This window comes from Mammaliicoccus lentus (genome assembly GCF_002902755.1).
Taxonomy (GTDB): Bacteria; Bacillota; Bacilli; order Staphylococcales; family Staphylococcaceae; genus Mammaliicoccus; species Mammaliicoccus lentus.
The window spans coordinates 1-57,671 of the sequence record NZ_PPRS01000006.1 but is presented as its reverse complement, the minus strand read 5'-3'; the positions used below and the strand labels follow the sequence as shown (position 1 = coordinate 57,671).

Sequence of the window (57,671 nt, the reverse complement as noted above, 5' to 3'; positions counted from 1 at the left end):
CAAATACTATTAGTAAGTTGGCAAATGGGTTAGCAGATAATATGGTCACATCTACATTACTAGCGACTACAGCGCCTGTATTTATCGCACCAGCGATGAATGTTCATATGTTGGAACATCCTTCTATAGTAGCGAACATGGCTAAATTAAGAGAGTATGGTTATAAATTTATTGCACCTGGAGAAGGATATTTAGCATGTGGTTATGTAGCCAAAGGAAGAATGGAAGAACCGATTACAATATTAACGATTATTGATGATTATTTTAAAGAAAATTTAAACCTTCAAACTTTTTCATTACAAGGCAAAAAAGTTTTGATAACTGCAGGTCCGACTATAGAAAAAGTTGACGCAGTAAGATACTTTACAAATCGCTCTAGTGGAAAGATGGGTTATGCACTGGCTGAAGCAGCAAGAGACCTAGGTGCCGAAGTTATATTAGTAAGTGGAGAAACTCAATTGTCTCAGCCTAAAGGTGTGGAATACGTCCAAATTACAAGTGCAGAAGATATGTTTCAAGCTGTGAAACAGTACAAAGATAATATGGATATGATTATTAAAGCAGCAGCTGTAGCTGATTATACCCCGGTTGAAACATCAGATAAGAAAATGAAAAAGCAAGATGGTGACCTTGAATTAGTCTTTAAACGAACGACAGATATTTTAAAATATTTAGGTGAACATAAACAAAATCAATATTTAGTTGGTTTTGCAGCAGAAACCGACAATGTAGAAAAATATGCTATGGGTAAATTAAAAAAGAAAAATGCTGATGTGATTATTTCTAATCATGTTGCAAATCAGGAAATTGGATTTAAATCTTCTGATAACGAAGTTGAAATGTTCTTTGCTAATGGAGATAGAGTACCATTTAAGAAAGAATCTAAACAAAAAATAGCATTTAAAATTTTAAACGAAATTGCAAGTAGGTGGAATTCTTGATAGCTCATGTAGTAGTAGATATTCCTTCTAAAAATGTAGACAAAATGTTCGATTACAAAATACCACAAGACATTGAAGAAATCGTTAAAGTTGGAGTTCGTGTAGAAGTGCCTTTTGGATCAAGAAAAATCCAAGGCTTTGTTATCGACATTAGTGAACATTTATCTAGTGATATAGATGCCTCTAAATTAAAATCAATAATAAGAGTTAAAGATTTTAAACCAGAACTTACATCTGAATTGATTAAGTTGAGTGAATGGATGGCGAATTTTCATTTAGTTAAACGTATATCCGCTCTTGAAATCATGTTGCCTAGCGCCGTAAAAGCAAAATACCAAAAAATTTATCAAGTAAATGACCCAGAACCTTTACCAGCAGAATTGCTAAATACCTTCAATAAAGAAGGTATTTTAACTTTTGATCAAGCTCAGAAATTGCAAATCGTTTCAGAACTTGAACATTTTGTAGATAAAAATATATTGTCTAAAGATACAATTGTAGGTCAACAATTAACACGTAAGTATGCAACATGTGTAAGGATTATACCGACTGATAGATTAGATGAAATATTGGAAGCTATTAGTAAAAAAGAAAAACAATTAGATGTGTTGAATTATTTAATAGAGCATCGTCATGAAGATGTATTGTTAAAAACGTTAAAAGAAGAAGGGTTTTCAAATTCTAGTATTCAAACACTTGTGAAAAATCAAGTGTTAGAAAAATATGAAGCGGTCGTTAATCGTGATCCGTATGAGAATAGAATATTCGAAAAAGAAAATAATAAAGAACTTACTGAAGCACAGCAATCAGCTTTCGAAAATATAGATAAATCAGTTTCAAATGAAGAATCAAAGACATTTCTATTACACGGTGTCACAGGTTCAGGTAAAACTGAAGTGTATTTACAAACGATAGAAAACGTCCTTAATCGAGGTGAACAAGCAATAATGCTTGTTCCTGAAATTGCATTGACGCCACAAATGGTTAATAGATTCAAAGCGAGATTTGGTGATGAAGTTGCAGTTCTTCATTCAGGCTTATCAAAAGGCGAAAAGTATGATGAATGGCAAAAAATTAGAGATGGTAAGGCGAGCGTTTCAGTCGGTGCTAGATCAAGTGTCTTTGCACCATTTGAAAATTTAGGTCTTATTATAATTGACGAAGAACATGAATCGACATATAAACAAGAAGATTATCCAAGATATCATGCCCGTGAAATTGCCATATGGAGAAGTGAATATCATAATTGTCCTGTTGTGCTAGGCTCAGCAACGCCAAGTTTAGAAACATTTGCACGCGCAGAAAAAGGTGTTTATCATTATTTAGGATTACCAGACAGAGTGAATTTGCAAAAAATGCCTGAAATAGCGTTAGTGGATATGAGAGAAGAACTTCAAGCAGGGAACCGTTCAATGTTCTCTGAACCATTAACAAGAGCGATTCAAGATAGAATCAATAAAAATGAACAAATCGTATTGTTCTTAAACAGAAGAGGGCATTCGTCATTTGTATTATGTAGAGATTGTGGACATGTACCGCAATGTCCAAATTGTGATATTTCATTAACTTATCATAAAACAACAGATGATTTAAAATGTCATTATTGCGGATATAGTGAACCGATGCCACCGACTTGTCCAAGTTGTGGTAGTGAACATATTAGACAAATGGGTGTGGGTACACAAAAGGTTGAAGAACTTATATATGAAACATTCGATAATGCCAAAGTTATTCGAATGGACGTAGATACTACGTCTAAAAAAGGCGCCCATGAGCGACTGTTAAATGCATTTGGAAATCAAGAAGCAAATATATTATTAGGAACACAGATGATTGCTAAAGGATTAGACTTTGAAAATATAACATTAGTCGGAGTTCTAAATGCAGATACAATGTTGAACTTGCCTGATTTTAGATCAAGCGAAAAAACATTCCAGCTCTTAACACAAGTAGCAGGGCGTGCAGGAAGACATGAGAAGACTGGAGAAGTAATGATACAAACGTATAATCCAGAACATTACGCTATTCTAGACGTAACTAAAAATGATTACTTATCTTTTTATGAAAAAGAAATGAAATTCAGACAAGTAGGAAGATATCCACCATATTACTTCCTTGTTAACTTGACCATTAGTCATTTCGATAAAAGAAAAGTATTAAAAGCATCGAAACATATACATGATATTTTAGTACAACATGTGACACCACAATCATTTGTGTTGGGTCCTTCACCAAGTCCGTTATCACGTATTAACAACCAACATAGATTCCAAATACTTATTAAATTTAAAAGCGAACCAGGGCTACTTACAGCACTGCAATACTTAGATGATTACTATCACGAACAATACATGAAAGATAAACTATCATTAGAGATTGATATAAATCCGCAAATGATGATGTAGAATGCTTGTTTAATTATAACTTCATTAAAAATAATTTTGATTAAATTATTGAACTATATAAATAAGTATGAAATAATAAAAGTTATAGTTTAATAATTATTATTTGAATTGAGATAAATCCTCACTCTTTGAGAGTGAGGATTTTTTATAATAAAAAAGGGTAAAATAATATAATACTTAATTATATAAATCAAAGGGGGACTTTTTTTGTTACACACTATAACATCGACATTACCACCAATACACGGAGGTAGAACAAAATCGTTATTATATAGAATAAAATTTTTAGAAGAAAAGTTAAATGAATCTACTATTATTCATACAACGAATTATAATCCTGATTATCTGAACGTATATGAAAATTTTAAAAAAAGAAATATTATTAGCAATAATTTAATCATTAGAAATCTTTATGAATGGTTATCTGGAAATAATTTATTAGAAAAACATAATAAAACTTCACTATTTTCTAAAAGTCCTAAACAGACTTCTATCGAAATATCTGGTTTAGAGTCAAAAATTGATAATAATATTGTTAGGTATTATAAAGGAAATGAGTATGTTTTATATAGACAATTCTATGAAGGATCAAAAGTGTTAATGTTTGAAGATTTTATGTCTCCAATATCTAAAAAGAAGTTGGAAAGAAGAGAGTATACAAGAAACGGTGTTTTACATCGAATTACAAATTATTCAGCAACTAATTATTCTAAATTATACGAAGAATATTATAATAAAAACGGTGAATTATATTTAAAAAAACATTTTTCTGATATAAATAAGAATAAATTATTGTACATTATTCTGTATGAAAATCATGTACCAATTAAATTTTTTAAAACTGAAAAAGAAATGTTCACATTCTATTTCAATAATGTTTTGGAAGAGAATTCAATAGTTTTTAATGATGCAAGATTATTGGATAAACCTCTTATAGATTGTAATAAAAAATTGAAAAGAGTTTTAGTTTTTCACAGCACTCATTTTGTGGAAAATGGTACTAGAAATTCATATAAATTAGCTCTAAATAATAGTGATAAAATTAGCAAATATATTGTTTTAACAGATTATCAGAAGAATGATATACAGTCAGAGTTTGATATTAATGATGATAAAATTAAAGTAATACCTCACTTTGTAGAAACATTAAACACTGAAAAAACTTTCGAAAAATCTAATCAATTTTGTTACGTAGGCAGAATTTCAAAAGAAAAACAGATTGATCATATAATAAAAGCATTTAAAATATATATCGAAAAAGGTAACAATTCTAAGTTGCTTATATATGGAAAAGATGAAGATGGAGAGTTAAATAGGTTATCTGAATTAGTTAAAGAGTTAGATTTAACTAATTATATTGAATTTAAAGGATATACTAGCAATCCAGCACAAGTTTTTGAAAAATCAATTGCATCTATATTAACTAGTAAATTCGAAGGTTTTGGGTTAACGGTTATGGAAAGTATAAATAATGGTTGTCCTGTATTATCTTATAATATTAGATATGGTTCTAGTGAGTTAATAGATAATTATAAAAATGGTATATTAGTTGAACAAGATAATATTAATGATATGGCAAAAGCAATGGAAAATGCTAGATATAAACCAATGAAAGATGTAAAATTGAGCGGTAGATTCAGTTTAGATTCTGCAATAAGAAATTACAAAGAATTAGTAGATGAATTAAATTATTAATCAATGTAATAAAGGAGAGTAAAACATTGAATAAATTAACAATTATTATTACTTATTATAATAATGAAGAACACATAAAAGATTGTATAAATAGTATAAAGAAACAAAGGAACCAAAATTTTGATTTAATCATCGTTGATGATGGATCCACAGATTTATCTACTAGAATATTAGAAGAAGAAATAAAAGGCTTTAATAAAAATATTAACTTGATAAAAAATGAAAACAATAAAGGGCATGCTTATGCAAGAAATATTGCTCTAGACAAGGTAGATACACAATATGTAATGTTTCTTGATGGTGATGATCAATTAGCTAGTTATTCAGTTGAATATTATCTTTCTAAAATAAATGGTACAGATGGTTTAATAGCTCCTATTCATAAATTTACTATTAATAGACCACAATATGTCAATAAAGATAAAGTTAGAGTAGAGTATCTTACACAAAAATCAAATCCAAATTCTTTTTTAAGAAAAAATTCAGCTTGTAATATTGTATTTAAAAATACAATTATTCAAGCACATAATATAAGGTTTAATGAAAGCTTGAAAATATATACTGATGCTTCATTTGTATTGGAGTATATCAACTACGCTGAAAGATTTGTGAGATTGTTTGATTTTCCATTTTATTATAGAGGAGAAGTGTACGACCCGTTTAATGGAAATACTTTAAGTGATCAAGATTTTATTTTAACTTTTGAAGATTACGTTAACAGTTTTCTAGATTCAATGAATAGAACAAATAATAAAAAAGTACAAAAATTCTTAATAAATAAAATGAAACAAAAGATAAAAAATGGTTTTGATCCATTATTAAAAGATATAGATTTAAGGTACAAAATTCTAGAAAAACCTTTAGTTAAAGCTGTTAAAGCTTTAAAATGGGATCTTCTTAAAGATGCAAAATTATTATATGACCTTGAAGTGCTATTTTTAACCATGAATTCTGTTGAAAATGCTAAATATATCAATAATTTAAGAGGTGTTTCTAGACACGTTAAAAATATAATACAGAATAATAAAATGAAAAATCGTTCTAAGTATCAACTAACAGATAAAGAGGACTGCGTTGATTCTAATACAATTGTCTTTGAATCTTTTGGTGGAAAAAACTATAGCGATAGTCCTAAATATATATATGAGTATATGCAAAAAAATTATCCTCAACTAAATTATATTTGGGTATTTTCTAATCCCGATCAAAATGTAATTATGGGAAATGCGATGAAAGTGAAGAAGGGCTCAAAAGAATACTATGAGGCCTATTCAAAAGCGAAATTCTGGGTAACTAATGCTCGTTTACCACTTTATTTAAATAAAAAAGAAAATCAAATATTCATTCAAACATGGCATGGTACTCCGTTAAAAAGATTAGCCAATGATATGAAAGTAGTTAGAATGCCTAATACAACTACAGCAAATTATAAAAAGAATTTTTACGAAGAAACTTCTAGGTGGGATTACTTAATTTCACCAAATCGATATTCAACGAATATTTTTAAAACTGCTTTTTGGATGAACGAAGAGAGAACTTGGGAGATTGGTTATCCACGAAATGATGTATTAGTTAATAGACAAAATGATACAGAATATATTAAACAAATTAAAAAAGATTTGAATTTACCTGAAGATAAAAAAGTGATTATGTATGCTCCAACATGGAGAGATGATGAATTCGTAAAAAAAGGACAATATTTATTTGATTTAAAAATTAACTTAGCTAATTTACAGGAAAAACTTGGCGATGAATATGTAATTTTATTAAGAATGCATTATTTAATTGCTAATTCATTAGATTTAAATGGATATGATGATTTTGCAATTGATGTATCAAATTATAGTGATGTTTCCGAGTTATATTTAATAACTGATGCTCTTATTACTGATTACTCGTCAGTAATGTTTGACTTTGGTATATTAAAACGTCCTCAATTCTTTTTCGCATATGATATAGAAAAATACGATAAAGGTTTAAGAGGCTTCTATATGGATTATATGAATGAATTGCCGGGTGAAATTATAACTGATGAATTTAAATTAGCAGAAGAATTAAAAAAATTAGATGAGCATAAATTAAAATATAAAAATAAGATTGAAAATTTTTATGAAAAGTTTTGTTCTATTGAAAAAGGCGAAGCATCAAAAATTGTAGGAGATTATATATTTGAACAATCGAAATAAATTTATACAATAATTACAATTTTACTTATATACAAGCAAAATATTATGAATAATATTATATTCATTTCATGAACATAAAAGCAATAAAAAAGCCCCTAACAAAGGGGCTTTTTTATTATATAGAATTATCAAATCAATTATTTAGAACTTACTTCTTCTAATTCCTGCCAATCATAATCATGATTTAATATTTGTTCCCTTTCTTTTTCAGAAATTTTATCGTCAGGTTCTCCACCTTTTGGATAAAATTTTTCTTTTGATTTATTTACAAACTCTGGTCTATCTTGCGTCAATATATAAGCAGTTATGTCTGAAGCTTCTTGTTTGCTCAACGTTCCTTCTTCACCAAAAGGCATATTATGATAAATGAAGTCATACATTTTTGAAAATCTACTCATACCTGCACCAGTATTAAATGAGTCTGGTCCCCATAACGATGGTCCTGTAAATGGGGCACTCGATGAACCATTGCCATGACAAGATAAACAATTATTTCTATCGAATGCCTCTTTTCCTTTATCTACATTAGGTTCAGGTATATTTTTTGCTTGTTCTATCTCTGGTGCTTCAGATTTTTTAATGTCTTCACTAATAAAATCTAAATAAGCTACCATTGCTTTCATTTCCTCACTATTTTCTTTGATAGGTTTCCCATTCATACTCCTAGCTAAACACCCATTAATTCGCTCTTTAAGTGAAACATCTCTACCTTCACGGTCTCTGTATTGTGGGTATTTTTTAGAGACACCTTCTAGAGAAAGAGCATTTCCATTTCCTCCTTGAGCATGACAACTCGTACAAGCTAATTTGTTTCCAACATGCTCAGGCATTTTAGAGTTGGTATAAATCATTAATTCTTCCCCTTTACGTAATAACTTTCCTTTTTCAGTGTCAGGGTCAGTCGTCCGAACTGGTTTTACTGAACTTTCTTTTTCTGATTTTTTTCGTCGTTAGAACATGCAGTAATTAAGATCAAAACAAATAAAATTAAAGTTCCAAATATAATTTTATTATATTTAATTTAACCTCCTCCTTAATTGTATGCAATTTTAGTATACAATACAGAGTGCAATAATTTAACTAAAATGTATTTTTACATTTTGAAATAATTTTATTTATTTCAATATATATTTGTTGAATAAAACAATAATGATATTTAGGTTATCCTAAAATATGTTTGACTAACATAATAAAAAAAGTTACGATTGTTTGAGAATGTGGGGTGTATAAAATTAGATTTAAAAATTATAATAAAATAAATAAAAATGTGGATAAAAGTATTTTATTTTGTTATTTAATATTGGGGATTATAGGAATTATATTTATTTACAGCGCAAGTATGGTTCCTGCACGAATGGGTTCATTAACAAATGGAAATATAATTAATAGTAATCATTTTATGGTCAGGCAATCTATATTTTTATTTGTAGGTACTTTAATTGTTCTATTTATTGCTTATTTTGTGGACATTGATGCTTTAAAAGCGAAAGCATTTCAACAATTTATTATTATCGGTGTCATCATTTTACTTATTATTACCTTGATTTTAGGAAGTGAAATTAATGGTTCTAAAAATTGGCTTAATTTAGGTTTTTTCAGCATACAATCTTCAGAATTTCTAAAGTTAGCCTCTATCATATATCTTTCATACATAATCGATAAAAAAATGTCCCAAGCAAGGATATATAACATTAAAACTTTATTACCCCCATTGTTTATGCTAGGTTTTGGTTTAGTTTTAATCTTAGTTCAAGGTGATTTAGGCGGCACAATATTAAATATTGGTATTATATTGTTTATTTTAATGTATTCAGATATAAAAAATATTGTAAAAATTCAATTATTCAGTTCGATTTCATTGCCATTTGTAATCTATTTAATTTACACATTAATATTTGATACAAAAAATACATACAGATTGAATCGAATTAAAGTAATCATGGAACCATTTAAATATGAAAATGGTGAAGGTTATCAATTATCTAATTCTTTATTAGCAATTGGTAATGGCGGCGTTACTGGTCAAGGTATGGGGAACGGCATTATGAAATTAGGTTATTTACCTGAACCACACACAGATTTTATATTTTCAGTTTTAGCTGAAGAAGCAGGTTTAATAGGGGTTATCGCAGTTATAGCATTATATATGTATATAACATTTAAAGGAATTATATACGCTAATACGACTAAAAATAATTACTACAAAATAATTTGTATAGGTGTAGTTAGTTATTTATTTTTACAAGTATTCATTAATTTAGCTGGAATATCAGGAATAATACCTTTAACAGGTGTTACACTTCCTTTATTAAGTTATGGAGGTTCTTCTCTTTTAAGTATCAGTGTTGCTTTCGGGCTATTACTCGCTACTACTAAAAAGATAAATATGGAAAAAGATTTAGAAACTGATAAATAGGGAGCGAAAACATGAAATTAACAAGAAAAGGTAAAATTGTCATAGCATTGTTTATCATCTTGGTTATAGGATCAACAATAACGATTTATGTAAAATCAAGACTGAACCAATTCAATGTTAATGTTCAAGAAAAGATAGGCACTAAAGAAGAACAAAAAGAATCCGTAGATAAAATTAAAAATAAAAAACCTTTATCAATTGCAATTTTTGGTGTTGATACTGATGAAAAAAGAGACGAAGAAAATATAGGGCAAAGAACTGATTCGATGTTGATTGCATCAGTTAATCCTAAAGAAGAAACTACAAAGCTTTTAACATTACCTAGAGATACAAACGTTTATATTAATGATATAGATAGAAACGAAAAAATAGCACATGCCTATGCATATGGAGGCGCTAAGACAGCAATAGATACAATCAAGAATAATTTTGACATACCAATAGATGGTTATATAACAATTGATATGGATGGGTTCGAAGAAATTATAGACATTATTGATGGTATAGAAGTTACAAGCAATGCTTCATTTTCTTTTAATGGGTCAACATTTAAAGAAGGAAAGAAAACCAATCTTAACGGCAAACAAGCACTTGATTATGTTAGAAGTAGGAAACAAGAGGGTGCTGGTGGAGATGAAGGTAGAACAGCGAGGCAAAGACAAGTTATTGAAGCTGTGTCACAAAAAGTGACGAAAAGTAAAAATGTTATAACATTAAATAAAATTTTAAAAGCAAGCGAAAAAAATGTTAAGTCGAATTATTCGGCAGGAGATTTTAAAAATTTATATGAAAGCTATAAAAAAGGTGCAAATCATATTGATAAATTGTCATTAGATGGAATGAATCAAATAGAAGATGATGGTATATGGTATTTTGAACCTGACGATCAATCTAAGAAAACTATAATAGAAGAATATAAAACCAATTTACAAATAGATACATAATGGTATTTGTATAAAGTGTTTTTAAAATTTTAAAAAGGCAGTTATAGCTGTCTTTTTTATTTGTTTTAAGTTATAATTATACGATGAGTTTTTATAAAGGAGCGATAGATATGGCTGTAAAACCACTTGTTACTGCCCCCAATCCAATTTTAAATAGAGAAGTTAAAGATGTCGTAAATTTTGATGAATCAATAAAGCAATTAATTGCTGATTTAGAAGATACAATGTTTGATAATGATGGTGTTGGAATTGCCGCGCCACAAATTGGTGTTGATTTAAAAGTTGCGCTTGTTGATATGGAGCAAGATGGTATTTTGCAGCTTATAAACCCAACTATTTTAACACAATCTGAAAAAACTGAAACAGATGTAGAAGGTTGTCTCAGCGTTCCGGGTGTTTATGGCGAGGTTGAAAGAAGTGTCATGATTACTGTTAAGAGTAAAGATTTAAATGGTAATGATGTAGAATTAACTGCATATGATGATATTGCGAGAATTATTTTACACGAGATTGATCATTTATATGGTGAGTTGTTTACAGATAAAATGACGAGAGAAGTTAGTGAAGAAGAGTTAGAGGAGATGTATAAGGATGAGTAAAATTGTTTTTATGGGTACGCCTGATTTTTCTACAGATGTGTTAGAGATGCTTATTCAAGAGTATGATGTAATTGCAGTTGTAACACAACCAGATCGTCCTGTTGGCAGAAAGAAGATACTAACACCACCGCCAGTTAAAAAGGTAGCATTAGAACATAATATACCTGTATATCAACCTGAAAAACTAAATAATTCTTCTAAATTAGAAGAAATCATTAACTTAAAACCTGATTTAATCGTGACAGCTGCATTTGGCCAATTATTACCTAAATCTTTGCTTAATGCGCCAAAACATAAAGCAATCAATGTGCATGCTTCATTGTTACCTAAATATAGAGGTGGCGCGCCAATTCATTATGCTGTAATGAATGGAGAGAAAAAAACAGGGATTACGATTATGTACATGGCAGAAAAATTAGATGCAGGAAATATTATTAGTCAAGACGAAGTTGAAATACTTGAAAATGACACAGTAGGAGAAGTTCACGATAAACTAGCAACACTTGGGACAGAATTGTTGAAGAAAACTTTACCTACTATTTTTAATGGTACTAATGATAGCATTGTTCAAGACGACAGTTTAGCTACATTTGCATCGAATATTTCTAGAGAAGACGAACGAATTGATTGGACTAAAGATGCTCAAACAATTCACAATCACATTCGTGGATTATCACCTTGGCCGGTTGCTTATACGACTATGGACGGTAAAAACTTAAAGCTGTGGCGTAGTGAAATCGTTGAGAATGTCAAAGGTGAACCAGGTGAAATCATTGAAACGACTAAAGATGCAATTATTGTTGCGACTGGTTCCGAAGATGGCGTTGCTTTAACTGAAATACAATTAGCAGGTAAAAAACGTGTAAAAACACGTGATTATATAAGCGGATTACAATCCAAAATTGATGGGACAAAATTAATATGATGAATAATAATGTAAGATATGTTGCTTTAACGATATTAGACGACGTACTAACAGGTGAAGCATACAGTAATCTACAGCTTAATGAAGCAATTAAAAATGAAGCTGTATCAAAAAAAGATATAGGCTTATTAACTGAGCTTGTATATGGAACAATACAAAGAAAAATCACTTTGGAATATTTAATAGAGCCTTTTATACAAACTAAATTAAAAGGTTGGATGAAACGTTTATTAATCATGAGCGCATATCAATATGTTTATTTAGATAAAGTGCCAGATCATGCAATTATTAACGAAGCCGTAAACATAGCAAAAAATCGTGGTGACCTGCATAATAGTAAAGCTATAAACGCTATACTTAGAAGTTTCATGGCAGCACCTTTGAGAACATTTGATGAAATTAAACATGATGACAAAAGGTTATCAGTTGAAGCTAGTGTGCCTCTATGGTTAACAAAACATTGGATTACTCATTTTGGTTACGAAAAAACAAAAGAAATGTGTTTATTAAGTTTAACGCCTCCTGATACAACGGTAAGAGTGAATACGACAAGAATTACAGTTTCAGAAGCTATTGAAAGATTGGAAAGTAACGGTTATACTGTCGAATTAGATAAAGATATTGAACGTTGTTTGCACATTAAAGGTGAACCAATAGTGAACGATCGATTATTTAAAGACGGACTTCTTTCAGTTCAAGATAAAAGTTCAATGTTCGTAGCTGAAATAATGAATGTTAAAGAAGGTAGTACTGTATTAGATGCTTGTAGTGCACCTGGAGGAAAAACGTGTCATATAGCTGAAATGCTTAACCAAACTGGTCAAGTTGATGCTTATGATATTCATCCACATAAAATCGATTTGATTGATTTTAATGTTAAAAAGTTAAGACTTAAAAATGTAAATACTGATGTTCATGACGCTACGCAACCATTTAATCAAACTTATGATTATATTTTAGTTGATGCGCCATGTAGTGGGTTTGGGGTAATGAGAAGAAAACCTGAAATCAAATATGAAAAAACATCAAAAGATGTAGAAGCATTATGGCATTTACAATTGGAAATTTTAGAAAATGCAAGTAAATCTTTAGCACCTGGTGGAGAACTTGTTTATTCAACATGTACGATTGAACAAATGGAAAATGAAAACGTTGTTTATTCGTTTTTAAAAGCTAATAAAGACTTTGAATTCTCGACTTTTATAGACCCAAGAACCAATCAAGAAACGAAAACGTTACAATTACTCCCTCAAGATTATAATTCTGATGGATTCTTTATTACTAAAGTGAAAAGAAAGGAAAGATAATATGCCCGCGATACAGAAAAAGCGTAATAAATTTATGCCTAACTTTGAAAGACCTTCAATATATTCTTTACAGTTGGGAGAATTGGAAGATTGGTTAGTAGAACAATCAGAACCAAAATTTAGAGCAAAACAAATTTTTGATTGGCTGTATGTAAAAAGAATAAATTCTTTTAGCGAAATGACAAATTTATCAAAAGAATTAAGAGAAAAATTAGCTCATTCATTTGAAATCACTACATTAGAAGTAGCAGTTAAACAAGAAAGTAAAGATGGCACGATAAAATTTTTATTTGAACTTCAAGATGGGTACACAATTGAAACAGTTTTAATGAGACATGAGTATGGTAATTCCGTTTGTGTAACGACTCAAGTAGGTTGTCGTATCGGTTGTACATTCTGTGCATCATCTATAGGTGGATTAAAACGTAACTTAGAAGCGGGAGAAATTGTATCTCAAGTTCTAACAGTACAAAAAGCACTTGATGAAACTGATGAGAGAGTAAGCCAAGTTGTTATTATGGGTATTGGTGAACCATTTGAGAACTATGATGAAATGATGGGCTTCTTAAAAATTATTAACCATGACAAAGGTTTAAATATTGGTGCGCGTCACATTACAGTTTCAACTTCAGGTATCATTCCAAAAATTTACGATTTCGCAAATGAATCATTACAAATTAACTTTGCTTTAAGTTTACATGCTGCTGATAATGAAACACGTTCAAGATTAATGCCAATTAACAGAGCATATGATTTAGATAAATTAATGGAAGCTATTGAATATTACGTAGAAAAAACTAATCGTCGTATAACATTTGAATATGGTTTATTTGGAGGCGTGAATGACCAAGTTCATCATGCGAGACAACTAGCAGAAATGATTAAACATTTAAATTGCCATGTGAATTTAATTCCAGTAAATCATGTACCAGAGCGCGACTATGTTAAAACAACAAAAGAAGATATCTTTAAATTCGAAAATGAATTAAAAAGAAGAGGTATCAATACTACAATTAGACGTAACCAAGGTGCAGACATTGATGCTGCATGCGGACAATTAAGAGCAAAAGAGCGAAAAGAAGAAACGAGGTAACAAATCATGGAAGCACGTTTTTTTACAGATGTCGGTCAATTTCGGGAACAAAATGAAGATGCAGGTGGAATCTATGTAAACCAGACTGGTCAAGAATTACTTGTAATTTGTGATGGAATGGGAGGCCACGCTGCAGGAGAAGTTGCAAGTCAATTTGTGAATGATTCACTTAAAGAAAGATTCGAAAATGAAAATTATATTGAATTTGAACAAGCTGAAGCATGGTTGAAATCGAACTTATCAGAAATCAATAGACATTTATATAACGAATCGATGAGCCACGATGCATATAGAGGCATGGGAACTACATGTGTTTGTGTATTAATTTACGAAAAAGATGTCGTAGTGGCAAATATTGGTGATTCACGTGCTTACTTGATTAATAATCGAGAAATGATGCAATTAACAGATGATCATACATTTGTTAATCATCTTGTTTCGATTGGAGAAATAACAAAAGAAGAAGCATTTACTCATCCACAAAAAAATATTATTACTAAAGTTATGGGTACAGATAAACGTGTTATCGCCGATGTATTTTATTTTAATACTAAATTCTACGATTATTTATTATTAAATTCAGACGGTTTAACAGATTATTTACATGAAAATGATGTTCAAGAAATTATCATGTCTCATGAAGGAACAGTTGATGAAATAGGTAAAGATTTGATAGACGTTACCATTAACGCCGAAGGGAAAGATAATATTTCACTTATATTATGTCCATTCGAAGGTGGAAAAATATGATAGGTCGCATAATCGCCGGTCGCTATGAGTTTGTGAAGTATTTAGGTGGCGGTGGTATGAGCAATGTTTATTTAGCAAAAGATAATATATTAGATCGTAAAGTTGCAGTAAAGGTTATCAATATACCGCCTTATGAAAAAGAAAAAACTGTCGAACGTTTCGAAAGAGAAGTTCAAAACACAACAATCTTAAGCCACAATAATATTGTGAACGTCTTAGATGTTGAAGAAGATGATAATTGTTACTATTTAGTAATGGAATATATAGAAGGACCAACTTTGAAAGAATATTTAATTAAAGAAGGTCGATTATCTGCTGAAGAAGCGATTGAAATGACGCTTCAAATATTAAAGGGTATTGCTCATGCACATCATCACCGAATTATCCATCGCGATATAAAACCACAAAATATTTTAATGACTCAACATGGCACTTTAAAAATATTAGATTTTGGAATTGCTAGAGCTTTAAGTGAAACAGCATTAACTGAAACCAACCATGTAATGGGATCGGTACAATATTTGTCTCCTGAACAAGCTAAAGGTCAATCTACAGATGAATCTTCAGATATATACTCAATCGGTATTGTACTTTATGAATTACTAACTGGTCATCCACCTTTTAGTGGAGAAACGCCAGTTAGTGTGGCAATTAAACATATTCAAGAAGAAATACCATCTGTGAAAGAAGAACGACCATCTATCCCACAAAGCGTTGAAAATGTAATAATGAAAGCAACTCAAAAGGAAAAAGCTTTAAGATATCGAGATACAGACGAAATGTATTTTGATTTACAGACAGCTTTGGATGATGAAAGAAAAGATGAAACGCCAAGATATAATACAAATTCTGAGACAAAGACGATACCAGTTGTTAAATCAGAAAGTTCCAATGAACATACAAAAGCTGTACCTGTTGCTTCGGCGTCTAACAGTCAGACTAATTCAGCTCAAAACAATGAAAGTAGTAAACCAAAACGTAAAAAGAGCAAATGGTTGATTATATTTGTTCCGATTTTATTAGTGTTCATGCTTTTAGGCGCTATTGGTTTTGCTTTGACTGCTCCTAAGTATGAAGATGTACCAAATTTACTTGGTAAATCTAGAGGTGAAGCAATGGCGCTAATAGATGAAAAAGGTCTGAGAAAAGGCAAAATTACAGAAGATTTCAGTAATAATTTCAAAGAAGGCGAAGTAATGAAAGTTTCGCCAAAAGTAGGAACAAGAGTTAAAGAAATGACTAAAGTTGATTTAGTGATTTCTAAAGGTATAGAAACTTTTACAGTCGAAGACTATATTGGGAAATCCAGTGAAGAAATTAAAGAAAAACTAGAGAAAAGCGGTTTTGATTCTGTAAGAATAAAAGAGGAATATGATAGTGCTACTGAAGGGTCTATAATTAATCAAAGTATTGAGCCAGGCAGTAAAGTTGTGCCTAAAGATACCACGATTATTTTAACTAAATCTATTGGTGTTGAACAAGCTTTTGTAAAAGATTATACAGGTGAAAATATAGATACTGCTAAATCTGAATTAGAGGATTTAGGATTTAAAGTAGAAACTAAAGAAGTAGATTCTAAAAAGTCAAAAGACACTATCGTTAAACAGTCATATAAAAATGTACAATTACCTGTAGATTCAACAATATACTTTAATATATCTAATGGTAAAAAAGAAAAATCGGATTCAGATGAAGAAAATTCAAAAGATGAAGACAAAGATGATGAAGATAGTTTAAGTGATAAAACGTATAATCAAACAGTTTATATACCTTTTACAGGTTCTGATAGTAAAAAAGGTCAAAAAGTAGAAATATTTATTAAAGATAAATCACATAAAATAAAAGATGCTACTGAAACTTTCACTATTAAAAAAGATACAACCAAAACTTTAAATTTCGTAATACCTGAAGATGAATCAGCAGAGTATCGTGTTGTAGTAGACGGCAAAGAAATAGAAAGTAACGAGATTGATTATGATGATTTCTAAAACATTTAAATTTTAAAATGTCCAAGACATTTATAAGTAGTAAAAGTTCTGTTATTAAGGATTTTTACTACTTTTTTATTAGGGGGAATTAACGAATTTAAAAAATAATTGATTTCAGCAGTTGTTATTAGTAAAATTTAGAAAACGGTTATGAGGTGAATGAAAATGTTGCCATATGTATCAATATTTGAATATATTCATAAACAAGTTGAACATAATATAAATACACAAGAATCTATACTTGAAGTATATAAAGAGTATAAAAATATAGTGAACTCACCTCATCTAACAGATAAAGTGTTTATCGAAGTGATTAATAATTATTTCTATGATGCAAACATAAAGTATAGTAGCTTAACAGCCTTAAAAGAACAAAAGCAACAAGTTGGATTTAAAGTAAGAGCTACTAAAGATGCTTTAATTGTCATTGAAGTAACGGATGACCTGAGATTTGTAGTAGGTGATGAAATTACAGCTCTTTCAGGAGATGGAATTGAATATTGTCGAAAAAGATATCATCGTATTTTAGGTGAGGAACCTTATCATCGTGAAGATTGGCATCATATTTTAACATTGCAAAATGATGTTGATATAAATAGAAGTCATCAATCTTACCATTTCGAATTAAAAAAGTATATATTCAAAGAAGAGGCACAAATTCGAATTTATGAAAGAGATGAAATTCCAATTGTAAATATTAAAGGTAATATTTCATTTGAACAAACAATTGATGCATTATATCAATTATCAAAAATTAAAAGTTCTCGAATCATATTTGACGTAAGAAATGCGAATTTCGACAGATTAAGCATCGCTGAATTTTTAATACCATATTTTTATGAGGTTGGCTTACGCTCGCAAGTTGGAACTAATGAAGCGCAAGTTGAAACTACAATTGAAAAACATACAAATTTATTTATAAGAAAACTTGAAAAGCTGTATAAAGAGTCTGAAGAAATGAATGAACAAGCTTTTTATCAAAATATTATCGATCAAACAGAAGGAAATTGGCAATATTTTGATGATAATCAAATTGAATTCACAGGACTAAGTCGCTTTGAAGATATAACAATTATAATAGACAAAGATACAGAGATGGCTGCAGAATGGTTTGTTCAAAAAGTTCAAAATTCAAACATAGTTAACGTAATTGGTAGACCTACAAAAGGTGATTTATCATATATGGATTTGGTTGAGGAGAAGATAGACCAACGTTTTCTATTAAGCTATCCTGTTTATAATCTAAAAAGAAAAAATTATGATTCAATGGTCTATCCAAATGAGCTCATTGAATGGTCAAAAAGACACGCATTATATGATTACGATATTAAATTTGCTATTAATAATAGATGTTAATTGATTATTTCGTCAGAAAATGAAATAATATGAAAGTATATGAAATTTACAATAATTTAGGGGGCAATCATATTTATGGGTAAGAATATACCAAGAGAACGAGGTCTTGATAATACTATTACAGTATTGAAAGAAGCGTACGAATATGTACCAAATAGACTTGAAAAACATAACACAAATATTTTTGAATTAAGAGCATTAGGTGGACGTAGAACTGTCGTAATAAGTGGTAAAGAAGCTGCTGAATTATTCTATAATAATGATTTAATTGAAAGACAAGGAACACTACCTAAACGTATTGTAAATACTTTGTTTGGTAAAGGTGCTATACATACTACTGGCGGCAAAAAACATATTGATCGTAAAGCACTATTTATGTCTTTAATGACTGAAGAGAACTTAGAGTATTTAAGAGAACTAACACGTAATCATTGGTTCATGAATACTGAGCGTATGGAAAGAATGGACGAAGTGAATGTTTATAAAGAATCGATCTTAATGCTAACAAAAATTGGCTTTAGATGGGCTGGTATTATTGCTTCTCCTGAAGAAATCGAACAATGTGCAGCAGATATGGATACAATGATTGATTCATTTAAAAATATCGGCACAGTATTTAAAGGATATAGAGAAGCTAAACAAGCAAGAGATCGTGTAGAGACTTTCCTTGAAAATCAAATTATTGCTGTTCGTGAAGGTAAAATAAACCCACCACAAGGTACAGCATTATACGAATTTAGTCATTGGGAAGATTTCGAAGGTAACTTAATGGATTCTAGATTATGTTCTATTGATTTAATGAACGTTGTTCGTCCATTAGTTGCGATTAACCGTTTTGTAAGCTTTGGTGTAAAAGCTTTCCATGATTATCCTGGTGAAGCAGAACGCGTCTTTAATAATGAAGATGACTACGCTTATAAATTTATCCAAGAAGTTAGAAGATTCTATCCATTCGTACCTTATTTACCAGGTAAAGCTGCGGTAGATATTGATTTTGAAGGTTATACAATCGAAAAAGATACTTTCTTAGTATTAGATATTTACGGTACATTACACAGAGAAGGTCTATGGGAAAATCCTGAAAGATTCTATCCTAACCGCTTTAACGATTGGGACGGTAGTCCATTCGACTTAATTCCGCAAGGTGGCGGAGATTATTACACAAATCACCGTTGTGCTGGTGAATGGATGACAATAATTATAATGGAAGAAACAATGAAATATTTCGCTCAAAATATTTCTTACGATGTTAAAAAAGATCAAGATACGTCTGTTAATTTAAATAAATTACCTGGTCGTGTTGTTGACGGAATGATTATCACAAATGTTAACGCACTAGTTAACCGTAACGTATAAAATGAAAGTGATTTTATAAATGATAATGTATATGAGGCTGAGACATTTATTTTATGTCCTAGCCTCATATTTTTTCATAAATTAAATAGAAAAATAAGGTATTATGAGAATTTTTTATTCAATTTTTGGTATGATAGGAAGTAAGAGGTGATAGCTTGGTTAACTGTTTAGTTGTAGATGATGATCGATTTATTTTGAATGATTTAAAAAGAGAAATAGAGCGTGAAAATATACATGTTATTACGAGTTTAAATGGAGAAGAAGCTTTAGATGTTGTAGAGCATCAACATATAGATATTGCTGTTGTCGATATTATGATGCCAGGTATTGATGGGTTTGAACTTTGTAAAATGCTAAAAGACAGCTTTGATGTACCAGTCATTATGTTAACTGCTCGGGATGAACTTAGTGATAAAGAAAATGCATTTTTAGCTGGTACGGACGATTACGTTACTAAACCATTTGAAATGAAAGAATTAATTTTTAGAATTAAAGCTGTTCTTAGAAGGTTTCAAATTAATACTTCTAACGAATTGAAAATAGGCAATACTACAGTTAATTCTATCGATATGGAAATAACCATTAATCAAAAATCAATGCTACTACCCAAAAAGGAATTTACACTATTAGATTATTTAATGAGAAATAAAGATAAAGTGTTACAAAGAGAACGCATTATAGAAGTTGTTTGGGGATTAGATTTCGAAGGTGATGAAAGAACGTTAGATGTTCATGTTAAACGTTTAAGAAAAAGACTTGAAAAATTAAATAGCGACGTGCTTATTAAAACTGTAAGAGGTGTTGGTTATAAGGTGGTGCTAGAAGGTGAAGTTTAAATCATTAGCTCAGCGTATCACCATTTATACGATTGTAGTAATGATAATAAGTTCTGTTCTAGGATTCGTTTTAACCAATATTTATTATCATATAGATTTGAAAAATAAAAACGACCAAAAAGTCATGCAAACTTTAAAAAAAGTACAAAAATATATTGATGATGATGAAGGTGTATCTTTGGATACATATTTAAATCACGTCAGTGATTTGCATTATCAAGCCATTCTATATGATGAAAAACAAAAAGCTACTTACTATGGTGATTCATTTAGGAAATTTAATTTAGACAAAGGTGAAGTTACGAAAGTTTTAGATGGTAAAGATTATCATGGAATAAAACAAAGACCATTTAATATTTTTATAACAGGCTTCTTTGATAATGAAACGAGGAATACAGTAGGTCTTAAAATCAATCATAATGGAGAACATTATGCCTTATTCATGAGACCAAGCGTAGGGACGATGTTAGGTGAATTTAGAGTATTCTTAGCGATATTACTTGTTTTATTAATTATAATTTCACTCATACTAGTTATGTTCTCTAGCTATTCGTTAACAACGCCAATTAGAAGGTTGATGCGAACAACTAAAGCTATAGGTAAGGGTAATTTTGATGTTGATATTAAAGTAACTCGTGATGATGAAATTGGAGTACTTCAACAAAGATTTATAAGGATGAGAGATGAATTAAAACAACTAGATACAATGCGTCAGTCTTTCGTTCAAAATGTATCCCATGAAATTAAATCACCATTACAATCAATTTTAAGCTTACTAAGAGAACTTGAACATGAAGAAAACGCAAATAAGAGAACTCAAATTATTGAAGATATTTATAGCAGAGCTTATAGATTGAGTAATTTGACGAAGCAACTGTTATTGTTATCTGAATTAGATAACAGTGAACATTTAACTTTTGATGATGATATAGAGCTAGATAAGTTATTAAAAGACATAGTGAGAAATTTAAATTATTTTATTGATGAAAAAGATATGTCAGTTATGTTTGATTTAGAAGAAATAAATATTAAAGGGAACTCTAAGTTGTTATATCAAGCATTTTATAATATTTTAAACAATGCTATTAAATATTCACCAGAATTTAGTATGATTCAAATTAAATTATTTTATGATGAAAACAAAACGTATGTTTCTATCATCGATGAAGGTTTCGGCATGTCACCAGAACAACTATCACAAATAAAAGATAGATTTTATAAAGGTGATCAATCACATAATATCCATGCAGACAGCAATGGTTTGGGATTATCTATAGTAGAATCTATTATTCAATATCATGATGCAGATATCGATATAAAAAGTGAGATTGATGAAGGAACTGAAGTCGTGGTATCGTTTAAGAAACCATAAACTTATAGTTAGCTATAATAAAAAATAGGTAGGTGTTAAATTGAAAACAGGTCGTATAATAAAATCGATTAGCGGCGATTATTCGGTTCAAACTGAAGATGGAGTTTATATAACAAAAGCTAGAGGTTTATTTCGTAAAAAGAAAACATCACCAACAGTTGGGGATATTGTTGATTTTCAAGTAGAGAATGAAACCGGTGGCTATATTCAACATATTCATGAAAGAGAGAATATATTACTAAGACCTCCTGTGTCGAACATTAATAAAGTAATTGTAGTGATGAGCGCAGTAGAACCAGAACTGAGTCAACAGCTTTTGGACCGTTTTTTAGTCGTAGTTCATTCATATAATATTTCACCAGTCATATGTGTCACAAAAAAAAGACTTGGCTACTGATGAACAAAGCGCACAGATTAAACAGTTGTTAAATGAATATAAAATGATTGGCTATGAAACAATTTTTGTCGGTAATGACGATGATTTGTCATTAACAATCAAACCGCTCATAAAAGGTATTATCGTCTTAAGTGGTCAGTCAGGTGTAGGAAAGTCATCTATGATGAATCGATTATTTGAAGACTTAAATATTGAAACAAACAAGATTTCTAAAGCATTAAATAGAGGAAAACATACTACTAGACATGTCGAACTTTTTGAAATGGAAGATGGATTTTTGGCTGATACTCCAGGGTTTAGTGCGTTGGATTTTTCTCATATTGAAAAGGAAGATTTAACAAATTATTTTCCTGAATTTGAAGAAGTAAAATCAGAATGTAAATTTAGAAATTGTACACATATTAACGAACCAAAGTGCGCAGTTAAAACTTTAATCGAAGAAAGAGAATTTTATAAAACGAGATATAATCATTATGTAGCGTTATTCGAAGAAATACAAAATAGAAAGGTAAGATATTAATGGTCAAAATAGCACCGTCACTATTAGCATGTGATTTTTCAATTTTAAAAGAAGAAGTAGATAAAGTTCGTGAAAGTGGAGCAGATATATTACATTTTGACGTGATGGATGGACAATTTGTTCCTAACATTTCAATAGGGTTACCAATACTAGAATCATTAAGAAAAATAACTGATATGACGATTGATACACACTTAATGATTGAAGATCCAGAACAAATGATTGATTTATTCTGTGAAGCTGGTAGTGACATGGTTTCAGTTCATTATGAAGCAACACCGCATATCCATAGAGCTATACAACAAATAAAGTCACATGATAAATTAGCTGGAGTCGTTATCAACCCAGGAACGCCTGTGCAGTTAATAGCTCAAATATTACAAGATGTTGATTTTGTATTAATCATGACAGTTAATCCTGGGTTTGGTGGCCAATCATTCATAGAAACAACTTTAGATAAAATAGAATGGTTAAATGAGTACAGACAAGAACACGGTTTAAACTTTGAAATAGAGGTCGATGGTGGTATCAACGAAACCACAAGTGCTCAATGCATAGATAAGGGCGCTGATATATTAGTAGCAGGATCTTATTATTTTAAACATGATGATTATAAGCAACCTGTACTTAAATTAAAGGGTGATTAACTTTGAAAGTAAAATTATTATGTAGCGTAAGAAATATTCCATCTAATCTATTTGATGATAAAAATGTAGACTGGATCGGTGTAGATAGAGGCACTTTAGAGTTGGTTAACAATCAAATCAAGCCTGTATCAGCAGTTGGGGATTTTGATTCTGTTAATGAACAAGAGTTAGAACAAATAAGGAAAGCTATAGATGTTTACCCCGTCAAGAAAGAAAAAGATGATACAGATTTAGCGTTAGCAGTAAATTTAGCGGTTGATATGGGATATACTGAAATAGAAATTTATGGCGCAACAGGTGGCAGATTAGATCACTATATGGGCGCGGTTCAAATTTTAACAAAACCAGAATTTTTAAAGCAAGATTTTAAAATTTCACTTATTGATCAACAAAATCATATAAGTGTTTTAAAACCTGGGAAACACGAAATATTTAGAGTAGAAGATATGACTTATGTATCATTTGTACCTTTAAATACAGGTATTAGAATTAAATTGGATGAATTGAAATATGAATTGCCGTTTACAACACTAGATCAAGGTTCTACGTTAACCATTAGCAATGAGTTTAAAGAGGGATTGGAACGAGGTTTCGTACAAGTTGAGTTAGGAAATGTATTAATTATTCAAAGTAAAGACATATAAAAAAAGAGAACCTTCCACACAAAGGTTCTCTTTACTATATGTGACTTATATTCATTAAACGCGTGTAACTTTACCTGATTTAAGAGCACGAGCAGAAACCCATACACGTTTAGGTTTACCGTCAACTAAAATTCTAACTTTTTGTAAGTTAGCGTTCCAACGACGTTTGTTAGCATTTAATGCGTGAGAACGATGGTTACCCGTTCTAGCTTTACGACCTGTTACGAAACATTCTTTAGCCATAAATATCCTCCTTTAATGAAATATAAATACACATTTATTTACGTTTACACACTTTAATAATATAACACGCGTATTATGCCATTTCAATATCTAATTTACAAAAATAAGAAAAAATATCAACAAATTTCGCTAAAAGTATTTTAAAGTTGAGTTTATTTGTTATAATTATATCTTGTGAAAACGTTGCTTACGTAAAAACAATAAAATGATGAATTCTTGCGATTTGAATGTTATTTTAAGTATAATTAAAAAGAACATAAATAATGAAAATAAATACGTATATATTCTAGATTATTAGGAGGGACGAAATCATGACTTTAGAAATTACAAATGAGTATGGCAGTATCGATATATCAAATGATGTTATTGCAACATTAGCAGGCGGAGCTGCTGTAGAATGTTATGGTATTGTTGGAATGGCAAGTAAGCATCAAGTAAGAGATGGAATTGCTGAGATTTTAGGGCGAGATAATTACTCTAAAGGCGTTATCGTATCTCAAAATGAAGGTGTGCTTGACGTTGATATGTATATAATTGTGAGTTATGGAACTAAAATTTCAGAAATAGCAAACAATGTTCAATCTGCTGTTAAATATACTTTGGAGCAATCATTAAAATTAAAAGTCAACGCAGTAAACATATATATCCAAGGTGTTCGTGTGATTAATGATGATGAGGAAGCATAGGGAGGCAATTAGAGTATGAAAAAGATTGACGGCAAATTGTTTGCTGATATGATCGTTCAAGGATCAGATAGTTTATCAAACAATGCAGATTTTGTAGATTCTTTAAACGTATTTCCAGTTCCAGATGGTGATACAGGTACAAACATGAATTTATCTATGTCATCGGGCGCAGGTGAAGTGAAAACCCAAAACAGCGCACATATAGGAGAAGTAGGAAAAGTTTTCTCTAAAGGTTTATTGATGGGAGCGCGAGGAAACTCAGGCGTAATATTATCCCAGTTATTTAGAGGTTTTTCTAAATCAATTGAAAATGAAAATGAAATAGATGCTATACAATTTGCTAAAGCGTTCCAAGCAGGTGTTAATACAGCGTATAAAGCTGTTATGAAACCTGTTGAGGGTACAATACTAACAGTAGCAAGAGAAGCTGGTGAGGCTGCAGTAAAATCGGCTGAGACAACAGACGATATTATTACTGTAATGGAAGCGGTTATTGAATCAGGTCAAGTAGCACTAGATAATACACCAAACCAACTACCTGTACTTAAAGAAGTAGGTGTTGTCGATAGTGGTGGACAAGGTTTGATGTTTGTTTATGAAGGATTCCTTGCTACTTTAAAAGGAGAAAAAATAGCTCCAAACAGAGAAAAAGTAGATACTGACGAATTTATAAATGATGATCATGATTTTGGCGGCATTATCGATACAGAAGATATTGTTTATGGTTACTGTACAGAAATTATGGTGCGATTCGATAAAGATAAAAAACCATTTGATGAAGAACAATTTAGACAAGATATGAGTGAATTTGGTGATTCATTATTAGTTATTTCTGATGATGAAATTGTTAAAGTCCATGTACACTCAGAAACGCCTGGTGAAGTGTTAACTTACGGTAGCCAATATGGTGAACTTATTAAAATGAAAATTGAAAACATGCGCGAACAACACAGAGAAGTGTTAAGAAAAAGTGCAGATAAAAAAATAAAACAAGAAAAACAAGAAGAAATTGACACTGCAGTGATTACAATTTCAATGGGTGACGGTATCACTAAATTATTTAAATCGCTTGGTGCAACTCATGTAATTAGCGGTGGACAAACTATGAATCCATCGACTGAAGACATTGTAAAAGTAGTAAAAGAATCTGGTTGTAAGAAAGCAATTATTCTACCAAATAATAAAAATATCATTATGGCAGCTGAACAAGTTGAACAATTAGTTGATATTCCAGTAGCTGTCGTTACATCTAAGACTGTATCACAAGGTTTATCAGCAATGTTAAACTTCAATTTAGAGCAGTCTATAGAAGAAAACAAAGCACAAATGGAAGATGCAATGCAATTCGTTAAATCTGGATCTGTTACTTATGCGGTAAGAGATACGAATATTGATGGTATCACAATCAAAAAAGGCGAATTCATGGGAATTAATGAAGGTAAAATTAAAGTAAGTGATTCTGATCATGTAGCCGTTAGTCAAAAGTTAATTGATGATATGCTAGATGAAGATAGTGAGATTTTAACAATCATTAAAGGTGAAGATGCAACTGACGAAGAAGTGAGTAAACTAGAAAGTTATGTTGAAGAAAACTATGAAGATGTTGAAATTGAAGTACATCAAGGTGATCAACCTATTTATTCATTCTTATTCTCAGTTGAATAATTAAAAGCAATGAAGAACAACAATGTTAATAATTTGACGTTGTTGTTTTTTCTGTTTTAAAACGCTTACAAAATTTAGTGAAGTTGTTATAATGGTATGGTGAAATCAAAAGAGAAATGAGTGATAATTGATGAAATATACAAGTGTCTTTGACATTATAGGTCCTGTTATGGTTGGACCATCATCATCTCATACTGCTGGGGCAGTTAGAATCGGCTTAATAGCTAGAGGGCTTTTTAATGGGAAGCCGAAGCATGTAGATATATATTTATATGGTTCTTTTATGGAAACTTATAAAGGACATGGAACAGATGTCGCACTTGTGGGTGGTCTTTTAGGGTACGATACAGACGATGATAGAATTAAAACAAGTCTAAAAGATGCAGAACAACAAGGTATTGAGGTTAATTTTATAGAGATGTTCGAAGAAAGATCGCATCCTAACACTGCGATTATTAGTATGCGTAATGAAGAATTAGAAATTTCAGTAGAAGGTATTTCTATAGGTGGCGGTAAAGTTGAAATTGTTGCCATCAATGGATTTAAGATAGCAATCAGTGGTAATTATCCAGCGTTACTTGTCTTTCATAAAGATACTTTTGGGACAATTGGGAAAGTTACAAATGTCTTTGGTGAATATCGAATTAATGTTGGTAGTATGCAAGTAGCTCGTAAAGAAAAAGGTGAACTCGCTTTAATGACTTGTGAATTGGACGATGATATACCACAAGAAGTATTAAACAAAATACAAGAAATTGACGGCGTACAAACTGTGTCATTAATGGGGTAAGTTAAAAAGGAGGGTTATAATGTTTCAAAGTGTAAAAGAACTTATAGAAATATGTGAAAAAGAAAATAAAAAAATATACGAAGTTATGATCGAACAAGAAATAAGCGTAACAAAGCTCTCCAAAGAAGAAGTGTATAAAAATATGGAACGCAACCTTGATACAATGGAGAAAGCTATAGAGCGTGGTATTAATGGTGTGACTTCCACTACAGGATTAACTGGTATGGATGCTGTATTATTACAAGATTATTTAGAAAGCGGTAAATCACTTTCTGGAGACTTAATGATAGATGCTGTAAGTAAAGCAGTCGCGACTAATGAAGTAAATGCAGCGATGGGTAAAATATGTGCAACGCCAACAGCAGGGTCTGCTGGTGTAGCGCCCGGCGTATTGTTTGCATTAAAAAAACGCCTGAATCCATCACGAGAAGATATGATTCATTTTCTATTCACAACAGGAGCATTTGGTTTTGTTGTTGCTAATAATGCTTCAATTTCTGGTGCTGCAGGCGGTTGTCAAGCTGAAGTTGGATCTGCAGCAGCAATGAGTGCAGCAGCTACAGTTGAAATGGCTGGAGGTACACCACAACAGTCTGCTGAAGCATTTGCGATCAGCCTGAAAAACATGCTTGGATTAGTATGTGATCCAGTAGCCGGTCTTGTAGAAGTACCATGTGTTAAACGTAATGCTGCTGGTGCTTCAAATGCTATTATTTCAGCTGATATGGCATTAGCAGGTGTAACGTCACGAATACCTACAGATGAAGTAATCGAAGCTATGTACAAAATAGGGCAAACAATGCCTTCAGCGCTTCGAGAAACAGGTAGAGGTGGCTTAGCAGGTACACCAACAGGTGAAAGATTGAAACAAGAAATCTTCGGAAATTCATAAACAATAAAAGTGCTATGTGAAAGGATTACAATCCTAATTTCATAGTAAAGATCCTAATCCGTTGTTTTTAGATAACGGCTTAGGAGCTTTTATTTATATCTTCGGTATTGAAAGTATATGTTTATGTAGGTGCTTTTTATGTACATATTATTTCAGGGAAACTACTATTATCTTGTCTCATGACTTTCTTAACAATTGGTTTAATAAATATAAATGTTCTATAATAGTAGTATTAATTAATTTAGGTGATAAAAATGAAAAAGCAACATCTGATATATACTAATCACAAACTACAAGAATTAAAAGGTGTTGGCCCGAAAAGTCTTCAATTATTGAATGAGTTAAATATTCATACATTAGAAGATTTAGTTTTATATTTACCGACACGTTATGAAGATGAATCTGTTATTAATTTAAATGAAGCATCAGATGGTGATGTCGTGACGGTTACAGGAGAAGTTTATTCATCTCCAACAGTAGCTTTTTTTGGTAGAAATCGTTCGAAACTCACATGTCATATGATGATAAATAATATTGCAGTAAAAGTGACTTTCTTTAATCAACCATATTTGAAAAAACGTTTAGTAATGGGCGAAACTGTAACTGTAAAAGGAAAATGGGAGCATAAAAAGCAGATTATTACTGGACAGAAAGTAATGGCCGAAAGACAAGAAGGTGGCAATACATTAACGCCAATATATCGTTTGAAAGAAGGACTAAAGCAAAAGCAACTTAATAAATATATTGAACAAGCATTAAGTTTAGTAGATATTGACGAATGGTTATCAGAAGATTTAATTAGTAAATATAAATTGATGTCTTTAAAAGATGTTATTCCAATTTTACATAGACCAATAGAGTTTGATTATTTAAAAATGGCGCGTCGAACTTTTGCTTTTAATGAGCTATTTTTATTCCAACTTAAAATGAAGTGGTTAAGTAAGCTTGAAAAAGAAGCAAACAAAATTGAAGGTTTAAATTATAATGTTCAAGATGTTAAAGAATTTATAGATACGTTGCCATTTGAATTAACAGATGCTCAAAAGAGTAGCGTGAACGAGATTTTCAGAGATTTAAAAGCACCTATAAAGATGCACAGACTTTTACAAGGTGATGTTGGTTCAGGAAAAACAGTTGTGGCTGCTATTGCTATTTATGCAATGTTTAATGCGAATAAGCAAAGTGCATTAATGGTACCTACAGAAATTTTGGCAGAACAACATGCTATTAGTTTAGACGAGTTATTTGGAGGTCGTTTGAACGTGGCTTTATTAACCAGTTCGGTAAAAGGTAAAAAAAGAAAGCTTTTACTTGAACAATTAAGAGCTGGACAAGTAGATATATTAGTAGGTACACATGCTCTTATACAAGATGATGTGGAATTTAATGATATTGGTTTAGTTATTATTGATGAACAACATAGATTTGGTGTGAATCAACGTAAAAAGTTGAGAGAAAAAGGTGCAGATACAAATGTATTATTTATGACTGCGACACCCATCCCTAGAACGTTATCTATATCAGCTTTTGGAGAAATGGACGTCTCCTCTATTAAACAAATGCCCAAAGGTCGTAAGAAAATCATCACTTCGTGGGCAAAACACGATGAAATCGATAGTGTGTTAAATCAGCTTAATAGTGAGATAGTTAAAGGTAGACAAGCTTATGTAATATGTCCACTCATTGAAGAGAGCGAAGCATTAGATGTCCAAAATGTTACCGCTATATATGAACAACTACAATTGAAGTTTGGATCTGAAAAAGTTGGTTTACTCCACGGTAAAATGACATCGGATGAAAAAGACCATATTATGAATCGATTTAGCAATAATGAAATTGCTATTTTAGTTTCTACAACTGTGGTTGAAGTAGGTGTTAACGTTCCAAATGCTACGTTCATGATAATATATGATGCTGATAGATTTGGATTATCGACACTACATCAATTAAGAGGAAGAGTAGGAAGAAGTAATCATCAAAGTTACTGTACACTTGTTGCTTCACCAAAAACTGAAAGTGGTGTTGAACGAATGCATATTATGACAGAATCTACAGATGGTTTCTATTTATCTGAAAGGGATTTAGAAATGCGTGGCCCTGGTGATTTCTTTGGTGTTAAACAAAGTGGTTTACCAGACTTTAGAGTAGCAAATATAGTGGAAGACTATAGAATGCTTGAAGTAGCGAGAGATGAAGCAAGTGAATTGGTTCAATCGGGTGAGTTTTTCAAACCTAAATATGATAAATTGAGACTGTTAGTACAAGAAACAATGGAAGAGCAAAATTTCGATTGACAAGAGAAAGCCGATTGTATAAATTTAAATTACCATTATTTGAGAGTAGGTAAGTATTATGAGATGGGTATTAAGAACAATTGGTGTTTTACTCATTTTAGTATCGATCACGATATTCTTTTGGAATGACGTTAGAACATACTTTACAGAACGCGTAAATGATAAAGTGATTACTTCATACGAAAATCAAGATAATAAAGTAAAAGTAAATCCTGTTGAATCTTGGATTACGAAGACGGAAATGAATGAGCTTGAAATAAATGATAATATGGTTGGTTATTTAAAAATACCGACAGCTGATATTAATGAGCCGATTTTTAAAGGTCCCGCAACAGAACAAAATTTAAAAAATGGTTTATCGTTAGTAGAGGAAGGTGAAAAACTTACAGAACAAAATGTTGCAATAGCTGGTCATAGAGTCGAAGGCGCTGGTATTCGCTTTAACTATTTGGATAGAGCGAAAATTGGAGATAAAGTAGAATTGATTACTAAGGAAGGTAAAAAAACATTTAAAATTGATAATATTAAAAACGTTAAGCCAACACAAGTAGAAGTGTTAAATGAGCATAAAGATAAGCCAAACCAACTCACTTTAATTACATGTGATTCTTATAATCCTGATACTTTATTGTTTGAAGAACGTATGATTTACACAGCAATTGAAGAAAAAAGCGCATAATTAAGACCAAGCGAGTGAAAAAAATAAATTTCACTCGTTTTTTATTGTATAATTTGTTGAGAATATTGTCGTGCCCGTGTTAGTATAAATAAGGTAGGTCATGATAGCAGGTGCTAATTATAGCTATAAGTACATAATAGAATGGATTTGGATGAGATGAAATTAACAAAAGCAAATCGTCAGAAAGAACTTACAAATCGATTAAAAGAAGAACCGTTTGTTACTGACGAAACGTTAAGTGAATATTTTAATGTAAGCATCCAAACTATTAGATTAGATAGAATGGAGCTTGGCATTCCTGAATTAAGGCGTCGTATTAAAGACGTTGCAACAAAACAACATGATGAAATTAAATCATTACCGATAGAAGATGTAATTGGTGAAATTATAGACATAGAATTAGATAAATCCGCAATTTCACTTTTAGATATTAAAGATGAACATGTTTTTACAAGAAATAAAATTGCGAGAGGGCACTATATATTCGCCCAAGCAAATTCTCTATGTGTTGCACTTATTAATGATGAATTAGCTTTAACGACTAAAGGTTCTGTACAATTTATAAAGTCAGTTAAGTTGAATGAGCGAGTAATTGCTAAAGCTACGGTGATTAATAAATCTAAACATATTGCTAAAGTTGATGTAACAAGTACAGTGCATGGAGAGACAGTATTTAAGGGACAATTTGAAATGTATTATGCAAGCGAGGGTGAAAAAAATGGTTAAAATTGCGGTAGATATGATGGGTGGAGATGAAGCTCCAGATATCGTAATAGAAGCGGTAAAAAATGCCGTAAATGATTTTCCGGATTTAGAAATATTACTTTTTGGTGATGAAAAGAAATATAATTTTGAACATGAACGCATCACTTTTACACATACTGATGAGAAGATAACAATGGATGATGAACCTGTAAGAGCTATAAAAAGAAAGAAAAACGCATCTATGGTATTAATGGCTCAGGCTGTGAAAGAAGGTAAGGCAGAAGGTTGTGTATCTGCGGGGAATACAGGAGCGTTGATGAGTAGTGGCTTATTTATTGTTGGAAGAATTAAAGGCATAGAAAGACCAGCGCTTGTCGCAACATTCCCTACGGTTACGGGTAAAGGTTTTGTGTTTTTAGATATTGGTGCGAATTCTGATGCTAAACCTGAACATTTAGTGCAATATGCAAAAATGGGCGAAATTTATGCTAAACAAGTTAGAAGCATTGATAACCCATCATTAGCTTTGCTGAACATTGGTACTGAAGAATCAAAAGGTAATCAACAAACTAAAAAGACATACCAATTATTAAAACAAGAAAGTTTTGATAATTTTATTGGAAACGTAGAGTCAAAATCTTTATTATTAGATGCATGTGATGTTGTTGTTGCAGATGGTTATAGTGGTAATATGGTCTTAAAAACAATCGAAGGTACTGCTAGTGCTATTTTTAAAATGATGAAAGAAGCAATGTTTTCATCAACTAAAAATAAACTCGCTGCATTGACATTAAAAAAAGACATCAATAAAATTCGTGATAAAATGGATTATGCAGAATATGGCGGTTCTGTGTTACTAGGATTAAATGGCGTTGTAGTAAAAGCGCATGGTTCTTCTAATGAGCGTGCATTTTATAACGCGATAAGACAAGCAAAACTCGCTGCAGATACAAAAATCGTAGATAAAATGAGAAAGGCAGTAGGTGATGTAATTGAGTAAAATAGCAATCATGTTTCCTGGTCAAGGATCACAAAAAGTAGGTATGGCAGAAGATTTATACCAAACAGATATCAACGCTACTTCTATCCTAGATAGAGCTAATGAATCATTATCATTCGATTTATTAGATGTTATGTTTAAAGATTCAGAAGGTATATTAGGTTTAACTGAATATACGCAACCAGCTTTATTAACACATAGTACTGCACTGATGAATACTTTAAAAGATATAAACTATGATTATGCACTAGGACATAGTTTAGGTGAATATTCAGCATTAGTATCAGAAGGTGTATTAAAATTCGAAGATGCAGTTCAAATTGTACATAAACGTGGACTATTAATGTCTGAAGCGTTTCCTCAAGGCGTAGGTTCAATGGCTGCAGTATTAGGATTAAATATTGATGAAGTTAGAGAAATTTGTGGAAAATTATCAACAGAAGATGAAATAATAGAACCAGCGAACATAAACTGTCCTGGTCAGATTGTAGTTTCTGGTCACACAACTTTAATTGAAAAATTAGTATCAGAAGGTAAATCATTAGGTGCTAAACGTGTTATGCCATTAAAAGTATCTGGTCCTTTCCATTCTTCTATGATGAAAACTATTGCTGCAGATTTCAAAGCATACATAGATCAATTTGAATGGCACGACGCAGAACACCCAATTGTACAAAACGTTCATGCTAAACCAGAAACAGATCACAACGTTTTTAAAGAAAATATGGTAAAACAATTGTTCTCACCAGTTGAATATAGTCAATCCATTGAATATTTAATTGCAGATGGTGTTGATCACTTTATAGAAATAGGTCCAAACAAAGTTTTATCAGGACTTGTTAAAAAAATAAGCAGAGATGTTAAAATAACTTCAATTCAAACAATTGATGATGTTAAAGGATGGAATGAATAATGACAAAAACTGCACTTGTAACAGGCGCTTCTCGAGGCATAGGTAAAAAAATAGCATTACAACTAGGTGAAGAAGGTTATAACGTTGTAGTCAATTATGCTGGGAATAAAGAAAAAGCAGAAAAAGTTGTCTCTGAAATAAAAACTTTCGGCGTAGACGCATTCGCAATACAAGCTAACGTAAGCGAACAAGACGAAGTAAAAGCAATGATTAAAGAAACATTAAATCAATTTGGAACCATCGACGTACTTGTAAATAATGCTGGTATCACACGTGATAACTTACTTATGAGAATGAAACAAAACGAGTGGGATGATGTAATCAATACAAACTTAAAAGGTGTATTTAACTGTGTACAAGCAGTTACAAGACCGATGTTAAAACAAAAATCAGGACGTATTATTAACTTGTCTAGTGTAGTAGGTTCAGTAGGTAACCCAGGACAAATTAACTACGTTGCAACAAAATCAGGTGTAGAAGGTATGACGAAAACATTCGCTCGTGAATTAGCATCTCGAGGCATTACATGTAATGCTGTTGCACCAGGATTTATTGTTTCTGATATGACTGATCAATTATCAGATGAGTTAAAAGAACAAATGAAATCACAGATACCTTTAGATCGTTTTGGTGAAGATAGTGATATTGCGCACACAGTAGCATTTTTAGCGAGTGAAAAAGCAAATTACATTACTGGCCAAACAATTCATGTTAACGGTGGCATGTACATGCAATAATTTGGTATTATTCATGTTAGTGTGAAATATAAAAGTTTTAAATTATTTAAAGGAGGTGAATGGAATGGCAAGTTTCGATAAAGTAAAAGACATTATTGTAGATCGTCTAGGAGTAGACGCTGAAAAAGTAACACCTGAAGCTTCATTTAAAGATGATTTAGGTGCTGATTCTCTAGATATTGCTGAATTAGTAATGGAATTAGAAGATGAATTTGATATGGAAATCCCTGATGAGGAAGCAGAAAAAATCAACACAGTTGGTGACGCTGTTAAATATATTGAATCATTAGAGAAATAATCCACTTTACAAAATCCCGTAGGTATATGCCTAACGGGATTTTTTATATGTTGATATAGTTAGTTTTAAATCACTCATACACAAATGATGAACTATTCACATATCTATTATTATGTTAAAATGTTGTAATTATTCCATATGGAATAATTACTATACATAAATCATAAGGGGGATATATGAAAGGTAACAGAAAATTTTTATTAACGATGGCACTTACGAGTTTGGCAGTTTTGAATTTGAATGCTCAAGTTGATGCAAAGGAAGGTACCTCAAAAGATAAATCACCTAAGATACAGAATATTGAAGTTGATTATAGAAATTATGATAAAAAAGCAAGTAAAGTTAAGGAAGAAGCAACTAAGTCTTCATCAGCTGCAATGGATTATATAAATTCATTAGAAGGTAAAGGATGGGATTTCGATGGCTATTATGGTTGGCAATGTTTCGATTTAGTTAATTATTATTGGAATTATTTATATGGTCATGGTTTACATGGTGACTACGCTAAAGATATACCTACTGCAAATGACTTTACAGGTGAGGCAACTGTTTATAAAAACACGCCATCTTTTGTGGCTAAACCAGGTGACATTGTTGTATTTAATGAAGACTATGGTTCTGGTGCAGGTCATACTGCTATTGTTTTGAATGGTAATGCTGACGGTAATTTAAATCAATTCCAAAGCTTAGATCAAAACTGGTATGGTGGCGGTGAAGATAAGACAGAAGTAGCACAGCGTATTACTCATAATTATGAAACAGAAATGTGGTTTATTAGACCCAATTAATATGTTAAAGGTATAAATGTTAAGCTTTTCTTAAAATACTCTTAATCTGTTATTTATTAATTTTTAGATTAGGAGTATTTTTATGTATTTTTGCTCAATAGTTTACGATTGTTGTCTAGATAAATAAGTTTATGATAATATTCTTTTTTTTTTATGATATTTAACGTAAAATAGATAGGAAACATAATGTTAGGAGGAAACAAATGTCTAAGAACAAATCTCAAATCATAATGCAATTCAAAGTTAAATTTGATCAGTTTATGTCTAATCTAGATATTGAATTTGAAAATTATGATATTTATATTCAAGCTTTTTCGCATTCTAGTTTTATTAATGATTTTAAACTGGATAAATTAAGTCATAATGAACGTTTAGAATTTTTAGGAGATGCGGTGTTAGAATTGACGGTGTCACAGTTTTTGTATAAGAAATTTCCATTATTGCCTGAAGGTAAGTTAACTAAACTGCGCGCATCAATTGTATGTGAACCATCACTTGTAACATTTGCAATGAGTTTGAACATGAACGAATTATTACTTCTTGGTAAAGGCGAAGAGAAGACAGGCGGACGTGAACGCCCGTCTTTAATTGCTGATGCTTTTGAATCGTTTGTAGGTGCATTGTATTTGGACAAGGGGATTGAAAGTGTAGAAACCTTTTTAAATAAGGTGGTTTACCCTCATGTTATAGATGATAATTATACCGCTAATAGAGATTATAAGACTGAGCTTCAAGAGTTCATGCATAGACGTAATAAAGGTGTCATTACTTATCATCTACTCGATGAAAGTGGACCAGCTCATCACAAGTTATTTACCTCAGAGGTGTTATTAAATGGGGAAGCTTTAGAAATTGGTGAAGGTCGAACGAAGAAAGAATCTGAACAAAATGCAGCTAAAAAAGCGCTGAATAATAGTCGTTAAGGAGTAATTTATGGTTTATTTAAAGTCGATAGATGCATACGGATTTAAATCATTTGCAGAAAATACACATGTTGAATTTGATAATGGTGTAACTGCAATAGTCGGCCCAAATGGTAGTGGTAAAAGTAATATAACGGACGCTATAAAATGGGTGCTTGGTGAACAATCTGCCAAGAGTCTTCGAGGATCGAAGATGGAAGATATTATTTTTAATGGATCTAAAGAACGAAAAAAATGTCAATATGCTGAAGTGAAATTAACTTTAGACAATCATTCTAGAAAACTTAATATAGATGAAGACACAATTACAGTTGAAAGAAGATTATATCGTAATGGTGACAGTGAGTATTATCTTAATAATGAAAGAACTCGATTGAAATCTATATTAGATTTATTTTTAGATTCTGGTTTAGGTAAAGAAGCTTTTAGCATTATATCTCAAGGGAAAGTTGATGAAGTATTAAATGCTAAACCTAGCGATAGACGTTATTTAATTGAAGAAGCTGCTGGTGTACTTAAATATAAAAAACGTAAAAAAGAAGCGACTACTAAACTTGAAGAAACAGAGCAAAATTTAAACCGAGTTGAAGATATAGTATTCGATTTAGAAGCACGTGTAGAACCTTTAAGGGAAGAAGCAGCAATCGCTGAAGAATATCTTTCTTTGAAAGAAGAAATGAAAAAGAGTGATATTACAGTTACTGTTTATGATATTCAAAGCTTAAATAAAGATTTTAAACAATTAGAAACTGATATAGAGCATTTCCAAGCACAAAAAAATCAAAAGACTTCTGAATTAGATGGATTAACATTTAAGTTGAATGATAAGAAAAAGAATCGTGATCAAATTTCATTTAAAATACAAGAATCTAATAAATCTTTAGTAGAAGCGACAGAATCATTAGAGCGTTACACAGGTCAATTAGAAGTTTTAAAAGAAAGACAAAAAAATAGTGATGCTACAAATGAAAGATTAGAAGAAGATAAAAACCTTACGCAATCTCGTATTGATAAAATAACTAATCAAATTAAAGAAATCGATGTTGAACTATCTTCATTTAAGGAAAAACAACAAGTAATGCTTCAAGAGATTAATCAACTTGAAAGCCAACTTTCTAATAATGAAGGTTCTTTCGAGGAACGTATTGAAGAACTGAAAGATCAATATTATCAATTAATGACAGAACAATCTGATATAAATAATGATATTAGATTTTTAGAAGATAAATTAGCAACTCATCAAGAAAAACAATCAAGGTTAGATGGTCGTCAAAAAGAAGTATATGATCATTTACAAAATGTCTGGAAAGAGAAAGAAACAGTAAGTAAACAATTAGAACAAATTGAAACGGATTTGAAAGAAACAACGGAAAAATATAAATCTGATTACGCGATTTTAAAAGAGAAAGAAACAGAGTATAAAGAGTCTGAATCTAAACTTTATCAAGCATATAGATACACTGAACAAATGAAAACACGTATTAATACACTTAAAAGTATGCAAGAAGATTATTCTGGTTTTTATTCTGGTGTAAAGCATGTACTAAAGGAAAAATCTTTAAAAGGCATTGAAGGAGCAGTAGCTGAAATTATTGATACGCCTACGCAGTTAACTACAGCAGTTGAAATTGCGCTTGGAGCTTCATTACAGCATATTATTGTTCGAGAAGAGAAAGATGCAAGATTAGCGATTAAATATTTAAAAGATAAAAAGTTAGGTAGAGCAACATTTTTACCAATGAATGTCATCAAAAAGAGATTTATACCAGATAATGTAGTAAATCAAATTAAAAACAGTCCTGGATTTGTTACAGTAGCATCAGAAGGTGTTCAGTTTGATGAACAGTATCGCAATATAGTAGAGCATTTATTAGGTAGTACGATTATTGCGGAAAGTTTAGAAACTGCTAATGAGCTAGCTAGAACAATTCAATTTAAACATAGAATTGTAACACTATATGGAGATATTATTACTCCTGGAGGTGCGATGACTGGTGGAGGTAAAGAGAAAAAAGCGAGTCTCTTATCTCAAAAAGATGAACTTAAGACAACTGAAGATAAATACCATAACTTTATGAAACAGACAACACAAGTAGAATCAAAAGTTAAAAATTTAAAAGAAGAAATTCAACAATTAGAAAAAACTCTTTCAGAAACACAAGAAAAAGGCACGGAGCTTAGAGCAAGTGAACACGAAGTGACATTGCAGTTAGATTCTATTTTAGCAAAAGAAAAACGTTTAATAGATGAAAATGAAACGTTCGAGTTTGAAAAGAACGATGGTTATAATTTCATAAAAGGGCAAGAAACTTTAAAAGAAAAACAATCATTACTTGTTGAAATTCAAGGACGCCTTAAGTCAATAGATGAAGAAATCAATCAATTAAACGCATCGTTATCTAATAACAAAGATAGTGAAAAAACGATACAAAATTTATTAAATGAAAAACGATCAAACCTCGCAGTGGAAAAAGAGAGAAATCGTCTGAAAGTACAAGATAAAAAACGGTTAACTGAGGATTTAAATGAAAATGAAAATACATTAACAAAAATTTTAGATCAAATTGAATTAGTTAACTCGGATGAATACAGTGGTACTAGTCAGTTTGATGAAGTTGAAAAACAAATAGAACAAAGTACTAATACAAAACTTGAAATAGAAACAAAAATGTCAGAACAACAAGATATGTATAGAGCTATTCAAGAAGAAATTCAAAAACTTGAGGAAGACATAGAAACATTAAGACAAAGTATTTCTGGAATAGAAACAGGTCTACAAGATATGGTAAGTAAACATTCGAAAATAGATATAATGATTGAACACCAGTTGACGCACTTAAGTGAGACGTATCAACTTACATTTGAAAAAGCTGAGTCGATGTATGAAATGCCCGAAGATATTTCAGAAGCACGTAAAACAGTTAAACTCACTAAAATGTCTATCGAAGAATTAGGTCATGTTAATTTGAATGCTATCGAACAATTTAAAGAGGTTAATGACAGGTATACTTTCTTAAGTGATCAAAGAACAGATTTACTAGAAGCTAAAGAAACACTAGAACAAGTAATATTAGAAATGGATAGTGAAGTATCTACACGATTTAAAGAAACATTTGATGAAGTGAATCAACATTTTGGTAACGTATTTAAAACTTTATTTAATGGTGGTAGAGCTGAACTTCAATTGACTGATAAAGATATACTTGATTCAGGCGTGGAAATTGTTGTACAACCACCAGGCAAAAATAGACAGTACTTATCTTTATTAAGCGGTGGAGAACGTGCACTATCAGCAATTAGCTTGTTATTTGCTATTTTGAAAGTACGAACAGCGCCATTTGTTATACTAGATGAAGTTGAAGCAGCGCTTGATGAACATAATGTTATTAGATATGCTGAGTACTTGAATAAACTAAAAGCAGATACACAATTTATTGTTATTACACATAGAAAAGGTACAATGTCATACGCAGATAGTTTATATGGTGTGACGATGCAAGAGGCAGGTATATCTAAACTTGTGAGTGTTAACTTAAAATCAATTAAAGATGAAGAATTGGAGGCATTGCAGTCATGAGTTTTTTTAAACGATTAAAAAATAAATTTGCACCAAGCGATGAAGTAAAAAAAGATGAAATTGAAACTAAAGAGGAACAACCTATAGAAGATTTACCTCCCGAATCAAATGAAAAACAAAATCCTGAAGCGGTAGAACTTAATGATGGTTTAATGTCTTTAGATGAATTTGAAGAGTGGGAATCAGAACAACTAGGTGCTAAATTTAAGCAAGGTCTAGAAAAATCTAGAGAGAATTTCCAAAACAAATTAAATGACTTGTTAGCTGTTTACAGAAAAGTCGACGAAGATTTCTTTGAAGCGTTAGAAGAAATGTTAATTCAAGCAGACGTAGGATTTAATACAGTAATGGAACTTGTTGATGAGCTACGTATGGAAGCTAAACGTCAAAACATTACTGAAACAGAAGAGCTTAGAGAAGTAATTGTAGAAAAAATCGTAGACATATATGTTCAAGGTGATCAAGAGATTGACCGCATGGACATTGAGGATGACAGATTAAACGTTATATTGATGGTCGGTGTTAATGGAGTTGGAAAAACGACTACAATCGGTAAATTAGCGCATAGATATAAACAAGAAGGTAAAAAAGTAATATTAGCCGCTGGTGACACTTTCCGTGCAGGTGCAATTGAACAATTACAAGTATGGGGAGAAAGAGTTGGCGTTGAAGTCATCAGTCAAAAAGAAGGCTCAGATCCAGCTGCAGTAATGTATGATGCAGTTAACGCTGCTAAAAGTCGTGGAGCGGATGTTTTAATTTGTGATACAGCTGGAAGATTACAAAACAAAGCGAACTTGATGAATGAATTACAGAAAGTAAGAAAAGTTATAGATCGTAATATTCCTGGTGCACCACACGAAGTATTGTTAGCTTTAGATGCAACGACAGGTCAGAATGCTTTATCTCAAGCCAAATCATTTAAAGAAGTAACTCAAGTAACAGGTATTGTGTTAACTAAGCTTGACGGTACAGCAAAAGGTGGTATTGTATTAGCCATACGTAATGAACTACAAATTCCAGTTAAATTTGTAGGATTAGGTGAAAAAATGGATGATTTACAACCATTTGATGCTGAAAGTTACGTATATGGGTTATTTGCTGATATGATTGAATCAAATGAAAGTGTTGAAAATACAACTGAAGAAGTGGATGAAGATGAAAGAAAATAATGATTTAATCAAAACAATGCGCATGAATTATCTGTTTGATTTTTATCAAGGATTATTAACTGAAAAGCAACGCAACTATTTAGAACTATATTATTTGGAAGATTATGCTTTAAGTGAAATTGCAGAGACTTATCAAGTGAGTCGACAAGCTGTATATGATAATATAAAACGGACAGATGAGTTGTTAGAAGAATATGAAACGAAATTGCAACTCTTTAAAAAATTTAAAGAAAGACAGTCTATAATACAAGAATTAAAAAGATTGTCATCAGATAATCAAGAAATTAAGCAAGCTATAAAACGCTTAGAGATTCTTGAATAGGAGGAGAAATTATGGCATTTGAAGGTTTATCCGAGAGACTTCAAGCCACGATGCAACGCATCAAAGGTAAAGGTAAGGTAACTGAACAAGATATTAAAGCAATGATGCGTGAAGTACGTTTAGCATTATTAGAAGCAGACGTTAACTTTAAAGTCGTAAAGAAATTTGTTAACACTGTTTCAGAACGTGCCCTTGGCGCAGATGTTATGCAATCTTTAACACCTGGACAACAAGTTATTAAAATTGTTCAAGATGAATTAACAGCTTTAATGGGTGGAGAAAATAGCAAAATTAATATGAGTACTAAGCCACCAACAGTGGTGATGATGGTTGGTTTACAAGGTGCAGGTAAAACGACAACTGCTGGTAAATTAGCTATGCTAATGAGAAAAAATTATAATAAAAAGCCTTTATTAGTAGCATGTGATATTTATAGACCGGCTGCTATTCAACAATTACAAACAGTTGGTAAACAAATAGATGTCCCTGTCTATACTGAAGGAGATCAAGTAAGTCCTAAAGAAATTACGGAAAATGCATTAAAATATGCTAAAGAAGAACACTTGGATTTTGTTATCATTGATACAGCTGGACGACTTCATATTGATGAAGCATTAATGAATGAGTTGGTTGATGTGAAAGAAGTTTCTACACCTGATGAAATCATGTTAGTTGTAGATGCAATGACTGGTCAAGATGCTGTAAATGTAGCAGAATCATTTGATGAAACTTTAGATATTTCAGGTGTTACATTAACGAAATTAGACGGAGACACACGTGGTGGTGCTGCCCTATCTATTCGTTCTGTAACTGAAAAACCTATTAAATTTATCGGTATGAGTGAAAAATTAGATGGACTTGAATTATTCCATCCAGAACGTATGGCATCTAGAATCTTAGGTATGGGTGATGTATTAAGTTTAATCGAAAAAGCTCAACAAGGTGTAGATGAAACAAAAGCTAAAGAATTAGAAAAGAAAATGCGAACTTCTGCGTTTACATTCGATGATTTCTTAGATCAGCTAGAGCAAGTTAAAGACTTAGGTCCATTAGATGATTTAATGAACATGATACCTGGAGCTAATAAAATGAAGGGTATGAAAAATGCAAACATGGATCCTAAACAAATAGATAATGTTCAAGCTATTATTAGATCTATGACATTAGAAGAAAGAAGTAATCCAGAAATACTGAACGTTTCTAGAAAACGTCGTATCGCTAAAGGTTCTGGTCGTTCATTACAAGAAGTGAATAGATTGATTAAACAATTTGGCGAAATGAAAAAAATGATGAAACAATTTACTGGTAGCAATAAAAAAGGTAAAAAAGGCAAAAAAGGTAGCAATCCATTCCAAGGAATGAATTTACCATTTTAATTTAAAATAAATTACTAACAAGTAATTGTCGCGATTTTGTAAAGTGATGACGCCCAGGGGAATAGTATGCGCGAGAGACTAAAGGCTCGGGCCATACTCCAGGCAAGCATTCACTTTCAAAATCGAGTATAAATAAATTCTCCTAATCCGTTAATTAAATATATAAGGGATTAGGAGAATTATTTTGAGTATGGTTAGATAGAAATCCATCTTTTTATAAACAAATTTTAGACAAATTTAAATTGGTAAAGAGAAAACACTTTACAAACTTTTTATATCCTGTTATAGTATTTACTTGTAGAAAAGAAATTATAAATGAGTAAGGAGTTTTTAAACATGGCAGTTAAAATTCGTTTAACACGCAAGGGTTCAAAAAGAAACCCATTTTATCGTATAGTAGTAGCAGATGCACGTTCTCCACGTGATGGTCGTATTATCGAACCAATCGGTACTTATGATCCAGTTGCTAAATCAGGTTCAATTGTTAAAATTGATGAAGAATTAGCTTTAAAATGGTTAAAAGATGGAGCAAAACCAACTGATACAGTTCGTGATATCTTATCAACACACGGTATCATGGAAAAATACCATAATTCTAAACTTTCTAAGTAAAGATAGATTATAATGGAAAAATTAATACAAACAATTATAGTACCGCTCGTAGATTATCCGGAGAACATCAATATATCTAAAGATGAACAAGATTCTAGCATTACGTTCAATATAGACGTTCATGAAGAGGACATTGGCAGAATTATTGGTAAGAAGGGCAGAATGATTAAAGCAATTCGTACAATTGTGTCTGGTTCAATGAACGAGTATGGAAAGAAAGTGTTTGTAGAGGTTAATTAAGAGTGCCTACTTTGGTGCTCTTTTTTATTGTTGATGAAACAACAGTTAGGAGGCAATGCTAGATGAACGTTGAAATTGGGAAAATCGTAAATACGCATGGAATCAAAGGTGAAGTCAAAGTAATGTCTGAATCAGATTTTACTGATGAAAGATTTCAACCTGGTCAACATGTAACAGTTAAACATAGTAAAGAGGAACAAACTTTTGTAATCGCATCTCACAGAATGCATAAAAATTTTCATTTATTAACGTTTGAAGGTGTTCAAAACATAAACGAAATTGAGCACTTAAAAGGTTCTAAAATTTTTCAAGAGCAAGAAAATGATGCAATTGAATTAGATGAAAATGAATATTATTATTCAGATATAATCGGTTGTACAGTATTCGTCGAAAAAGATGCAATTGGAGAAGTAACAGAAATTTTTGAAACTGGTGCAAATGATGTGTGGGTGGTTAATGGAGAGAAAGAGTATCTCATTCCTTATATTGAAGATGTTGTTAAAGACATAGACATTGAAAATAAATCAATCAGAATAGAACCGATGGAAGGTTTATTAGACTAATGAAAATTGATTATTTAACTTTATTCCCTGAAATGTACGAAGGTGTTCTTAATCATTCTATTATGAAAAGAGCTCAAGATAAAAATATCGTATCATTTAATACAGTGAATTTTAGAGATTATGCAAATAACAAACATTCACAAGTAGATGATTATCCATACGGTGGCGGACAAGGTATGGTATTGAAACCAGAACCAATCTTTAACGCCTTGGAAGATTTAGATAAAACACCAGATACAAGAGTTATTTTAATGTGCCCTCAAGGAGAACCGTTTACACAGGAAAAAGCTGAATCATTATCTGAAAGTGAACACATTGTGTTTATATGCGGTCATTATGAAGGATATGATGAAAGAATTAGAACGCATTGTGTAACAGATGAAATATCAATAGGTGACTATGTATTGACTGGCGGAGAGCTGGCGAGCATGACAATGACAGACGCAATTGTAAGATTAGTACCAGGAGTTTTAGGAAATCAAGTATCTCATGAAGATGATTCATTTTCATCTGGTTTACTTGAACACCCACAATATACAAGACCGGCTGATTATCAAGGCATGAAAGTTCCTGATGTATTGTTATCAGGGAATCATGCAAACATCGACAAGTGGAGACATGAACAATCTCTATTAAGAACTTTGGAAAGAAGACCGGATTTATTAGAGCAATATCCACTAACTGAAAAAGACAAAAAATTTCTAAACAACAATAAAAAATAGATTGAATGAAAATAAGCATTATGATATAGTATTATAAGTGTGTGAGCACAAAATCACTATGATCCGCTGCCAGCATTGAATGTATTTTAAATTTATTATTGGGCAAGAACATAGTCAGAAGGAGAGAATATAAATGAGTAATCATAAGTTAATCGAAGCAGTAACTAAAGACCAATTACGTACGGATATTCCTACATTCCGCGCAGGTGGCACTTTACGTGTTCACGTACGTATCGTTGAGGGTAGCCGTGAGCGTATCCAAGTATTCGAAGGTGTAGTAATCAAACGTCGTGGTGGCGGAATTTCAGAAACATTTACAGTTCGTAAATTATCTTACGGTGTTGGAGTTGAACGTACATTCCCAGTACACACTCCTAAAATCGAAAAGATTGAAGTTAAACGTCGCGGTAAAGTACGTCGTGCGAAACTTTACTACTTACGTAGCTTACGTGGTAAAGCTGCTCGTATTAAAGAAATTAGATAAATTAAAATATAAGGGTTTGTCCTTTATTTTAAGTAGAAAACCGGCTGAGACATTTTGTCTTAGCCGGTTTTGTTTTTTAATTTTGAGAAAGAAATTTATATTTTAGAATCTTTTTTACGTATAGTTTTACGAAATACAATTAATAGTATGACACCTATAAACATTGCGACCATACTCGTTTTAAATAATGGCGGTTGATAAGTAATGATAACTTTCTTTTGACCTTTTTCAACAGGAATACTAGACATAATATAATTTACTTTCTTTATATCTACAGGTTTCCCATCAACGGTAGCTTTCAATCCTTCTCTATAGACAAGTGGCATGACGAGATGACCAGAAGGGTGTCGTTTCATATCAATTTGGTAGTGATTATTTTTATTGTGAAACTTAATATCTTGATTTTTACTTTGTTTCACAGCATTTTTTAAAGTTGAAAAATCTTCTCCTTGAATTGATTTTAAATCAAAATGATAAGTGCCTTTTTTAAGTTTGATATGCACAGTATTTTGAGCTCTTATATTTGCTGTAGTTGTATGGCTAGGTCTTACATAAGTATATGATAATTTATGCCTGAAAATTTTATGTTCATTCACTTTAATGTAATAATTTTTGTCTTTTGGTTTCTTGATCTCAGCATCTATCATTAAATATAAATCTTTATATTTTTCTGAAGTGTCTTTAGGTAGATTAATTGTTAAACCACCGCCATCTTTTGTAACAGTTAATTCTTTATTGTCTAGTTTTGCATTGTTATACGAAATTTTAGACGAATCAAGTAAATCTTTTGGCTGTTTAATTTGTTCTTTTGAGTCTTTATGATTATCAATCATTCCATTTAACATAGCATGTTCTTTAACTAGTGGTGTATTTAAATTTTTATCATTAAATACTTTATTAACAACTCGAGCACTAGGTAGTTTTTTTGTATTTTCATATATGCGATTAGTTCTATCTTGATCCTTATACGAATCAATTCTCTCAGTGTTAGTAGGGTAATGTAAGTCGTTCTTATCCTTGATTACGTAATCGACGTTAAACAAGCTGTTTAAGTTACTTCTTTCTGAAAAGCCAGCATAATAACTATTGCTATTTTTAGGCATACTCACAAATAAATCTTTTTCATAAAACTTTAATATATCTGCATTGTATATACTGCTATACAGTTTTGCGCTATTAAAGTTATAGTACATAGGTGAATTGACTGTGATTGGGCTCAACATATCGATTCTTCTTAAATCATCTATTTTATTTTCTTTTAAATGATTAATTTTAGAAGCTGTTTTCTCTGTATATATATGAGAATCTTTAATGGAATCCTTCTTAGGTGTATATTTTGAAAGTATTTTATTTTGATAGTCATAAATTAAAGCAAATTGACTCGCCATTAAAACGATACAAATAAGAATATTAATATATTGGTGTTTATAAGTTATTTTAAACAATAGTAAAATGCATAAAATAGGTACAAAAATTAACCAATAATAAAATGTTTGTTGCCAAATAGCTGTTACTAAAATAGCGGTAATAGGTAATATTGACGCTAATAAAAACTGTTTGATCGTTATTAATTTAATGTGTTGTACTACCATAGCGGTTAAAATAGCAGTAGATAACGCTAGAGCGTAAACCCATCTTCTTTGAGGCATTGAGAACCCGTTAAAAAATGAATCGAAATATGGTGATAGTGAGCCAATAAGACATATGATTGTAGCTATAGCAAAGAGCTTAAAATAATACTTTTTATATAAAGGGCGTAAAAATAAAGAAGTAACAGATAAGAAAGAAATAGTAATATAAAATCCACCATATAATACATTATATTGTTTTATAAATGGGATTATTAAATCAACATTATTATTCATGATACTTCGGTCATTTTCTAAGTAAGATAAAACACCTTGAACGAATCCAAAATTACCAATTAAAAAGGCAATAAATACTGAAACGATTGTATAGATGAATTTTTGCTTTATATTTACGATGTCTTTTTCATATTTAAATATAATTCTATATAACACATAGAATGCTAAAATGATAAATTGATAATAAGTAAAATAAAAATTAGATGTTATTGTGATTGCAATAGCTATAATGAGTACTGTAGGTTTTTTTTTGGGTAAATAATCGCTCAATTCCTAATAATGCTAAAGGAAGATAAAACATAACATCACTGAAAAACGACCATGTAAAAGTAAAGTAATAATACACAGTTGACCAAGCGTATAAAATACTTCCTGCAAAGGCTAATACTCTATTTAAATGATATTTTAATAATAATAAGTATGTAATAAAAATAATACATGCACATTTAAAGATAGCAATCACAATTTGGTTGGTTAATACGATATTTAGCAGGTCCTGTGATTGTGAAAAAAATTGATAAGCTAGAACGAATACAATTCCTATCCAAGCAAATGGTGAGGTAGCGTAATAATAACTTAGATCAGAGAAGTAGTCTCCTCCTAATCCAAAATCAATATCGTAAAACATTGTAAATAGTTTAGCATGTTGTATGAGATATATTTGAAAAGGTATCATTTGTTTTAATCCATCACCAATACTTGTATATAAATAATCATAATTCATAAATTTATAGATAGTTGGTATATAAAAAATTATCGCGCAAAATAATGTAATGAATATTAAATAGATGATTTTTTTCATTTTGTCCCTCTTTGTTATGTGATATATAATTAGTTTATTATTCCCATATAATGGTATCATCAAACTTTTATAGTTTGAAAAAGCATACATATGAACAAGTTTTAAATTGTATATGTATGCTTTTGATACTAACTTTTATTCACTTTTCTTGTATATAAACATGATAATATTATCGAAATAATGGATACGAAAATCATAGTTTTAAAGAAAGGTGGTTTATATTGTATTTTAATATGTTTACTATTTTTAGACACGTTTACACCAGTCATAATATGATTCACTTTCTCGACTTGAACTTCTTTATTATCTACAGTAGCAGTCATACCATTTCTATAAGGGATATTAATGACTGCCATGCCACCACTGTGATTATTTAAATCAATATCAATAGCGCCATTTTCTTCTTTATAAGAATAATTTTTCTTTTTGTTTGCGGATTTTAAAGTTTTGTAATCTTCTCCATACAATCCTTGTAATTTTAGATTATATGTTCCGTTCGTTAAAGCAATAAATATTTTACCATCACTAGTAACAGGTACCCTATATAATAAATCATCTTGTAACATTCTATACTTTGAATCCTCAAACAAGCGATTATTAGAATAATCATTGATTTGAATAGAGAAGTTAGATTGTGGTGGTTTTCTCTCAAGATGTAGCATTAAATACATATCTTTATATTTTTTAGCAATCTCTTTAGGAAGTGTAATTGTTAAACCATCACCATTTTTAGGAACAGTTAAAATATTGTTTTTATATTTTGAATTTCTTTCTGTAATATTCGTTTGATTTAATAAATTAGGTGCATTTTTAATTTGTGAATAATCACTACTATGACTATCAGTAATAACGCCATTTATCATCGCATGTTCTTCATCTAAAGGTGTTTTAAGTTGTTTTTGATTATAATACTTATTAGTAACTTTAACAGCAGGTAACATTTCTTTGTTTTTTAATATTTGATATTTACCGTCATCACTTACAACTTTAAAGTTAGCAGGTGATTCTTTTTCATAACTTTTCTTCATAAGGTATTTAGTTGACCATAAACTATATAAATTAGATCTATTTTGCATATTACTATAACGGCTTAAAGATTCATTTTTCAAATTAATTTTAGCTTTAGAAAATAAATAATCATATAATTGACCATCAAAAATACTTGAATATAAACTCATACCTTTAAATTGTTGGTACATAGGTGTATTGTCTTGTTCTAAAACGCGCCAAGCAATTCTTTCATCACTTTGTGTATTTTGCTTGATGTCATCTATATGAGCACGTTGTAATCCACTATCAAAAGTACTCGCTTGAATAAAGAATGTATTTGCTCTTCTTTCATGGTCTTCATGATAGATTTGGTTTTTACTATGTTCTTTGGATACAAAAAATGATAGTAATAGAACGCCAAAAACATAAATAATCATTATTAAAGTTTTGTACGATTTCATGATTAACAGAAATAATCCAATAATAAATAATACTGGTAACATCCAAATCCAAATAACATAATCTTTAGTGATCAAATAGCTAGATAATATAACAATGAAGCTCGGAATACAGGTGAATATATATGTTTTTAAGGATAAGGATTTAAAATAATATATATATTGTGCTATAAGCCCACTAGAGAAGAAAGTAAGTAAATAATGCCATCTTTTCTGAGGGGCTGAGAATCCGTTAAATACACTATCTATAAAAGGTATAAAGCTAGCAATAATGAATAGAATTGTAAATATACTAAACATCCGGTAGAAATAATTTTTATAAAGTTTAAAAGTTAACAAAGCTTGAATAGTTAAAAATAATACGACAATTAAATAGTTATCGTAAAAAATATTGTCGTGTTTTGTGAAATCAGATAATAAAGGTATTTCACCTTGATAAGTCGCTCTATTATTGCCTATAAAGCCTCTTGCTGAATGGAAAAATATCATAATACTACAGCCAAAACCTAGTAAACTTGCGATGAAAAATACTTTGAACTGTTGCCATTTAAGTACTACATCGTCTTTATGTTTAAAAGTAAATCGATAAATAAAATATAAAATTCCTATTAAAACTTGATAATAAGCAAAATAGAAATTATTAATAAAAGTAAGAGCAACAATTAAGATAAACATTCCAATTTTTTTATTTTTTAAAAATCGTTCTATACTTAATAAAAGTAAGGGTAATAAAATAAAAACATCACTAAAAAACGGCCAGTATACTGTAAATCTAAAGTATATAGGTGACACAGCAAATAGAAAGGCTGATACTACAGAGCTTAAACGATTTAAATCGATTTTTTTAGTGTAAAAGTAGACTGATATCATAATTAAAAAAGATTTTATAATAGATAATACAATAGCGTTTTGTGCCCAAAAAAGCATGCGCTCTGTATCAAAATTAAATATGAATGAGCTAATCCAGATAACAATGACATTTATAATAAATAAGATATTAGTAGAGAAATAGTAAGCAAAATCAGTTAACATATCTCCACCTAAACCTAAATCTGTTGTGTAGAAGAATGAGCCTTTTGTCCAATGCTCATATAAAAACATTTGTATAGGTAACATTTGTTCAATACCATCATTTGGTCCAGTGAAAATCACGCCATCTTTAAAATATCTATATATGACATAACCATGTCCTAAAATAGCTAATAGCCCAAGCAAAAGAATAAATTTAATTGTAGATTGTTTAGTATATAAGAATTTTTTAAATCGTTTTATCATATAGGTCACCTGTTACTCATTCATCTATATTGTTATTTTTCATATTCGTTTGATCTATTATATACTTTGGACGATTTTTAGTTTCATAATATATTCTACCAATATATTCTCCTATAACACCAAGGCTGAATAATTGTAAACTACCTAAGAATAAAATGGCGGAAATAATCGTAAAGTAACCAGGTTCTTCGATTCCGTGTAACACGATATTTATAAATGTGATTAAAATGTACAATAAACATACCACCATTGTAACTCCACTAAAATAAAAACAAATCCTTAAAGGTTTATTATTAAAACTAATTACGCCATCCATTGCATAATCTAATAATTTAAAGAAAGAGAATTTAGATTTCCCTTGATTTCTATCTTTATGATTAAATGTAATAGTTGTTTTAGAAAAGCCTACCCATTCAAATATCCCTTTTGAAAATCTATTATATTCAGTTAAATTTAAAATAGCTTGTAAAACATTTTTAGAAATTAAACGAAAGTCACCTTCGCCACTTTTAAACTTAACATCAACAATATACTTAGAAAGTTTATAAAAAGCATTGGCTGGAATACGTTTTAAAAATGATTCGTTTTCTCTATTTCTCGAAGCTACAACTTGATGATAGCCTTCTTCATATAATTTAATGAATTCAGGTATCAATTCAGGAGGATGTTGCATATCTGAATCCATAATAATTGTTGCATCACCATTTGCGTGTTCTAATCCGCAAAACATTGCTGACTCTTTACCGAAGTTCTTGGAGAAAGAAATGTATTTAACATTAGAATCAGAATTCGCTAAAGTTTTCATCATATTTAATGAATTGTCTGTAGAACCATCATTTATAAAAATAAGTTCAAAGTCATATGGTAAATTAACAAAGACGTTCGCAACTTTTTCATGTAAAATAGAGATATTAGTATCCTCATTGAAAACGGGTACTACAATTGAAATTAACATAACAAACCTCCTATATAGATATGGTAAATATATCACATTTCTATAGTTTAGAATAAGAAAGGATAATATAAATGACAATACAATGGTTTCCAGGTCATATGGCCAAAGCTAGAAGAGAAGTAACTGAACAATTAAAAATGGTAGATGTTGTATTCGAACTCGTTGATGCTAGAATACCACTTTCGTCAAGAAATCCAATGATTGATGAAATCATAAACCAAAAACCTAGAGTTGTAATACTCAATAAAAAAGATATGTCTAAACAAAGTGAAACAGATAAGTGGACACAATACTTTAAAAATGAAGGGTTCTTTCCTGTTCAAATTGATTCAAAACACGGTAAACATTTAAATGAATTAATGAAAGCTGCAAAAGCTGCAACTAAAGATAAATTCGATAGAGAACGTAGGAAAGGGTTGCGTCCTAGAGCAATCAGAGCGATGATTGTTGGTATTCCGAACGTAGGAAAATCAACGCTCATTAATAAATTAGCCAAAAAAACGATGGCTAAAACAGGAAACACACCAGGAGTTACAAAAAAGCAACAATGGATAAAAGTTGGTAAAGAATTAGAATTACTAGATACACCAGGTATATTATGGCCAAGATTTGAAGATCAAGCAATTGGTAAAAAATTGAGTCTTACTGGCGCAATTAAAGATAGCATAGTGCACTTAGATGAAGTAGCAATTTATGGATTAAATTTCTTGATTGAAAACGACCCTGAAAAATTACAAAAATTTTATCAAATAGAATTAACAGAAGAAAATGATGTTGTAGAATTATTTGACCAAATTGGTAAAAGAAGAGGCATGCTGAAAAGAGGAAATGAAATAGACTATGAAGCAGTTACAGAACTTTTAATTAGAGATTTAAGAAATGCTAAAATCGGTAATTATTGCTTTGATATATATGAAGAAATGAAGGATAGTCTCTATGAAACAAAAGACAATTAAAGAAATATCTATTGAAATCAATGAATATAAAAGCTTTGAAGATGTAGAAACTTCAATTTATAAAGACGATTTAAGAAAAGGTGTTCAAGCAGCTTTAAATAAAAAGCAAAAACAGATAGAACAGCTACAAAAATTAGAAACACAATATTTAAGAATGAGCGAATATGAAAACAAATTGTTAGAGAATAGTAGCGATGCTTTAATATGTGGTATTGATGAAGTAGGAAGAGGTCCACTAGCTGGGCCAGTTGTTGCCAGTGCGGTGATATTGGAACCAGGGCACAATTATATCGGTATAACAGATTCTAAAGCTTTATCTCAAATGAAACGTGAATTATTCGAACAACAAATTCATGCACAAGCTTTATCAGTCGGCATAGGAATAGCAACTGTAGAAGAAATAGATGAACTAAATATTTATCAAGCAACAAAAGTTGCGATGTTAAGAGCTATTGAACAATTAAATGTGAAACCAGATCATTTACTAATTGATGCTATGCAATTAGATATTGATATACCTCAAACTTCTATAGTAAAAGGGGATGCCAATAGTGTATCTATTGCTGCAGCAAGTGTAATTGCAAAGGAATATCGTGATCGTTTAATGAATGATTATAATAGCCAATATCCTGGATATGAATTTGATAAAAATAAAGGTTACGGTACAAAAGCTCATTTAGAAGGTGTAGAGAACTATGGAATAACACCAATTCATCGGTTATCTTTCGAACCAATTAAGACAAAAGTGAAATATTATTCTAACAATTCCTGAAATTAGACCATCCTTGTTTACAATAACGCTTACATTTTCTATAATTGAATAGTAAGCAAACATTAATGTATGTATTAGGAGGATGGAGAATGAATATCCATGAGTATCAAGGTAAAGAGATTTTTCGCTCTATGGGCGTAGCTGTACCTAATGGTTCAGTGGCTTTTTCACCTACTGAAGCAGTAGAAAAAGCAAAAGAATTAGATTCAAATGTATATGTAGTGAAAGCGCAAATCCATGCCGGTGGGCGTGGTAAAGCTGGTGGGGTTAAAATTGCTAAGTCTATTGATGAAGTTCGCGAGTATGCGAAAGAATTATTAGGCAAAGTACTTGTAACACATCAAACTGGCCCAGAAGGTAAAGAAGTAAAACGACTTTTAATTGAAGAAGGTTGCGATATTCAAAAAGAATACTACATCGGTTTTGTAATCGACAGAGCAACTGATCGTATTACATTAATGGCATCTGAAGAAGGCGGAACTGAAATTGAAGAAGTTGCAGCTGCAACTCCTGAAAAAATCTTCAAAGAAGTAATTGATCCAGTAACTGGTTTAATGCCTTATCAAGCAAGAAGAATAGCTTTCAATATTAACATTCCAAAAGAATCAGTTAATAAAGCTGTAAAATTAATGATGTCTTTATATAATGTGTTTGTAGAAAAAGATTGTTCAATTGTTGAAATCAATCCACTTGTAACAACAGGTGACGGTGAAGTTTTAGCACTTGATGCAAAAGTGAACTTTGACGATAACGCTTTATTCAGACATAAAGATATCGTTGAAATGCGTGACTTAGAAGAAGAAGACGAAAAAGAAATCGAAGCATCTAAATATGATTTATCATATATTGCATTAGATGGAAATATTGGTTGTATGGTAAACGGAGCTGGTTTAGCTATGGCTACGATGGATACAATTAATCACTTCGGTGGCAATCCGGCTAACTTCCTTGACGTGGGGGGCGGCGCTACGAAAGAAAAAGTTACTGAAGCATTTAAAATCATATTAGGAGATTCTAAAGTACAAGGTATTTTCGTAAATATCTTCGGTGGAATTATGAAATGTGATGTTATTGCGGAAGGTATCGTAGCTGCTGTTAAAGAAGTTTCATTAGATATGCCTTTAGTAGTTAGACTTGAAGGTACTAATGTAGAACAAGGTAAAAAAATCTTAAAAGAATCTGGTTTAGCAATCGAACCTGCATCTATCATGGCTGACGGTGCTCAAAAAATTGTTAAATTAGTTCAAGAACGATAAGAGAAAGGCGGAGAGTTACGTGAGTGTATTTATCGATAAAGATACGAAAGTGTTAGTACAAGGTATTACTGGTGCAACAGCACTTTTCCATACAAAACAAATGTTAGACTACGGTACACAAATCGTTGCAGGTGTTACACCTGGTAAAGGCGGCCAAGTAGTTGAAGGTGTACCTGTATTTAATACTATAGAAGAAGCGGTAGAAGAAACAGGTGCTACAGTTTCAGTTATTTATGTACCAGCACCATTTGCTGCAGATGCAATCATTGAAAGTGCAGATGCAGAATTAGATTTAGCTATTTGTATTACTGAACATATTCCAGTTATAGATATGATCAAAGTTAAACGTTACTTAGAAGGTAAGAAGACACGATTAGTAGGACCAAACTGTCCTGGCGTTATCACTGCTGACGAATGTAAAATAGGTATTATGCCTGGTTACATCCATAAAAAAGGTCATGTAGGTGTTGTATCACGTTCTGGTACATTAACTTACGAAGCAGTACATCAATTAACACAAGCTGGTATCGGTCAAACAACAGCAGTTGGTATTGGCGGAGACCCAGTAAACGGAACAGACTTCATTGACGTGCTAAAAGCTTTCAATGAAGACGATGAAACATATGCTGTTGTAATGATTGGTGAAATTGGTGGAACAGCGGAAGAAGAAGCAGCTGAATGGATTAAAGCTAATATGAACAAACCAGTAGTTGGCTTTATCGGAGGACAAACAGCCCCTCCAGGTAAACGTATGGGACACGCTGGTGCAATCATTTCAGGTGGTAAAGGTACTGCATCAGAAAAAATCAAAACACTTAATGAATGTGGTGTTGATACAGCAGATACACCATCAGTTATTGCAGAAACATTAATAAACCGTATCAAAAAAGAAGACGGTCTATATGACAAATGCTTAACAATCAAATAATTTAAAAATAATATAGAATAAGTACAGTGAATAACAATCAATATTCGCTGTGCTTATTTAGTGTTTTCTTTTTAAAGAATAAAGTTAAATATTATTTCATAATTTTAATCTATGCCCTTAAAAATTAGTAATTATCTATTTTTAAGGGCATTTTTTATGTGAAAAGATAAGATAGACAACGATAAAAAGAGATATTATAATAAATGTAAAAAAATGACATAAGGAGTGAGCGATGAATAATAATACAGAAGCACTATATTTAAAATCTTTAGAATCTAGGTATGATAATGATTATGAGACACGAAATAAATTAATGGGATTAGAAGGCGAATTAATTGTAAATAAAACATTGGAAAATATTAATTATGTTGTTTATGCTCATAATCTAGAATTTACAGTCGATAAGAAATTTCAGGTCGATTTTTTAATTGTCCATAATAACCAGATAAGTGTATTAGAAGTTAAACATTATTATGGGGACTTCCATTTTTTCAACTCTTACATGCAAAGTTCATCAAATAACACTTATCCACTTCCGTTTATGCAACTCAGTATAGCGAAAAATAACCTCCAAAAACTATGCGATGAAATAAATATTAATCTCCCAATTCAAGAATATTTAATCTTTTCGAATCCCACATTTACGGCTCAATCTACTATTCCAAATAAATCTCAAGTCTTATTAAGATCAGAATTCTATAAATTCTCTAAACTTTTTCAATCATTTCAAGTAGCGAAAGATAAAGCGATATTAAATCAAATACTTCAAAAACAAAAAAGGTTTTCTCAACTATTTAAAAGTATTGAAAAACCTGACTTCAGCTTAATTAAGAAAGGAATTAAATGCCCTAACTGTAAAAACTTAAATACAATGGTTATCGAAAAGCGAAAGAAAACTACTACTTGTATTTGTTGTAATAAAGATTTTAAAAGAAATGAATTATACTATTTTAATATTAGAGAACTAGCAGTTATTAAAGGTGAAGAAGGATTTACTTTAGCCGAAGCAATGGAATGGTGTGATGCAGAAAATATATATACAATTCGCAGAGTTTGTAATAAATACTTTGAATCTAAAGGGCAACGATACAAGAAATATACATTAAAAGAGAATGAGATAGCGAAAGAAGTGCTCTAACGTGCAAGACGGATAGAACAAGCTCGTTAGAAAACGTAACATGCAAGAGTGAGGAAACAAGCCCGTTAGCGCATAAAAATCAGTTGAAACTTAAAAAAATCGAATGAAATATAGCGAAAGAAGAATATGTCCATATAATTGTGTAATAAAAAAAGAGCCAAATATAGCTCACTTTAGTACAATGTAATCGACTAAGAAAATATTGTAGAGGTGACCTA

51 protein-coding genes and 1 pseudogene (1 of these 52 running past the window's edge) are annotated in these 57,671 nt (G+C 31.0%); 46 read left to right on the top strand and 6 right to left on the bottom strand.

The features are described from left to right. The 4 genes from coaBC to CD135_RS03090 all read left to right on the top strand — a co-directional run. A protein-coding gene (gene coaBC / locus CD135_RS03105; RefSeq protein ID WP_070045131.1) for a bifunctional phosphopantothenoylcysteine decarboxylase/phosphopantothenate--cysteine ligase CoaBC crosses the window boundary here: on the top strand, positions 1-941 show its 3' portion. The gene continues 262 nt to the left of window position 1, outside the view; only the last 941 of its 1,203 coding nucleotides appear in the window; the start codon falls outside the window, past its left edge; it ends in the stop codon at positions 939-941. Continuing rightward, positions 938-3,346, top strand: a complete 2,409-nt coding sequence (priA, locus tag CD135_RS03100; RefSeq protein ID WP_064204061.1) for a primosomal protein N' — start codon at positions 938-940, stop codon at positions 3,344-3,346. Before coaBC ends, priA begins: the two co-directional genes overlap by 4 nt. 207 nt (positions 3,347-3,553) lie before the next feature. Next, entirely contained in the window at positions 3,554-5,041 is a 1,488-nt protein-coding gene (locus CD135_RS03095) for a glycosyltransferase (protein WP_070045132.1), read from the top strand. Between the two features lie 26 nt (positions 5,042-5,067). Further along, complete coding sequence (locus CD135_RS03090; RefSeq protein ID WP_103268801.1) at positions 5,068-7,227, top strand: bifunctional glycosyltransferase/CDP-glycerol:glycerophosphate glycerophosphotransferase; 2,160 nt, start codon at positions 5,068-5,070, stop codon at positions 7,225-7,227. A 137-nt stretch (positions 7,228-7,364) separates the two neighbouring features. Here CD135_RS03090 and CD135_RS03085 read toward each other — a convergent pair whose 3' ends face one another. Further along, positions 7,365-8,078 carry a c-type cytochrome gene (locus CD135_RS03085; RefSeq protein ID WP_103268800.1) on the bottom strand — a complete coding sequence of 238 codons (714 nt, stop codon included), beginning with the start codon at positions 8,076-8,078 and terminating at the stop codon, positions 7,365-7,367. Between the two features lie 371 nt (positions 8,079-8,449). On the opposite strand from CD135_RS03085, the gene CD135_RS03080 reads away from it, so the two are divergent. The 15 genes and pseudogenes from CD135_RS03080 to CD135_RS03010 all read left to right on the top strand — a co-directional run bounded on the left by CD135_RS03080 (position 8,450) and on the right by CD135_RS03010 (position 24,377). Continuing rightward, positions 8,450-9,643: an FtsW/RodA/SpoVE family cell cycle protein gene (locus tag CD135_RS03080; RefSeq protein WP_174700881.1), complete on the top strand. Its 1,194-nt coding sequence runs from the start codon at positions 8,450-8,452 to the stop codon at positions 9,641-9,643. Between the two features lie 11 nt (positions 9,644-9,654). Beyond that, complete coding sequence (locus CD135_RS03075) at positions 9,655-10,587, top strand: LCP family protein (protein WP_017000142.1); 933 nt, start codon at positions 9,655-9,657, stop codon at positions 10,585-10,587. A 110-nt stretch (positions 10,588-10,697) separates the two neighbouring features. Then, complete coding sequence (gene def, locus CD135_RS03070) at positions 10,698-11,186, top strand: peptide deformylase (protein WP_017000140.1); 489 nt, start codon at positions 10,698-10,700, stop codon at positions 11,184-11,186. Next, positions 11,179-12,111 (top strand): methionyl-tRNA formyltransferase, encoded by a 933-nt coding sequence (gene fmt / locus CD135_RS03065; RefSeq protein ID WP_103268799.1) that lies wholly within the window; start codon positions 11,179-11,181, stop codon positions 12,109-12,111. The genes def and fmt overlap by 8 nt, the downstream gene beginning before the upstream one ends. After that, complete coding sequence (rsmB, locus tag CD135_RS03060; protein WP_174700880.1) at positions 12,108-13,418, top strand: 16S rRNA (cytosine(967)-C(5))-methyltransferase RsmB; 1,311 nt, start codon at positions 12,108-12,110, stop codon at positions 13,416-13,418. The genes fmt and rsmB overlap by 4 nt, the downstream gene beginning before the upstream one ends. Position 13,419: 1 nt before the next feature. Next, positions 13,420-14,511 carry a dual-specificity RNA methyltransferase RlmN gene (rlmN, locus tag CD135_RS03055; protein WP_103268798.1) on the top strand — a complete coding sequence of 364 codons (1,092 nt, stop codon included), beginning with the start codon at positions 13,420-13,422 and terminating at the stop codon, positions 14,509-14,511. 3 nt (positions 14,512-14,514) lie between these two features. Continuing rightward, a complete protein-coding gene (locus CD135_RS03050; protein WP_103268797.1) occupies positions 14,515-15,261 on the top strand; it encodes a Stp1/IreP family PP2C-type Ser/Thr phosphatase in 747 nt (248 codons plus the stop codon). Next, entirely contained in the window at positions 15,258-17,249 is a 1,992-nt protein-coding gene (pknB, locus tag CD135_RS03045) for a Stk1 family PASTA domain-containing Ser/Thr kinase (protein ID WP_017000131.1), read from the top strand. The genes CD135_RS03050 and pknB overlap by 4 nt, the downstream gene beginning before the upstream one ends. Before the next feature lie 159 nt (positions 17,250-17,408). Next, on the top strand, positions 17,409-18,605 hold the full coding sequence (locus CD135_RS03040; protein WP_258027582.1) for a S41 family peptidase: 1,197 nt from the start codon (positions 17,409-17,411) through the stop codon (positions 18,603-18,605). Between the two features lie 75 nt (positions 18,606-18,680). Beyond that, positions 18,681-19,961 carry a cytochrome P450 gene (locus tag CD135_RS03035; protein WP_017000129.1) on the top strand — a complete coding sequence of 427 codons (1,281 nt, stop codon included), beginning with the start codon at positions 18,681-18,683 and terminating at the stop codon, positions 19,959-19,961. A gap of 155 nt (positions 19,962-20,116) precedes the next feature. Beyond that, positions 20,117-20,797 (top strand): response regulator transcription factor, encoded by a 681-nt coding sequence (locus tag CD135_RS03030; protein ID WP_017000128.1) that lies wholly within the window; start codon positions 20,117-20,119, stop codon positions 20,795-20,797. Then, entirely contained in the window at positions 20,787-22,169 is a 1,383-nt protein-coding gene (locus CD135_RS03025; RefSeq protein ID WP_103268795.1) for a sensor histidine kinase, read from the top strand. The genes CD135_RS03030 and CD135_RS03025 overlap by 11 nt, the downstream gene beginning before the upstream one ends. 40 nt (positions 22,170-22,209) lie before the next feature. Further along, positions 22,210-23,086, top strand: a pseudogene (rsgA, locus tag CD135_RS03020) (ribosome small subunit-dependent GTPase A). After that, entirely contained in the window at positions 23,086-23,733 is a 648-nt protein-coding gene (gene rpe / locus CD135_RS03015; protein ID WP_017000125.1) for a ribulose-phosphate 3-epimerase, read from the top strand. The pseudogene rsgA and the gene rpe overlap by 1 nt, the downstream one beginning before the upstream one ends. Before the next feature lie 2 nt (positions 23,734-23,735). Next, complete coding sequence (locus CD135_RS03010; RefSeq protein WP_064211539.1) at positions 23,736-24,377, top strand: thiamine diphosphokinase; 642 nt, start codon at positions 23,736-23,738, stop codon at positions 24,375-24,377. Between the two features lie 54 nt (positions 24,378-24,431). Here the strand turns inward: CD135_RS03010 and rpmB are convergent, their stop codons facing one another. Then, entirely contained in the window at positions 24,432-24,620 is a 189-nt protein-coding gene (gene rpmB, locus CD135_RS03005; RefSeq protein WP_017000124.1) for a 50S ribosomal protein L28, read from the bottom strand. A gap of 311 nt (positions 24,621-24,931) precedes the next feature. Here rpmB and CD135_RS03000 point away from each other — a divergent pair, with 311 nt between their 5' ends. The 22 genes from CD135_RS03000 to rplS all read left to right on the top strand — a co-directional run bounded on the left by CD135_RS03000 (position 24,932) and on the right by rplS (position 46,058). Continuing rightward, positions 24,932-25,306 carry an Asp23/Gls24 family envelope stress response protein gene (locus tag CD135_RS03000; RefSeq protein ID WP_017000123.1) on the top strand — a complete coding sequence of 125 codons (375 nt, stop codon included), beginning with the start codon at positions 24,932-24,934 and terminating at the stop codon, positions 25,304-25,306. Between the two features lie 15 nt (positions 25,307-25,321). After that, positions 25,322-26,971 (top strand): fatty acid kinase catalytic subunit FakA, encoded by a 1,650-nt coding sequence (gene fakA / locus CD135_RS02995; protein ID WP_103268794.1) that lies wholly within the window; start codon positions 25,322-25,324, stop codon positions 26,969-26,971. 130 nt (positions 26,972-27,101) lie between these two features. After that, a complete protein-coding gene (sdaAB, locus tag CD135_RS02990; protein ID WP_017000121.1) occupies positions 27,102-27,761 on the top strand; it encodes an L-serine ammonia-lyase, iron-sulfur-dependent subunit beta in 660 nt (219 codons plus the stop codon). Between the two features lie 19 nt (positions 27,762-27,780). Beyond that, complete coding sequence (gene sdaAA / locus CD135_RS02985) at positions 27,781-28,653, top strand: L-serine ammonia-lyase, iron-sulfur-dependent, subunit alpha (RefSeq protein ID WP_064204051.1); 873 nt, start codon at positions 27,781-27,783, stop codon at positions 28,651-28,653. Positions 28,654-28,907: 254 nt separating this feature from the next. Further along, a complete protein-coding gene (recG, locus tag CD135_RS02980; protein WP_103268793.1) occupies positions 28,908-30,947 on the top strand; it encodes an ATP-dependent DNA helicase RecG in 2,040 nt (679 codons plus the stop codon). Positions 30,948-31,005: 58 nt separating this feature from the next. Further along, positions 31,006-31,626 carry a class A sortase gene (locus CD135_RS02975; RefSeq protein WP_103268792.1) on the top strand — a complete coding sequence of 207 codons (621 nt, stop codon included), beginning with the start codon at positions 31,006-31,008 and terminating at the stop codon, positions 31,624-31,626. 141 nt (positions 31,627-31,767) lie between these two features. Further along, a complete protein-coding gene (gene fapR / locus CD135_RS02970) occupies positions 31,768-32,352 on the top strand; it encodes a transcription factor FapR (RefSeq protein ID WP_017000117.1) in 585 nt (194 codons plus the stop codon). Beyond that, the gene (gene plsX, locus CD135_RS02965) at positions 32,345-33,331 is read left to right on the top strand and encodes a phosphate acyltransferase PlsX (protein ID WP_064204048.1); all 987 of its coding nucleotides are present in this window, start codon (positions 32,345-32,347) and stop codon (positions 33,329-33,331) included. Before fapR ends, plsX begins: the two co-directional genes overlap by 8 nt. Continuing rightward, complete coding sequence (fabD, locus tag CD135_RS02960) at positions 33,324-34,244, top strand: ACP S-malonyltransferase (protein ID WP_103268791.1); 921 nt, start codon at positions 33,324-33,326, stop codon at positions 34,242-34,244. The genes plsX and fabD overlap by 8 nt, the downstream gene beginning before the upstream one ends. Next, positions 34,244-34,981: a 3-oxoacyl-[acyl-carrier-protein] reductase gene (gene fabG / locus CD135_RS02955; RefSeq protein ID WP_064211536.1), complete on the top strand. Its 738-nt coding sequence runs from the start codon at positions 34,244-34,246 to the stop codon at positions 34,979-34,981. The genes fabD and fabG overlap by 1 nt, the downstream gene beginning before the upstream one ends. A 64-nt stretch (positions 34,982-35,045) precedes the next feature. Continuing rightward, positions 35,046-35,279 carry an acyl carrier protein gene (locus tag CD135_RS02950; protein WP_017000113.1) on the top strand — a complete coding sequence of 78 codons (234 nt, stop codon included), beginning with the start codon at positions 35,046-35,048 and terminating at the stop codon, positions 35,277-35,279. A 176-nt stretch (positions 35,280-35,455) separates the two neighbouring features. Next, positions 35,456-36,067 (top strand): CHAP domain-containing protein, encoded by a 612-nt coding sequence (locus CD135_RS02945; RefSeq protein WP_103268790.1) that lies wholly within the window; start codon positions 35,456-35,458, stop codon positions 36,065-36,067. A gap of 203 nt (positions 36,068-36,270) precedes the next feature. Next, the gene (gene rnc, locus CD135_RS02940; RefSeq protein ID WP_017000111.1) at positions 36,271-36,990 is read left to right on the top strand and encodes a ribonuclease III; all 720 of its coding nucleotides are present in this window, start codon (positions 36,271-36,273) and stop codon (positions 36,988-36,990) included. 10 nt (positions 36,991-37,000) lie between these two features. Then, the gene (smc, locus tag CD135_RS02935; RefSeq protein ID WP_103268789.1) at positions 37,001-40,567 is read left to right on the top strand and encodes a chromosome segregation protein SMC; all 3,567 of its coding nucleotides are present in this window, start codon (positions 37,001-37,003) and stop codon (positions 40,565-40,567) included. Continuing rightward, the gene (ftsY, locus tag CD135_RS02930; protein ID WP_064211534.1) at positions 40,564-41,739 is read left to right on the top strand and encodes a signal recognition particle-docking protein FtsY; all 1,176 of its coding nucleotides are present in this window, start codon (positions 40,564-40,566) and stop codon (positions 41,737-41,739) included. Before smc ends, ftsY begins: the two co-directional genes overlap by 4 nt. Next, on the top strand, positions 41,726-42,061 hold the full coding sequence (locus tag CD135_RS02925) for a putative DNA-binding protein (protein WP_017000108.1): 336 nt from the start codon (positions 41,726-41,728) through the stop codon (positions 42,059-42,061). Before ftsY ends, CD135_RS02925 begins: the two co-directional genes overlap by 14 nt. An 11-nt stretch (positions 42,062-42,072) precedes the next feature. Further along, entirely contained in the window at positions 42,073-43,437 is a 1,365-nt protein-coding gene (ffh, locus tag CD135_RS02920; protein WP_064204043.1) for a signal recognition particle protein, read from the top strand. 336 nt (positions 43,438-43,773) lie between these two features. Next, positions 43,774-44,049: a 30S ribosomal protein S16 gene (gene rpsP, locus CD135_RS02915; RefSeq protein WP_064211533.1), complete on the top strand. Its 276-nt coding sequence runs from the start codon at positions 43,774-43,776 to the stop codon at positions 44,047-44,049. A gap of 12 nt (positions 44,050-44,061) precedes the next feature. Further along, entirely contained in the window at positions 44,062-44,289 is a 228-nt protein-coding gene (locus tag CD135_RS02910; protein WP_016910740.1) for a KH domain-containing protein, read from the top strand. Between the two features lie 62 nt (positions 44,290-44,351). Continuing rightward, positions 44,352-44,852, top strand: a complete 501-nt coding sequence (gene rimM, locus CD135_RS02905) for a ribosome maturation factor RimM (RefSeq protein WP_103268788.1) — start codon at positions 44,352-44,354, stop codon at positions 44,850-44,852. Further along, complete coding sequence (gene trmD / locus CD135_RS02900) at positions 44,852-45,574, top strand: tRNA (guanosine(37)-N1)-methyltransferase TrmD (protein ID WP_103268787.1); 723 nt, start codon at positions 44,852-44,854, stop codon at positions 45,572-45,574. Before rimM ends, trmD begins: the two co-directional genes overlap by 1 nt. A 133-nt stretch (positions 45,575-45,707) precedes the next feature. Next, positions 45,708-46,058 (top strand): 50S ribosomal protein L19, encoded by a 351-nt coding sequence (gene rplS, locus CD135_RS02895; RefSeq protein ID WP_103268786.1) that lies wholly within the window; start codon positions 45,708-45,710, stop codon positions 46,056-46,058. A gap of 95 nt (positions 46,059-46,153) precedes the next feature. Here the strand turns inward: rplS and CD135_RS02890 are convergent, their stop codons facing one another. The 4 genes from CD135_RS02890 to CD135_RS02880 form a co-directional block, all read right to left on the bottom strand. Next, positions 46,154-48,193, bottom strand: a complete 2,040-nt coding sequence (locus CD135_RS02890) for a YfhO family protein (protein WP_245942514.1) — start codon at positions 48,191-48,193, stop codon at positions 46,154-46,156. Further along, entirely contained in the window at positions 48,123-48,725 is a 603-nt protein-coding gene (locus CD135_RS13140) for a YfhO family protein (RefSeq protein WP_245942513.1), read from the bottom strand. The genes CD135_RS02890 and CD135_RS13140 overlap by 71 nt, the downstream gene beginning before the upstream one ends. A 128-nt stretch (positions 48,726-48,853) precedes the next feature. Then, positions 48,854-51,448, bottom strand: a complete 2,595-nt coding sequence (locus tag CD135_RS02885) for a YfhO family protein (RefSeq protein WP_174700879.1) — start codon at positions 51,446-51,448, stop codon at positions 48,854-48,856. Between the two features lie 16 nt (positions 51,449-51,464). Then, positions 51,465-52,403, bottom strand: a complete 939-nt coding sequence (locus CD135_RS02880) for a glycosyltransferase family 2 protein (protein ID WP_017000100.1) — start codon at positions 52,401-52,403, stop codon at positions 51,465-51,467. Positions 52,404-52,474: 71 nt separating this feature from the next. On the opposite strand from CD135_RS02880, the gene ylqF reads away from it, so the two are divergent. From ylqF to CD135_RS02855, 5 genes are all read left to right on the top strand, one after another. After that, positions 52,475-53,359: a ribosome biogenesis GTPase YlqF gene (gene ylqF, locus CD135_RS02875; RefSeq protein ID WP_017000099.1), complete on the top strand. Its 885-nt coding sequence runs from the start codon at positions 52,475-52,477 to the stop codon at positions 53,357-53,359. Beyond that, the gene (locus CD135_RS02870) at positions 53,340-54,131 is read left to right on the top strand and encodes a ribonuclease HII (RefSeq protein ID WP_017000098.1); all 792 of its coding nucleotides are present in this window, start codon (positions 53,340-53,342) and stop codon (positions 54,129-54,131) included. Before ylqF ends, CD135_RS02870 begins: the two co-directional genes overlap by 20 nt. 89 nt (positions 54,132-54,220) lie before the next feature. Further along, positions 54,221-55,387, top strand: a complete 1,167-nt coding sequence (sucC, locus tag CD135_RS02865; RefSeq protein WP_017000097.1) for an ADP-forming succinate--CoA ligase subunit beta — start codon at positions 54,221-54,223, stop codon at positions 55,385-55,387. 19 nt (positions 55,388-55,406) lie between these two features. Then, the gene (sucD, locus tag CD135_RS02860) at positions 55,407-56,315 is read left to right on the top strand and encodes a succinate--CoA ligase subunit alpha (protein ID WP_017000096.1); all 909 of its coding nucleotides are present in this window, start codon (positions 55,407-55,409) and stop codon (positions 56,313-56,315) included. A 232-nt stretch (positions 56,316-56,547) separates the two neighbouring features. After that, on the top strand, positions 56,548-57,453 hold the full coding sequence (locus CD135_RS02855) for a nuclease-related domain-containing protein (RefSeq protein WP_103268785.1): 906 nt from the start codon (positions 56,548-56,550) through the stop codon (positions 57,451-57,453). The last annotated feature ends 218 nt before the right edge of the window (positions 57,454-57,671 follow it).

Coding starts and splice junctions, on each gene's coding strand:
- CD135_RS03085 (WP_103268800.1), bottom strand. CDS start 8,078: ATGATTTATACCAACTCTAAAATGCCTGAGCATGTTGGAAACAAATTA.
- CD135_RS03075 (WP_017000142.1), top strand. CDS start 9,655: ATGAAATTAACAAGAAAAGGTAAAATTGTCATAGCATTGTTTATCATC.
- def (WP_017000140.1), top strand. CDS start 10,698: ATGGCTGTAAAACCACTTGTTACTGCCCCCAATCCAATTTTAAATAGA.
- fmt (WP_103268799.1), top strand. CDS start 11,179: ATGAGTAAAATTGTTTTTATGGGTACGCCTGATTTTTCTACAGATGTG.
- rsmB (WP_174700880.1), top strand. CDS start 12,108: ATGATGAATAATAATGTAAGATATGTTGCTTTAACGATATTAGACGAC.
- rlmN (WP_103268798.1), top strand. CDS start 13,420: ATGCCCGCGATACAGAAAAAGCGTAATAAATTTATGCCTAACTTTGAA.
- pknB (WP_017000131.1), top strand. CDS start 15,258: ATGATAGGTCGCATAATCGCCGGTCGCTATGAGTTTGTGAAGTATTTA.
- CD135_RS03040 (WP_258027582.1), top strand. CDS start 17,409: ATGAAAATGTTGCCATATGTATCAATATTTGAATATATTCATAAACAA.
- CD135_RS03035 (WP_017000129.1), top strand. CDS start 18,681: ATGGGTAAGAATATACCAAGAGAACGAGGTCTTGATAATACTATTACA.
- rpe (WP_017000125.1), top strand. CDS start 23,086: ATGGTCAAAATAGCACCGTCACTATTAGCATGTGATTTTTCAATTTTA.
- rpmB (WP_017000124.1), bottom strand. CDS start 24,620: ATGGCTAAAGAATGTTTCGTAACAGGTCGTAAAGCTAGAACGGGTAAC.
- CD135_RS03000 (WP_017000123.1), top strand. CDS start 24,932: ATGACTTTAGAAATTACAAATGAGTATGGCAGTATCGATATATCAAAT.
- fakA (WP_103268794.1), top strand. CDS start 25,322: ATGAAAAAGATTGACGGCAAATTGTTTGCTGATATGATCGTTCAAGGA.
- sdaAB (WP_017000121.1), top strand. CDS start 27,102: ATGAAATATACAAGTGTCTTTGACATTATAGGTCCTGTTATGGTTGGA.
- sdaAA (WP_064204051.1), top strand. CDS start 27,781: ATGTTTCAAAGTGTAAAAGAACTTATAGAAATATGTGAAAAAGAAAAT.
- recG (WP_103268793.1), top strand. CDS start 28,908: ATGAAAAAGCAACATCTGATATATACTAATCACAAACTACAAGAATTA.
- CD135_RS02975 (WP_103268792.1), top strand. CDS start 31,006: ATGAGATGGGTATTAAGAACAATTGGTGTTTTACTCATTTTAGTATCG.
- fapR (WP_017000117.1), top strand. CDS start 31,768: ATGGATTTGGATGAGATGAAATTAACAAAAGCAAATCGTCAGAAAGAA.
- plsX (WP_064204048.1), top strand. CDS start 32,345: ATGGTTAAAATTGCGGTAGATATGATGGGTGGAGATGAAGCTCCAGAT.
- fabG (WP_064211536.1), top strand. CDS start 34,244: ATGACAAAAACTGCACTTGTAACAGGCGCTTCTCGAGGCATAGGTAAA.
- CD135_RS02950 (WP_017000113.1), top strand. CDS start 35,046: ATGGCAAGTTTCGATAAAGTAAAAGACATTATTGTAGATCGTCTAGGA.
- CD135_RS02945 (WP_103268790.1), top strand. CDS start 35,456: ATGAAAGGTAACAGAAAATTTTTATTAACGATGGCACTTACGAGTTTG.
- rnc (WP_017000111.1), top strand. CDS start 36,271: ATGTCTAAGAACAAATCTCAAATCATAATGCAATTCAAAGTTAAATTT.
- smc (WP_103268789.1), top strand. CDS start 37,001: ATGGTTTATTTAAAGTCGATAGATGCATACGGATTTAAATCATTTGCA.
- ftsY (WP_064211534.1), top strand. CDS start 40,564: ATGAGTTTTTTTAAACGATTAAAAAATAAATTTGCACCAAGCGATGAA.
- CD135_RS02925 (WP_017000108.1), top strand. CDS start 41,726: ATGAAAGAAAATAATGATTTAATCAAAACAATGCGCATGAATTATCTG.
- ffh (WP_064204043.1), top strand. CDS start 42,073: ATGGCATTTGAAGGTTTATCCGAGAGACTTCAAGCCACGATGCAACGC.
- rpsP (WP_064211533.1), top strand. CDS start 43,774: ATGGCAGTTAAAATTCGTTTAACACGCAAGGGTTCAAAAAGAAACCCA.
- CD135_RS02910 (WP_016910740.1), top strand. CDS start 44,062: ATGGAAAAATTAATACAAACAATTATAGTACCGCTCGTAGATTATCCG.
- rimM (WP_103268788.1), top strand. CDS start 44,352: ATGAACGTTGAAATTGGGAAAATCGTAAATACGCATGGAATCAAAGGT.
- trmD (WP_103268787.1), top strand. CDS start 44,852: ATGAAAATTGATTATTTAACTTTATTCCCTGAAATGTACGAAGGTGTT.
- rplS (WP_103268786.1), top strand. CDS start 45,708: ATGAGTAATCATAAGTTAATCGAAGCAGTAACTAAAGACCAATTACGT.
- CD135_RS13140 (WP_245942513.1), bottom strand. CDS start 48,725: ATGAAAAAAATCATCTATTTAATATTCATTACATTATTTTGCGCGATA.
- CD135_RS02885 (WP_174700879.1), bottom strand. CDS start 51,448: ATGATAAAACGATTTAAAAAATTCTTATATACTAAACAATCTACAATT.
- CD135_RS02880 (WP_017000100.1), bottom strand. CDS start 52,403: ATGTTAATTTCAATTGTAGTACCCGTTTTCAATGAGGATACTAATATC.
- ylqF (WP_017000099.1), top strand. CDS start 52,475: ATGACAATACAATGGTTTCCAGGTCATATGGCCAAAGCTAGAAGAGAA.
- CD135_RS02870 (WP_017000098.1), top strand. CDS start 53,340: ATGAAACAAAAGACAATTAAAGAAATATCTATTGAAATCAATGAATAT.
- sucC (WP_017000097.1), top strand. CDS start 54,221: ATGAATATCCATGAGTATCAAGGTAAAGAGATTTTTCGCTCTATGGGC.
- CD135_RS02855 (WP_103268785.1), top strand. CDS start 56,548: ATGAATAATAATACAGAAGCACTATATTTAAAATCTTTAGAATCTAGG.